At 64.9% G+C, this 57,671-nt stretch carries 51 protein-coding genes (2 of these 51 only partly in view); 6 read left to right on the top strand and 45 right to left on the bottom strand.

Annotated elements, in window-relative coordinates; all coding sequences use genetic code 11:
• The 44 genes from CAG33_RS20140 to CAG33_RS20355 form a co-directional block, all read right to left on the bottom strand.
• Window positions 1-54, bottom strand: the 5' end (the start) of a protein-coding gene (locus tag CAG33_RS20140; protein WP_085577808.1) for an STAS domain-containing protein. Its footprint begins 252 nt before the window's first position; 54 of the gene's 306 nt are visible here — the first part of the coding sequence; its start codon is at window positions 52-54; its stop codon lies off the left edge, out of view.
• A 101-nt stretch (window positions 55-155) separates the two neighbouring features.
• Window positions 156-605, bottom strand: coding sequence for a flagellar export protein FliJ (gene fliJ, locus CAG33_RS20145; RefSeq protein WP_085577809.1), 450 nt, complete (start codon window positions 603-605; stop codon window positions 156-158).
• Between the two features lie 6 nt (window positions 606-611).
• Window positions 612-1,970: a flagellar protein export ATPase FliI gene (gene fliI / locus CAG33_RS20150; RefSeq protein WP_085577810.1), complete on the bottom strand. Its 1,359-nt coding sequence runs from the start codon at window positions 1,968-1,970 to the stop codon at window positions 612-614.
• Entirely contained in the window at window positions 1,960-2,763 is an 804-nt protein-coding gene (gene fliH, locus CAG33_RS20155) for a flagellar assembly protein FliH (RefSeq protein ID WP_085577811.1), read from the bottom strand. Before fliH ends, fliI begins: the two co-directional genes overlap by 11 nt.
• Window positions 2,764-2,767: 4 nt before the next feature.
• Window positions 2,768-3,787, bottom strand: a complete 1,020-nt coding sequence (fliG, locus tag CAG33_RS20160) for a flagellar motor switch protein FliG (protein WP_085577812.1) — start codon at window positions 3,785-3,787, stop codon at window positions 2,768-2,770.
• Window positions 3,780-5,564: a flagellar basal-body MS-ring/collar protein FliF gene (fliF, locus tag CAG33_RS20165; RefSeq protein ID WP_085577813.1), complete on the bottom strand. Its 1,785-nt coding sequence runs from the start codon at window positions 5,562-5,564 to the stop codon at window positions 3,780-3,782. Before fliF ends, fliG begins: the two co-directional genes overlap by 8 nt.
• A gap of 15 nt (window positions 5,565-5,579) precedes the next feature.
• Window positions 5,580-5,909: a flagellar hook-basal body complex protein FliE gene (fliE, locus tag CAG33_RS20170; RefSeq protein WP_085577814.1), complete on the bottom strand. Its 330-nt coding sequence runs from the start codon at window positions 5,907-5,909 to the stop codon at window positions 5,580-5,582.
• A 128-nt stretch (window positions 5,910-6,037) separates the two neighbouring features.
• Window positions 6,038-7,429 carry a sigma-54 dependent transcriptional regulator gene (locus tag CAG33_RS20175; protein ID WP_085631314.1) on the bottom strand — a complete coding sequence of 464 codons (1,392 nt, stop codon included), beginning with the start codon at window positions 7,427-7,429 and terminating at the stop codon, window positions 6,038-6,040.
• A 5-nt stretch (window positions 7,430-7,434) separates the two neighbouring features.
• A complete protein-coding gene (locus CAG33_RS20180) occupies window positions 7,435-8,628 on the bottom strand; it encodes a PAS domain-containing sensor histidine kinase (protein ID WP_170930048.1) in 1,194 nt (397 codons plus the stop codon).
• A 128-nt stretch (window positions 8,629-8,756) separates the two neighbouring features.
• Complete coding sequence (locus CAG33_RS20185) at window positions 8,757-10,232, bottom strand: sigma-54 dependent transcriptional regulator (protein ID WP_085577816.1); 1,476 nt, start codon at window positions 10,230-10,232, stop codon at window positions 8,757-8,759.
• A gap of 172 nt (window positions 10,233-10,404) precedes the next feature.
• On the bottom strand, window positions 10,405-10,701 hold the full coding sequence (locus tag CAG33_RS20190; protein ID WP_085577889.1) for a flagellar protein FliT: 297 nt from the start codon (window positions 10,699-10,701) through the stop codon (window positions 10,405-10,407).
• A gap of 10 nt (window positions 10,702-10,711) precedes the next feature.
• The gene (fliS, locus tag CAG33_RS20195; RefSeq protein WP_085577817.1) at window positions 10,712-11,110 is read right to left on the bottom strand and encodes a flagellar export chaperone FliS; all 399 of its coding nucleotides are present in this window, start codon (window positions 11,108-11,110) and stop codon (window positions 10,712-10,714) included.
• Between the two features lie 129 nt (window positions 11,111-11,239).
• Window positions 11,240-12,682, bottom strand: coding sequence for a flagellar filament capping protein FliD (fliD, locus tag CAG33_RS20200; protein ID WP_085577890.1), 1,443 nt, complete (start codon window positions 12,680-12,682; stop codon window positions 11,240-11,242).
• Between the two features lie 81 nt (window positions 12,683-12,763).
• Entirely contained in the window at window positions 12,764-13,120 is a 357-nt protein-coding gene (locus CAG33_RS20205; RefSeq protein WP_085577891.1) for a flagellar protein FlaG, read from the bottom strand.
• Between the two features lie 73 nt (window positions 13,121-13,193).
• Window positions 13,194-14,045, bottom strand: coding sequence for a flagellin domain-containing protein (locus CAG33_RS20210; protein WP_085577818.1), 852 nt, complete (start codon window positions 14,043-14,045; stop codon window positions 13,194-13,196).
• A gap of 243 nt (window positions 14,046-14,288) precedes the next feature.
• Window positions 14,289-14,555 (bottom strand): hypothetical protein, encoded by a 267-nt coding sequence (locus CAG33_RS20215; RefSeq protein WP_085577819.1) that lies wholly within the window; start codon window positions 14,553-14,555, stop codon window positions 14,289-14,291.
• Entirely contained in the window at window positions 14,552-15,844 is a 1,293-nt protein-coding gene (locus CAG33_RS20220; RefSeq protein ID WP_085640289.1) for a motility associated factor glycosyltransferase family protein, read from the bottom strand. The genes CAG33_RS20215 and CAG33_RS20220 overlap by 4 nt, the downstream gene beginning before the upstream one ends.
• Before the next feature lie 88 nt (window positions 15,845-15,932).
• Window positions 15,933-16,859: a ketoacyl-ACP synthase III gene (locus CAG33_RS20225; RefSeq protein ID WP_085577821.1), complete on the bottom strand. Its 927-nt coding sequence runs from the start codon at window positions 16,857-16,859 to the stop codon at window positions 15,933-15,935.
• Between the two features lie 227 nt (window positions 16,860-17,086).
• The gene (gene pseI, locus CAG33_RS20230; protein ID WP_085577822.1) at window positions 17,087-18,139 is read right to left on the bottom strand and encodes a pseudaminic acid synthase; all 1,053 of its coding nucleotides are present in this window, start codon (window positions 18,137-18,139) and stop codon (window positions 17,087-17,089) included.
• Complete coding sequence (gene pseG / locus CAG33_RS20235) at window positions 18,136-19,638, bottom strand: UDP-2,4-diacetamido-2,4,6-trideoxy-beta-L-altropyranose hydrolase (RefSeq protein ID WP_085640292.1); 1,503 nt, start codon at window positions 19,636-19,638, stop codon at window positions 18,136-18,138. The genes pseI and pseG overlap by 4 nt, the downstream gene beginning before the upstream one ends.
• A complete protein-coding gene (gene pseF / locus CAG33_RS20240) occupies window positions 19,635-20,330 on the bottom strand; it encodes a pseudaminic acid cytidylyltransferase (RefSeq protein ID WP_085631131.1) in 696 nt (231 codons plus the stop codon). Before pseF ends, pseG begins: the two co-directional genes overlap by 4 nt.
• On the bottom strand, window positions 20,327-20,947 hold the full coding sequence (locus CAG33_RS20245; RefSeq protein WP_085577825.1) for a pseudaminic acid biosynthesis-associated methylase: 621 nt from the start codon (window positions 20,945-20,947) through the stop codon (window positions 20,327-20,329). Before CAG33_RS20245 ends, pseF begins: the two co-directional genes overlap by 4 nt.
• Window positions 20,948-20,975: 28 nt before the next feature.
• On the bottom strand, window positions 20,976-22,133 hold the full coding sequence (pseC, locus tag CAG33_RS20250) for a UDP-4-amino-4,6-dideoxy-N-acetyl-beta-L-altrosamine transaminase (protein WP_085640295.1): 1,158 nt from the start codon (window positions 22,131-22,133) through the stop codon (window positions 20,976-20,978).
• Window positions 22,130-23,131, bottom strand: a complete 1,002-nt coding sequence (gene pseB, locus CAG33_RS20255; protein ID WP_085577827.1) for a UDP-N-acetylglucosamine 4,6-dehydratase (inverting) — start codon at window positions 23,129-23,131, stop codon at window positions 22,130-22,132. Before pseB ends, pseC begins: the two co-directional genes overlap by 4 nt.
• Window positions 23,132-23,160: 29 nt before the next feature.
• Window positions 23,161-26,076 carry a TIGR00180 family glycosyltransferase gene (locus CAG33_RS20260; RefSeq protein WP_085577828.1) on the bottom strand — a complete coding sequence of 972 codons (2,916 nt, stop codon included), beginning with the start codon at window positions 26,074-26,076 and terminating at the stop codon, window positions 23,161-23,163.
• Between the two features lie 54 nt (window positions 26,077-26,130).
• Entirely contained in the window at window positions 26,131-26,868 is a 738-nt protein-coding gene (locus CAG33_RS20265) for a cephalosporin hydroxylase family protein (protein ID WP_085577829.1), read from the bottom strand.
• Between the two features lie 17 nt (window positions 26,869-26,885).
• The gene (locus CAG33_RS20270; protein ID WP_085640298.1) at window positions 26,886-27,956 is read right to left on the bottom strand and encodes a class I SAM-dependent methyltransferase; all 1,071 of its coding nucleotides are present in this window, start codon (window positions 27,954-27,956) and stop codon (window positions 26,886-26,888) included.
• A complete protein-coding gene (locus tag CAG33_RS20275; RefSeq protein ID WP_085640301.1) occupies window positions 27,946-28,803 on the bottom strand; it encodes an NAD(P)-dependent oxidoreductase in 858 nt (285 codons plus the stop codon). Before CAG33_RS20275 ends, CAG33_RS20270 begins: the two co-directional genes overlap by 11 nt.
• Entirely contained in the window at window positions 28,800-30,026 is a 1,227-nt protein-coding gene (locus CAG33_RS20280) for a class I SAM-dependent methyltransferase (protein WP_085577832.1), read from the bottom strand. Before CAG33_RS20280 ends, CAG33_RS20275 begins: the two co-directional genes overlap by 4 nt.
• The gene (locus CAG33_RS20285; RefSeq protein ID WP_085577833.1) at window positions 30,023-30,583 is read right to left on the bottom strand and encodes a dTDP-4-dehydrorhamnose 3,5-epimerase family protein; all 561 of its coding nucleotides are present in this window, start codon (window positions 30,581-30,583) and stop codon (window positions 30,023-30,025) included. Before CAG33_RS20285 ends, CAG33_RS20280 begins: the two co-directional genes overlap by 4 nt.
• Window positions 30,580-31,662 (bottom strand): CDP-glucose 4,6-dehydratase, encoded by a 1,083-nt coding sequence (rfbG, locus tag CAG33_RS20290; protein WP_085640304.1) that lies wholly within the window; start codon window positions 31,660-31,662, stop codon window positions 30,580-30,582. Before rfbG ends, CAG33_RS20285 begins: the two co-directional genes overlap by 4 nt.
• On the bottom strand, window positions 31,644-32,417 hold the full coding sequence (gene rfbF / locus CAG33_RS20295; RefSeq protein ID WP_085640307.1) for a glucose-1-phosphate cytidylyltransferase: 774 nt from the start codon (window positions 32,415-32,417) through the stop codon (window positions 31,644-31,646). Before rfbF ends, rfbG begins: the two co-directional genes overlap by 19 nt.
• Window positions 32,418-32,672: 255 nt before the next feature.
• The gene (locus CAG33_RS20300) at window positions 32,673-34,679 is read right to left on the bottom strand and encodes a calcium-binding protein (protein ID WP_085640310.1); all 2,007 of its coding nucleotides are present in this window, start codon (window positions 34,677-34,679) and stop codon (window positions 32,673-32,675) included.
• 72 nt (window positions 34,680-34,751) lie between these two features.
• Window positions 34,752-35,201 carry a hypothetical protein gene (locus CAG33_RS20305; protein ID WP_256576452.1) on the bottom strand — a complete coding sequence of 150 codons (450 nt, stop codon included), beginning with the start codon at window positions 35,199-35,201 and terminating at the stop codon, window positions 34,752-34,754.
• Window positions 35,202-35,298: 97 nt separating this feature from the next.
• Entirely contained in the window at window positions 35,299-38,361 is a 3,063-nt protein-coding gene (locus tag CAG33_RS20310; RefSeq protein WP_085640316.1) for a calcium-binding protein, read from the bottom strand.
• 215 nt (window positions 38,362-38,576) lie between these two features.
• Window positions 38,577-42,170: a glycosyltransferase gene (locus tag CAG33_RS20315; protein WP_085640319.1), complete on the bottom strand. Its 3,594-nt coding sequence runs from the start codon at window positions 42,168-42,170 to the stop codon at window positions 38,577-38,579.
• Window positions 42,171-42,281: 111 nt separating this feature from the next.
• Window positions 42,282-43,853: a flagellar hook-associated protein 3 gene (locus CAG33_RS20320; RefSeq protein WP_085640322.1), complete on the bottom strand. Its 1,572-nt coding sequence runs from the start codon at window positions 43,851-43,853 to the stop codon at window positions 42,282-42,284.
• 13 nt (window positions 43,854-43,866) lie between these two features.
• Window positions 43,867-45,912: a flagellar hook-associated protein FlgK gene (gene flgK / locus CAG33_RS20325; protein WP_085577841.1), complete on the bottom strand. Its 2,046-nt coding sequence runs from the start codon at window positions 45,910-45,912 to the stop codon at window positions 43,867-43,869.
• 24 nt (window positions 45,913-45,936) lie between these two features.
• A complete protein-coding gene (flgJ, locus tag CAG33_RS20330) occupies window positions 45,937-47,214 on the bottom strand; it encodes a flagellar assembly peptidoglycan hydrolase FlgJ (protein ID WP_085640325.1) in 1,278 nt (425 codons plus the stop codon).
• 11 nt (window positions 47,215-47,225) lie between these two features.
• Window positions 47,226-48,314 carry a flagellar basal body P-ring protein FlgI gene (locus CAG33_RS20335; protein WP_085577892.1) on the bottom strand — a complete coding sequence of 363 codons (1,089 nt, stop codon included), beginning with the start codon at window positions 48,312-48,314 and terminating at the stop codon, window positions 47,226-47,228.
• A 27-nt stretch (window positions 48,315-48,341) separates the two neighbouring features.
• A complete protein-coding gene (gene flgH, locus CAG33_RS20340) occupies window positions 48,342-49,037 on the bottom strand; it encodes a flagellar basal body L-ring protein FlgH (RefSeq protein ID WP_085577843.1) in 696 nt (231 codons plus the stop codon).
• A gap of 53 nt (window positions 49,038-49,090) precedes the next feature.
• Window positions 49,091-49,876 carry a flagellar basal-body rod protein FlgG gene (flgG, locus tag CAG33_RS20345; protein WP_085577844.1) on the bottom strand — a complete coding sequence of 262 codons (786 nt, stop codon included), beginning with the start codon at window positions 49,874-49,876 and terminating at the stop codon, window positions 49,091-49,093.
• A 45-nt stretch (window positions 49,877-49,921) separates the two neighbouring features.
• Window positions 49,922-50,662: a flagellar basal body rod protein FlgF gene (locus CAG33_RS20350; protein WP_085577845.1), complete on the bottom strand. Its 741-nt coding sequence runs from the start codon at window positions 50,660-50,662 to the stop codon at window positions 49,922-49,924.
• Window positions 50,663-50,966: 304 nt separating this feature from the next.
• Entirely contained in the window at window positions 50,967-52,529 is a 1,563-nt protein-coding gene (locus CAG33_RS20355; RefSeq protein ID WP_085577846.1) for a sigma-54-dependent transcriptional regulator, read from the bottom strand.
• A 288-nt stretch (window positions 52,530-52,817) separates the two neighbouring features.
• Between CAG33_RS20355 and phhA the strand changes: the two genes are divergently transcribed.
• From phhA to CAG33_RS20380, 6 genes are all read left to right on the top strand, one after another.
• Complete coding sequence (gene phhA / locus CAG33_RS20360) at window positions 52,818-53,654, top strand: phenylalanine 4-monooxygenase (RefSeq protein WP_256575465.1); 837 nt, start codon at window positions 52,818-52,820, stop codon at window positions 53,652-53,654.
• Between the two features lie 119 nt (window positions 53,655-53,773).
• Window positions 53,774-54,130 (top strand): 4a-hydroxytetrahydrobiopterin dehydratase, encoded by a 357-nt coding sequence (locus tag CAG33_RS20365; RefSeq protein ID WP_085577848.1) that lies wholly within the window; start codon window positions 53,774-53,776, stop codon window positions 54,128-54,130.
• Window positions 54,130-55,323 carry an amino acid aminotransferase gene (locus tag CAG33_RS20370; RefSeq protein WP_085577849.1) on the top strand — a complete coding sequence of 398 codons (1,194 nt, stop codon included), beginning with the start codon at window positions 54,130-54,132 and terminating at the stop codon, window positions 55,321-55,323. The genes CAG33_RS20365 and CAG33_RS20370 overlap by 1 nt, the downstream gene beginning before the upstream one ends.
• Window positions 55,324-55,633: 310 nt before the next feature.
• A complete protein-coding gene (locus CAG33_RS28815) occupies window positions 55,634-55,765 on the top strand; it encodes a hypothetical protein (protein ID WP_256575451.1) in 132 nt (43 codons plus the stop codon).
• Window positions 55,766-55,799: 34 nt separating this feature from the next.
• Entirely contained in the window at window positions 55,800-56,018 is a 219-nt protein-coding gene (locus CAG33_RS20375) for a hypothetical protein (RefSeq protein ID WP_085631102.1), read from the top strand.
• 83 nt (window positions 56,019-56,101) lie between these two features.
• Window positions 56,102-57,289 (top strand): MFS transporter, encoded by a 1,188-nt coding sequence (locus tag CAG33_RS20380; protein ID WP_085640328.1) that lies wholly within the window; start codon window positions 56,102-56,104, stop codon window positions 57,287-57,289.
• Here CAG33_RS20380 and arfB read toward each other — a convergent pair.
• Window positions 57,286-57,671, bottom strand: partial view of an alternative ribosome rescue aminoacyl-tRNA hydrolase ArfB gene (gene arfB / locus CAG33_RS20385; RefSeq protein ID WP_085577852.1) — the 3' portion only. 28 nt of this gene lie beyond the right edge of the window; the window shows 386 of its 414 coding nt (coding positions 29-414); its start codon lies off the right edge, out of view; it ends in the stop codon at window positions 57,286-57,288. The two genes, CAG33_RS20380 and arfB, sit on opposite strands and share 4 nt — an antisense overlap.

Below are 57,671 nucleotides of genomic sequence, written 5' to 3' on the forward strand. Positions count from 1 at the left end.
GATCGAGATCGTCAGCTTTTGCCCATCCGGAGAGAGATCTGTAACGACTGACATGCGCTGGCTTCCTTGTCATTGACGAACCTGTACAAGGTTTAGCACTTGCCGGGGGCGGCGGCAAGGCATGATGCCGCCGGCCGCTGTCAGCGATCGCCCCGTCAAAAGGCCTCGTGCCGCGGCAAACGCTGGGACAGTTCGTCCAGGAGCTTCTGCTCGCGCTTGTCTTCGGCCCGCTGCGCCTCGTCGCGGTAGCGCTGTACAAGCTTGCGCAGGCCTTCGACCCGCGCAAAGGCCTCTTGCCAGGTCTCGCGGGCCTTGTTCAGGTTGTTCTGATGCCAGTTCAAGCTCTGGCGCTGCTGGTCGACCGCGGTGTCGAGCTGGGCCAGGAAGCCCTGGAAGCCCAGCAGCCACTGCCCGGTCACGCCAGTGCTGCCCCGCACGATCCATTGCTCGGAATAGTCCAGGCGAAACGCCTGAAGGTCGGCAAGCTTGCTTTCGGCGACCTTGACCTGCCCCTGAAAGTAGCCCAGGCGCTGCACGGCGGTCTTCTCGGCCTTTTCGGCCATGTCCACCACCGGCGCCAGGCGCGCGGCTCGACTCAGGGCCATGACCGGTTACCCGCCGGCCGCCGGGGCGAACAGGGTTTCGAGGTAGGCTTCGCTTTCGCCCAGGCTGATGCTGTCGTTCAGGCCCTGACGCAAGTACCTGACCATTTGCGGCTGCAGCGAAATCGCAAGGTCGGTCTCGCGGTCGCCGCCGGCCACGTAGGCGCCGACGCTGATCAGGTCGCGGCTCTGCTGATAGCGCGACCACAGTTGCTTGAAGTACTGCGCACGGGTCATGTGCTCCGGCGACACCACCGCAGGCATCACCCGGCTGATCGAGGCTTCGATGTCGATGGCCGGGTAATGGCCTTCCTCGGCCAGGCGCCGGGACAGCACAATATGCCCGTCCAGCACGCCCCGCGCCGAGTCGGCGATCGGATCCTGCTGGTCGTCACCCTCGGACAGCACGGTGTAGAACGCCGTGATCGAACCGCCGCCCTTCTCCGCGTTGCCGGCGCGCTCCACCAGCTTCGGCAGCTTGGCGAACACCGACGGCGGATAGCCCTTGGTCGCCGGCGGCTCGCCGATGGCCAGGGCGATTTCCCGCTGGGCCTGGGCGAAACGGGTCAGCGAGTCCATCAGCAGCAGGACGTTCTTGCCCTTGTCGCGGAAATACTCGGCGATGCGCGTGCAATACATGGCGGCGCGCATGCGCATCAGCGGCGCATCGTCCGCCGGGGACGCCACCACCACCGAACGCTTGAGGCCTTCTTCGCCGAGGATGTGCTCGATGAATTCCTTCACCTCGCGGCCCCGCTCGCCGATCAGGCCGACGACGATGATGTCCGCTTCGGTGAAGCGGGTCATCATGCCCAGCAGCACCGACTTACCGACGCCGGTACCGGCGAACAGGCCCAGACGCTGGCCGCGGCCCACCGTCAGCATTCCGTTGATGCAACGGATGCCCACGTCCAGCGGCACGCTGATCGGGTCGCGGTTGAGCGGGTTGATCGTCGGGCCGTCCATCGGCACCCAGTCTTCGGCCTTCATGCCGCCCTTGCCGTCCAGCGCGCGGCCGGCGCCGTCCAGCACCCGGCCGAGCATGCTCATGCCCATCGGCAAGCGGCCGGCATCGGCCAGCGGCACCACCCGGGCGCCCGGCGCAATGCCGGCCACGCTGCCGACCGGCATCAGAAAGACCTTGTTGCCGGAAAAGCCCATGACTTCGGCTTCGACCTGGGACGGATGGTAGGTGTCGTCGTTGATCACCATGCAGCGGGTGCCCATGGCGGCCCGCAGCCCCTCGGCTTCGAGGGTGAGGCCGACCATGCGCAGCAGGCGCCCTTCGAGGATCGGCGCACCGGCAAGCTCGGTGGCCTCGGCGTAGGTGCTCAGGCGCTTGGCGAAACTGGTGCGTTCAAGGCGCATCGGGGGCGTCCGCGGACGGCTCGGCGGCGGGCGCCGGCTTGGCGTCTTCCGGCAGGTCCAGGCTCAAGTCCGGCGCGGCCGGATGCAGGGCCTGCTCGTGCAGTTGGTCGAACAGTTTGTCCATGACCTGGGCGATGCGGGTCTCGATGCTGGCGTCGATGCGACTGTGATCGGTCTCGACCCGGCAGCCGCCCGGCAGCAAGGTCTCGTCCTCGACGATGCGCCAGGTCTCTTCGTGGCGCTCGCGCAACGCTTTGACCTGGGCGAAATCTTGCGGATTGACGTACAGCCGCACATTGCCGACGCCCAGCGGCAGCAGCTTGAGGGCGTCGCGCATGACGCGCTCGATCTGCGTCGAGTCGATGGCCAGTTCGCGCTGGATCACCTGTTTGGCGATGTGCCGCACGAGGTCGACCAGCGACTTCTCGATCTGGGTGTCCTGCTCGGCGATCGGCTCGAACAGATGGCCCATCAGTTGCTCGAGGCTGGCGACTTTCGCCGCCAACGCCACCTCGGCCTCCTGACGCACCTTGAGGGTCGTGCTGTGGAAGCCTTCCTTCTCGCCGATGGCGAAGCCCTCGTTGTAGGCTTCCTGACGGATGCTTTCGAGCTCTTCCAGGGTCAGCGGCTGGACTTCCTCCAGCGGCACTTCCTCGATTTCCGGCGGTTCAGGCTCCGGCTCCGGCTCCGGTTCCGGCGGCGGCGGATCGAAGCTGGGCAGCGCCCAGGTATCGAAACCGCGGACATCCCGGGCGCGGATCAGATCCGTCACGTCGTCGTCATGCTTGTCCATGGGCTTAGATCATTTCCTCGCCGCCCTTGCCGCCGAGCACGATCTCTCCGGCTTCGGCCATACGGCGGGCGATGGTGAGGATTTCCTTCTGCGCGGTCTCCACGTCGCTGACGCGCACCGGGCCCTTGGCCTCGAGGTCGTCGCGCAGCAGTTCGGCGGCACGCTTGGACATGTTCTTGAAGATCTTTTCCTTGACGCTTTCGTCCGAACCCTTGAGGGCCAGCACCAGCACGTCGGAAGACACTTCGCGCAGCAGCGCCTGGATACCGCGGTCGTCGACGTCGGCCAGGTTGTTGAACACGAACATGAGGTCTTCGATCTGCGTGGACAGGTCTTCGTCGACCTCGCGGATCGAGTCCATGAGCTGGCCTTCGATCGAGCTGTCGAGGAAGTTCATGATGTCCGCCGCACGCTTGATACCGCCCAGGGTGGTGCGCGAAGCGTTGGAGTTGCCGGAGAACTGCTTCTCCAGGATCTGGTTCAGTTCCTTCAGCGCCGCCGGCTGCACGGTGTTCAGCGACGAGACGCGCAGGATGATGTCCAGGCGCACCTTATGGTCGAAGTTGCCCAGCACCTCGCCGGCCTGGTCCGGATCCAGGTACGCCACCACGATCGCCTGGATCTGCGGGTGTTCGTAACGGATCACGTCGGCGACGGCGCGCGGCTCCATCCACTTGAGGCTGTCCAGGCCGCTGGTGTTGCCGCCCAGCAGGATGCGGTCGATCAGGCCGTTGGCCTTGTCCTCGCCCAGGGCCTGGGTGAGCATCTTGCGCACGTAGTCGTCGGAGCCCACGCCCAGGCTGGTCTGGTCGCCGACGATGTCGACGAACTCGCTCATCACCTGCTCGACCTGCTCACGGTGGACGTTGCCCATCTGGGCCATGGCCACACCGACCCGCTGAACCTCTTTGGGGCCCATGTGGCGCAGCACTTGTGCAGCATCGGTGGAGCCCAGGGACAGCAGCAGGATCGCGGCTTTATCGACCCGGGACAGTTTGGCGACGGCGGCTCGGTTATCACTCATCTGCGTTAATCCACTCTTTCACGACCTGGGCCACACGGCCCGGGTCTTCTGCCACCAGACTCTTGATTGCGTTCAACTGGGCGTCATAGCCTTCGCTCGGGCTCGGCAGCAGAATGCTCTGCGGACCGCCGAGGCTCACGCGGTCGTTGGCCAGCTCGCCGTCCAGACCGCCCATGCCGCCCAGCTCCACGTCGCCCAGGGCCGCCAGTTCTTTGCTCTTGCCGCCGCCGGTGATGTTGTTGAGCACCGGACGCAGCACGCCGAACACCAGCACCAGGATGAACAGCACGCCCAGCACTTGCTTGACGATGTCCCAGAACCACGGTTGCGAGTAGAACGGAATATCGGCGACCACTTCACCGCGATCGGCGGAGAACGGCATGTTGATCACGCTGACGCTGTCGCCGCGGCTGGCGTCGAAGCCGACGGCGTCCTGCACCAGGCGGGTGAAGCGCGCCAATTCGTCGGCGCTCCACGGCGCACGGGTGGTTTCGCCGTTGGCCGGATTGACCTTGACCTGATCGTCCACCACCACCGACACCGACAGGCGGTTCAAGCGACCCTGCTGCTGCTTGGTGTGGCTGATGGAACGGTCGAGCTCGAAGTTCTTGGTGGATTGCTGACGCTTGTCCGCCGGGTACGGTGCGAGCATCGGCTGGCCGGTGGCCGGATCCATGATCTGCTGGCCGTTGGCGTCGACCAATGGCTGGCCCGGCTGCACCATGCCGGCGGCCGCTTGGGCGCCGCCGGTGGTCTGCGGCGCCGAGGCCGGCGACGGCGGCTGGTTGCTCAGGGCACCCGGCACGCCTTGCGGGCCGTTGCTGGCGGTGCGCTGTTCGTTGACCGACTGCTCGCTGCGCAACGCCGGCTGATCCGGGTTGAACTGTTCGGCGGTGGACTCGACGGCGCTGAAGTCGATGTCGGCCGACACTTCGGCCTTGTAGCGGTCGTTGCCCAGCACCGGCTGCAGGATGTTGTGCACGCGCTGGGTGAGCATGCTTTCCATGCGGCGGCTGTAGTCGAACTGCTTGCCGGCCATGGTCATTTCGGAGTTTTCCGCCTGGTCCGACAGCAGGTTGCCCTTCTGGTCGACGACGGTGATCTGCGACTTGCTCAGCTCAGGAACGGAGGTCGCCACCAGATTGACGATGGCCACCACCTGGCCCGGTTCCAGGGAGCGGCCGGAATACAGTTCGACCAGCACCGAGGCGCTCGGCTTGCGGTCGTCGCGCACGAACACGGAGCTTTTCGGGATCGCCAGGTGAACACGTGCGCCCTTGACGTTGTTCAGGCTGGAGATGGTGCGTGCCAGCTCGCCTTCCAGGCCGCGACGGTAGCGGGTCGCTTCCATGAACTGGCTGGTGCCCAGACCCTGTTCCTTGTCCAGGATCTCGAAACCGATGTTGCCGTCGCTGGGAGTGACACCAGCGGCCGCGAGCTTGAGCCGCGCACGGGACAGGTCATCGGCCTTGACCAGCAAGGCGCCGGAGTTCGGCTCGACGGTGTAGGGAATGTCGGCGGAGGCCAGGGTGTCCATGACCTGCTTGGCGTCCATGCCGGCGAGGCTGCCGTACAGCGGCCGGTAGTCCGGCTGCTGCGACCACAACACCACGGCGAAGCCGATCGCCACGCTCGCGGCCAGGCCGACCAACAGGCCCACCTGACGCAGCATGGTCATCTCGGAGAGGTTTTCCAGGAAGGACAGGCCGAACAGCGGCGGTTTGCCGTCTATCGGGGTGGCCTTGGCCGGAACGTTATCGGCGACTGCTTCTGCCATGACTCAATCTCGTCCTTAAACCGGCATCTGCATGATGTCTTGATAGGCCTGAACCAGCTTGTTGCGCACCTGGGTCAGAGCCTGGAACGACACGCTGGCCTTCTGCGAGGCAATCATCACGTCCGTCAGGTCGACGCCGCTCTTGCCGATCTCGAACGCATTGGCCAACTGGGTCGAGGCCTGCTGGGTGTCGCTCACTTTATTGATGGCCTGACCGAGCATGTCGGAAAAGCTGCTGCCCGCCATTTCAGGGACGGCGGCAGTCGATTTCGGCGCAGACATGGCGTCCATTTGCATGGCGCGCATATCCAGCATCAACCGATTAAATTCAATACCTTGGCTCATGGTCTACTCTCTTGGGCGGCCCGCAATTTTTTGACGCTCACTCGGCGGGTACACAGGTATTAGCAACAAGGGTGCCAGCTCACGGGCACCCTCTTCAGAAACCTTGCTTCAGACAAACGCAGCGCCGCTCACGTGGCGAACAGATACCCTTCGACATCCATGCCCGCGTCACGCATCTGCGCCAGTTTGTAGCGCAGGGTGCGGGGGCTGATGCCGAGCTTTTCCGCCGCCTCCTTGCGCCGGCCGCGCTCGGCCCGCAGGGTGTCGATGATCATCTGGAATTCGTGGCGGCGCAGGTCGTCGCCCAGGGCGCCGGCCGAATCCGCCTCGATCTCGACGTCGCGCACCACAGGAGTCGCCACGGCAGCCGCCGGCGACGGGGCGAACGTCACGGGACCGGCCAGGCAGAAATCCTGCGGCTGGATCAGGCCGCCCTGCTGCAGGATCAACGCACGCTGGATCGCGTTGTCCAGTTCCCGCACATTGCCCGGCCACGGATAGGCGACCAGGCACGCCCGAGCCTCAGCCGAGAGCTTCGCCGTGGCGTGTTTCATTTTATTGACGTGCTTGGCCAGCAGACGCTCGGCCAGCGGCAGGATATCGGCGGTGCGCTCGCGCAGCGGACGCCAGGCCAGCGGAAAAACCGACAGGCGGTAATAGAGGTCTTCGCGGAAACGCCCGGCAGCCACCTCCCCCGCCAGGTCGCGGTTGGTGGTCGCCACCACCCGGATGTCGAGGCTGATCGGCTTGCGCGCCCCGACCCGCTCCACTTCCCGCTCCTGCAGGACCCGCAGCAGCTTGGCCTGCAAGCCCATGGGCATCTCGGAAATCTCATCCAGCAGAATGGTGCCACCGTCCGCCTGCTCGAACTTGCCGGCCTGGGCCGCGATGGCGCCGGTGAACGAGCCTTTCTCGTGGCCGAACAGCGTGGCCTCCAGCATGTTGTCGGGAATCGCCGCGCAGTTGATCGCAATGAACGGCTGGCTGGCGCGGTGCGACTGCTGGTGAATGTAACGCGCCAGCACTTCCTTGCCGGTGCCGGACTCGCCGGAGATCAACACCGTGGAATCGCTGCGCGCCACCCGCGCCGCCAGGTCGAGCAATTGCGCGCTGGCCGGCTCGACCGCCACCGGGCCTTCGTCGTCCGCAGCCTCCAGCGCACCCGACGCATGCCGCGCCACCAGCGCCAGCAAGGCACCGGGCTCGAACGGCTTGACCAGGTAGTCCGCCGCGCCTTGGCGCATGGCGTCCACGGCCCGCTCGACCGCGCCGTGCGCCGTCATCAGCAGCACCGGCAGTTGCGGCTGACGGACGCGCAACAGACTCAGCAACTGGTGGCCATCCATGCCCGGCATGTTGACGTCGCTGACCACCAGACTGAACGGCTCGCGCTCAACGGCTTTCAGCGCTTCTTCGGCCGAACCCACCGCATGATGGTCGTGACCGGCAAGCAGCAGCGTGTCGGCCAGCGCTTCGCGCAACGAGCGGTCATCCTCGACCAGCAAAACCTTGATGCCCATGTCCTTCACTCAGCTCCTTGTCCTGCGGAAAACAACGGCAGGATCACCTGCGCGCACGTGCCGCGCCCGATGCGCGAGCGCAGCCGCAATTCTCCCTGATGCGCCCGGGCGACCGCCTTGACCACCGTCAGCCCCAACCCCGTGCCGGTGACCTTGGTGGTGAAGAACGGCTCGCCCAAGCGCTCCAGCACCGCCGGCTCGATGCCGCTGCCGCTGTCGCTGACGCACAGGCGCAATGTGTTGTCGCGGGTGTAGCCATGCACTTTCAGGCGCACGTCGCCGCCGCTGGCCTGAACCGCGTTTTCGATCAGATTGAGGATGGCCCCGACCAAGGTGTCGCGGTTGCACAGCAATTCGCCGGCATGGCTGTCGCACTGCCAGCGGATCGGCAAGTCCTGCACATGGGTCAGCGCCGCCGCCTGCAACGACTGCATCAAGGCATGGGGCGTGACCCGGTCGGTCAGCGGCAGCTCGCCGCGGGCGAACACCAGCATGTCGCGCACCTGGTGCTCCAGCTCATGCAGGCGCTCCTTGAGGCGCCCGGCGAAGCGCTGCTGGGTGGCGACCGGCAGTTCCTGTTCGGTCAGATGACTGGCGTAAAGCAAGGCGGCGGACAGCGGCGTGCGGATCTGATGGGCCAGCGACGCCACCATGCGCCCCAGGGAGGACAAACGCTCGTGGCGCGCCAGCTGATCCTGCAGGTGACGGGTTTCAGTCAGGTCGTTGAGCAGCACCAACTGCCCCGGCTCGGCATCCAGCGAGCGGGTGGCGATCGACAGGCGCCGACCGTTCTTCAGGGAGATTTCGTGGCCGTCGTCTTCGCGCGGCGCAAAGCAACGGGCAATGACATGGCGCCACAGCTCGCCTTCCAGCGGCAGCCCCAGCAGCTCGGTGGCCGCCGGGTTGGCTTCGCAGACAATGCCGTGGCCGTCGATGACGATCACGCCGCCGGGCAACAGGTCGAGGAGGTTCTGCAGACGGTTGGCCAGACGCTCCTTCTCCGCCAGCTCCTGCATGCGCTGGGCGCTGACCACCGCCAGCTCGCCCTTGAGCTCGGTGACCCGGGCTTCGAGCATGCTGTAGGAATCGGTCAGCTGGCTCGACATCTGATTGAACAGCGCAAACGCCTGCTCAAGCCCCTGCCGGCTCGCCTGCTCTACGGACGACGGTTGCCCCGAAGCGTTGGGGGCAGAAGACATCTGGGCGGCTTGGGGCATTGTGCTCTCTCGCATGGCTGACCGTCAGTGAAACGGAACGTTGCGAGGGCTGTAGCAATACCCGTGCCTAAAAAAAACCGCCTATAAATGAAGCACTTGAAAAACAGGCGTCAATCATCCGCCTGTTCGTCTCCGTCACGCCGGCTCATGCCGTACTTGCGCATCTTCTCCACCAGGGTGGTGCGACGGATGCGCAGACGCTCGGCGGCACGGGCGACGATGCCGTTGGCGTCATCCAGCGCCTGCTGGATCAGGCCCTGCTCCAGGCCACCGAGGTAGTCCTTCAGGTCCAGGCCTTCCGGCGGCAGCATGGCGTTGGCGGTGAAGTCCGGCGTGTGGCCGTTGATCGCGACGCGCTCTTCCAGGTCGCTGCGCAGGCTGTCGACCATCTGCTCGTCTTCGTCGTCGACGTAGCGGAATTTCTTCGGCAGCTCGGCCACGCCGATCACCCCGTACGGGTGCATGATCGCCATGCGCTCGACCAGGTTGGCCAGTTCGCGGACGTTGCCCGGCCAGCCGTGACGGCACAGCGACATGATCGCCGCCGAGTTGAAGCGGATCGAACCGCGCTTCTCGTGCTCCATGCGCGAGATCAGCTCGTTCATCAGCAGCGGGATGTCCTCGACGCGCTCGCGCAGCGGCGCCATCTCGATCGGGAACACGTTCAGGCGATAGTAGAGGTCTTCGCGGAAGGTGCCGATCTCGATCATGCTTTCGAGGTTCTTGTGGGTCGCGGCGATGATGCGCACGTCGATGCTTTGGGTCTTGTTGCTGCCCACGCGCTCGAAGGTGCGCTCCTGCAGCACGCGCAGCAGCTTGACCTGCATCGGCAGCGGCATGTCGCCGATCTCGTCGAGGAACAGCGTACCGCCGTTGGCCAGCTCGAAGCGGCCGGCACGGCTGGTGATCGCGCCGGTGAAGGCGCCCTTCTCGTGGCCGAACAGTTCGCTTTCCAGCAGCTCGGCCGGAATCGCGCCGCAGTTGACCGGCACGAACGGCGCGTCGCGGCGCTTGGAATGGTAATGCAGGTTGCGCGCGACCACTTCCTTGCCGGTGCCGGACTCGCCGAGGATCAGCACGCTGGCGTCGGTGTCGGCCACCTGCTGCATCATCTGGCGCACATGCTGGATCGCCCGGCTGGTGCCGACGAGGCTGCGGAACAGGTTGGGTTCGCGGTGACGGCCGCGCTCGCGGGCCTGGTCGTACATCTCGCGGTAGACCTGGGCACGGTGCAGGGAGTCGAGCAGCTTGCTGTAGCTGGGCGGCATTTCAAGGGTGGACAGCACGCGGCGGCGCTGGTCTTCCGGAAGGTCCACGGAAGAATTTTCGCCCATCAGCAAAACCGGAAGGAACTCATCCCAGGTTGAGAGTGTCTTTAACAAGCCCATCAGCGCACCCGGAGCATTGACCGTCCCGATCAGCACGCAAATGACCTCACGGCTCGACGACAAAGAGCCGACAGCCTGCTGCCAGTCATGGCTGCCGCAGGGCAAATTTTCTTCGCCGAGAAAATTCAAGATCACCGCCAAATCGCGGCGGCGGACGCTATCGTCATCGATCAGCAGAATTTTGGTTTCACGCCACATGCAATAGCAACTTCCCTAGTCAACTCAATGCCCGAAACGAGGGGCAAGCGAGACGCTTGCAGGACACCTTGTGCCCGTAGACGTCCGAAATCTGAAAACAGCCACTAGTTAAGTCAAAAAACCGTGCACAGTCAAATTTATGGCGCACACATCTGGATTAACTGAGGGTTAATTAACCAAACAGATGGTAAACCTTTGCCGCGTTCTTGGCTTGGTTGATCTGCGTCATCTCGTCGACTATAGCCTGACGCTCCCCCATCGCCACTTCCAGCAGATCCTTGTACACGTGCAGCAGTTGCTCAAGGTTGCTGCGCAACTCTTCCTCGTCCAGCGACGCTTCGCTCAAGACATCTTCCATGCAGGATCGGCAATCGAGGTCCAATTGCCCGATGGCCTCCCAGTTGCGCTCGGCCAGCGCGCTGACGAGCGCCATGCGGGTATCTTCGATTCGCTGCAACACAGGGCTCATGATGGCCTCCTCAGGGCTGCGCACCGGGCGCAGGCGCAATGGCGTCCCAGCCTTCCTTGACGGTGGTCAGCAGGCCTGCCACTTCGTCCAGGATGCGCGGATCGCTGCTGATGTTCGCCTCGGCCAGACGCTTCATCATGTAGATGTAAAGACCGTCCAGGTCGGCCAGCGCCTCGGCGCTGTTCTCAAGGTCCAGGCCTTCGCGCAGGCCGCTGACGATGCCGATCGCCTTGCTGATCGCCGTGCACTTGGCCGGGATGTCCTTGCGCTCGATGGCGCCCTTGGCCTGGGCGATGCGCGACAGGCCGCCTTCCATCAGCATCTGCACCAGACGGTGCGGGCTGGCTTCGGACGTCTGGGCGTGGGAGCCGACCTTCTGGTACTGCCGAAGGGCTAACATCGGATTCATGTTCTACCTCATTTGCCACAATGACTCGTATGGCCAATATATCGCCAGCGAGCCGGGAAACTTTAGACCATAAGACAAAAACCCGGCGCACGCTCAAGTGCGTAGCCGGGTTTTTGTCATTCTTGCGCGTTACTTCGCAGATTGCTGAGCGGTCAGCGACGTGAAGAACGACGTGATGTTGCTCGCCGTGGCTTTCATTTGCCCTACGAGCAAGTCCATGGCGTTGTATTTTGCGGTCAGCGTCTTGGTCAGGGCGGCCACCCGGATATCCAACGCTTTCTGCTGGTCGGAGATGTCCCGGGTATTGTTGTTCAGGATCGCGAGCCGCTGATCCAGCAAGCCCTTGGTCTTACCGTCGGCCGAAGCCTTGAGGTACGGATCCACGGACTTGCTCACCCGCGCCAGCAGACCGTTGGTGTCGTCGGTGCCGGTGAACAATAGCTGCACCTGGCCGGACGCCCCCGGAACCGCCATCGCCTTGTTGAAGGCGGTGGTGTCGAGCTTCAGGTTACCGGTGAGGGGATCGGTATTCACGCCGATTTCCGACAGGAACGAAATCTTGCCGTTGGTCTTCGTGTTGGTGAACTCGGCACGGATGCCGGCGATCAGCGAGCGCGGCAAGGAGTCGCCCGTGAAGGCGGCCTGCACGGTCAGTTTGCCGTCTTCGTCCGGCGTCGCCTTGGACAGGCTGTCGACAGTGCTCTTGAGCGTGTTGTAGGCGTCGATGAAGGTCTGGAGCGACGTCTGCAGGCCCTTGGTGTTGTTGTCGACGGTGATCGTGGTCGGCGTCGCGTTGGCGGCCACCAGGTTCAGGGTCATGCCGCTGATCGCACCGGAAACCGTGTTGCTCTTGCTGGTCACCGGCAGACCGTCGATGGTCAGCGACGCATCCTTGGCGAGACCGCCGACAGAGCCCGAGTCACCGGCCGCCGGAGTGGCCGACATGACCTTGGTGCCGTCGATTTCCAGGCCGGCGATGCCGCTGACACTCAGGTCGGAGCCCGCACCGGTCTTGTTCGAGCTGATCACCAGGCGCGAGGCGCCGCTGGCGTCGGTCACGATGTTGGCGGAAATGCCATTGCTGCCCTGGGCCGTGTTGATGGCGTCGCGGGTGCTCTGCAAGGTGGCGTTGGCCGGAATGGTGACATTGTAATCAGTGCCATTCTGACTGATTTTCAGGGTACCACTCGGAATGGCACTGGACGCACCGCCGGCGAAGGCCGCGCTGGCGACTTTCGAACCTGTGGCCAGATTGTTCACGACGACGCTGTAGGAGCCGGACACCGCGGTGTTGTCGGAGGTGACGGTCAGCGTTTCAGGCTTGCTCGACGTGGCCGTGTAACCGGCGAACGCAGGATTGGTCTTGCTGCCCAGGGTGGCCAGCGTCGACTGGAATGTGGTCAGCGCGCTCTTGAGCGTGCCCACACCCGAAATCTTCAGGGTGTTGTTTTTTGTCTGGGTATCGAGCTGCGTCTGCTTCGCTGCCTTGTCGGCATTGACCAGCGCGGTGACGATCGCACCGATGTCCAGGCCGGAACCCAGGCCGGTACCCGGTAGAATTGGACTTGCCATGTGCATCTCCCTTCAGTTTGCTGCCGGTCTTTTGACCTTTGCCAGCGCCTAAGACACTTCAAACACTATTCATGCCAGTTGTCAGACTTTGGCGTCGAACAACACGTGGCTCGCGTTGGCTAGGCTGTCTGCCAGCTTGAGCGCCTCCGCGGAGGGGATCTGTCGAACGACCTCGCCCGTCTCGCTCGCGATCACCTTGACGATGACCTTCCCGGAGTTCTCGTCGATCGAAAACTCGAGGTTGCGCTTGATCGACTGCACGAACTTCTCGATCTCCTGCACGGCCAGCTTCAACTTGGTCTCCTCGGTTTCACGGGTCTTCTTGTCCGCGACGGGGGTGACTTCAGCCGCCTTGGCAGGCTCGGACGATTTTTCAGCAACGGTATTCGCTGGCTTGGGAGCCGGATAAGACACGTTAAGCTTGACGCTCATGTCCATGTCCATCACCTCCTAACGTGAAAAAGCGAGAGAGCACGACCAGCGCACTCCCCCGCCTAAACTCATTCCGAAATTACTGAAGCAGCTTCAGTACGGCGGAAGGCAGTTGGTTGGCTTGAGCCAGAACGGAGGTCGAAGCCTGCTGCAGAGTCTGCTGCTTGGTCAGGTTAGCAGTTTCCGCGGCGAAGTCGGTGTCTTGTACGCGACCTTGTGCAGCGGTGGTGTTTTCGTTGATGTTCTGCAGGTTCTGGATGGTGCTGGTCAGACGGTTCTGCGAAGCACCCAGGTTTGCACGGGTTGCACCGATGGTGGCGATAGCGGCGTCGATAGCGGTGATCGCGTTGTCGATGTTCTGTGCAGCGCCAGTTACGGTAGCACCGGTCAGAACCACAGTACCGCTGCCTACGGACAGGCTGGCGGCGTCGAACTTGGCGCTCAGCACCAGGTCGATGTGGTTGGCGGAGCCAGTGTTCGCGCCCACTTGCAGGGTCACAGTACCAGCCGAACCGTCCAGCAGGAACTTGCCGTTCAGGTTGGTGGACTGAGCGATACGGGTCAGTTCGTCAGACATCTGAGCGAATTCGGCGTTGGTCGCGGTCTGGTCAGCGGTGCCGTTGGTTCCGTTACGGGCTTTAACAGCCAGTTCACGCATACGCTGCAGGATGTCGGTCGAAGCTTGCAGAGCGCCTTCAGCGGTCTGGGCAACGGAGATACCGTCGTTGGCGTTCTGGATGGCCTGGGTGTTACCGCGGATCTGCGAAGACATGCGGTTGGAGATTTGCAGGCCAGCGGCGTCGTCTTTGGCGCTGTTGATTTTCAGGCCGGAAGACAGGCGCTGCATCGAAGTCGACAGAGCGTCGGAAGCGCGGTTCAGGTTTTTCTGAACGTTCAGCGACGTGGTGTTGGTGTTTACAGTTAAAGCCATGACGAATTCCTCGTTGGTTGGGTACTGCGGCTTCCGGCCCTGGCAACCGCCGGGTATGGCCTAGAGAACCTTCGTAATAGTTATCGTCGGGATCGCAGGTTGCTTGAGGGCTTTTTTCAAAAAATTTGCCATCAACCTGCCACCCCTCAGAAAACAAGGACTTAGCCGTCCTTTACCCACGAAAAAATGACGTCATAAAACCGTCCGCGGCGCAAACCTGCGGGCTAGCGCCTCCGCTGCCGTTCAGCCCGGCAGGTTTTGCAGAAGGTCGACCAGTTCACATTCCATGTAATCGGCCAGCCCCAGCCAATCCTGGCGCTCCTGGCACGCCAGGATGCGCGTCAGCACCTGCATCCACCCCTGCTGGTTTTCTGCCGTTGCGCCGACCATCAACCGCTGCGCTTTCTCGAACACATCGACCATCTCCAGTGCCGCTTCGACATCCCGGCCCAACCGGAACAGCCCGGCACATTGTCGACACTCGTCGACGCACTGCTGCAACGCACTCATTGCACGAACTCCTGGTTGAACCCCGTTCCGGCGATCCTCGCCCCTGCCCGGCTGCTGTTGAGGAATGTCACCTGCGGGTGTCGGGCGATGTAGCGCTCCAGCACACAGAGGTAGCCGCGGAAGTTGAGCTGGGTCTTGACCCGCTCGCCGTTGCCGTCATGCACCCAGTGCCGCGCCTGGTTGACCGACGGCCCCAGGTCGCCGTCGTCCCAACCGGCGTGGGTCTTGTTCATCGGAAAGGCGAAGTCGGCGCCGAACAGCGTGATGCTCGCCGCGCCCATCTTCACCGCCAGGTCCACGGCGGGATGGATCACGCTGCCACCCACATGCAGCAAGGCCCGCGGGTGCCGCTCGCGCAGCTCGGCATAGACCGGGCTGAGCGAGTAGCCGCCGTAGCGCTTGCCCTTCCACGCCTTCAACACCTGCGGATCGCTCATCGGCAGGTACACCAGCGCAATACCGTCGGAGCCTTCGAACGGCAAATGCCGGAAGCTGATGCGCTGATCGATGCTCACCACGAGATCCGGCACGATCCCGTGCTCGCGCAGCGGCCGGTAAGCGGTGTCGACGCAAATGAACAGCGGGCGCTCGGCCTGAGCGCGAATCTGCGCCAACTGCTCAAGGTGTCCCTCCAGGGTCGGCCCGGTGGCGATCACATAGACCTCACGGCCGGCGCAGGTGCCGAACAGTTGCGCCACATCGTCGTCCGCCAGCAGCACCGGCAGACAATCCTGCAAGCGCTGGACAATGAACGGCGACTGCGGGTCGAACTCGCGGTTGTTGAAGCTCAGGTGCACCTCGCTGACCAGCCGATCGCGGATCTTCGCGTTGAAGTCGTCGGCCAGCAGCATCTCCGCCGGCAGGGCAAAGAACGGCGTGCAGATGTCGGAGAGATCCCCGGCGTACAACAGTTCCACCCGGACATCGTCCAGCCAGTGGCGCTGATCGAGCAGTTGCAGCACCAGCGAGAACAGCGCGCCGTTGAGGATGTGCACGTACAGCCGCTCAAGCCCCGGGCGCTCCAGCAATACCGCCGGCAAGTCCCCCAGGCCCGTGCCGTAGACATGCAGTTGCGCCTTGTCGGCCGGCAGGCTCGCCGCCTGGATCCGGGCCTCGTGCACGCGGTCGTGGCGGCTGGTGAGCTGGATGCCGGCCACGCTCAGTGTCGACCCCAGCCCCTGCGTCAACTCTGCCTGGATCGCTGAGCTGTCCTCGGCCATCAACCGCGCGGACAGCGCCGGCCAACGGCGTTCGATGACCTCGGCGTTATCCCGGAAAAACTCGCTCACTGGCACCTCGCATTTCGTTCAGGCAAAAAAATGGCGTTCAAGGTTAACCCTTGAACGCCATTTTTGTATCCGTTGTTTCCGGCCGGGCTCAGGGACGGTAGATGATCGCCGAACCCCACGACAGCCCGACGCCGAAACCGCTGAGCGCCACACGCTGCCACGACGAGTCCAGCGCATGCTTCTCCAGCAGCAGCGGAATGCTCGACGACACGGTGTTGCCGGTCTCGACCATGTCCTTGACGAACTTCTCCGGGTCGCCCTCGAAGCGCCGCGCCACGGCATCGACGATGGCCGCGCTGCCCTGGTGGATGCAGAACGCGTCGATGTCGTCGGCCTTGAGGCCCGAATCGTCGAGCAGCTCATGCAGGTGCGCCGGCACCTTGAGCAGCGCGAAGTTGAACACCTGGCGACCGTTCATGAAGAACACGCCGTCGGTGACCTTCAGGTGCGGCGCGCCGGAACCGTCGGTGCCGAACTTGGCCTTGCCCAACGCCCAGGTCGGGTCTTCGCCCATCCAGGTGGCGGTGGCGGCGTCGCCGAACAGCATGGTGGTGTTTCGGTCTTCCGGGTCGACGATCTTGGAGTACGGGTCGGCGGTGATCAGCAGGCCGTTCTTCAGGCCGGCGGCTTCCATGAAGCCCTTGATCGCATAGATGCCGTAGACGTAGCCCGAGCAGCCCAGGGAAATGTCGAACGCCGCGACGTGGGTCGGCAGGCCCAGTTTGTCCTGGACGATGGCCGCGGTGTGCGGCAGGCCTTCTTCGTCGCCGTTCTGGGTGACGACGATCAGGGCGTCGATGGATTCGCGTTTCAGGTCAGGGTTGCCGGCAAACAGCGCATTGGCCGCTTCGACGCACAGGTCGGAGGTTTCCTGTTCTGCGTCCTTGCGCGGCAGGAAGGCCGAACCGATCTTGCCGAGGATGAACTCTTCATCCTTCTCGAATTTTGCACCTTGTGCGTAATTGTCCACGCCGGCTACAGGAACGTAGCTCGCAATGCTTTTTATGCCAATCATTACGGCTTCCCAATAATAAACAGCCCAATACCACCGCTCGCAAGGATTTCGAGGGGCGCCGACAAACAAAAAACGGCCGCCGCAAAGGGCAGCCACGGGGAGCGCAAAGGGCTATCACTGGAACCGAATCACGGGCCAGGCGCCATCTCCCCGGTCAATACAATACAGTGAAGATGCGCGTTATGACTCGCAGGTCACGCTATTTTGCCGAATCGGTGCGGATCAGGTCATTCGACCAAGGACCAGTCCAGCGGCGTGCCGCGTTTGATCGGCTGGCGCGCACGGCGCCCGAGGACGTTTTCGGCGTGCTTGGGCGCCAGGCCCAGGCCGGGACGGATGGCGCGCAGGTTGGCCGCCGTGAAGGGTTCGCCGGCCGCCATGTCGGCGGTGACGTACAGCGAGCGGCGATAGACCAGCGACTTGCGCTCGGCCTCGGTGACGCCGTAATGCACCTGGCCCAGGGCCTGCCAGGCGCGCTCGGTCTCCACCACCAGGCTGGCCAGTTCGGCCGGCTCCAGCGAGAAGCTGGCGTCCACCCCGCCGGCCGAGCGGTCGAGGGTGAAATGCTTCTCCACCACCGTCGCCCCCAGCGCCACAGCGGCGACGGACACGCCGACGCCCATGGAATGGTCGGACAGCCCCACCTCGCAGCCGAACAGTTCGCGCAGATGGGGAATGGTGCGCACGTTGCTGTTGAGCGGCGTCGCCGGGTACGTGCTGGTGCACTTGAGCAGCACCAGATCCTTGCAGCCGGCCTCGCGGGCGGCGCGCACGGTCTCGTCCAGCTCGGCGAGGCTGGCCATGCCGGTGGAGATGATCAGCGGCTTGCCGGTGGCCGCCACCCGACGAATCAGCGGCAGGTCGGTGTTCTCGAAACTGGCGATCTTGTAGGCCGGCACATCTAGGCTTTCCAGGAAGTCCACCGCCGTGTCGTCGAACGGTGTCGAGAACGCGAGCATGCCCAGCTCCTTGGCCCGGGCGAAGATCGGCGCATGCCATTCCCACGGGGTGTGGGCCTTTTCGTACAGGTCGTACAGCGAGGTGCCGGCCCACAGGCTGCCGGGATCCTTGATGAAGAACTCGCCTTCGGCCAGGTCCAGCGTCATGGTCTGGGCGGTGTAGGTCTGCAGCTTCAAGGCGTGGGCGCCGGCCTTGGCCGCCGCTTCGACGATCTGCAAGGCCACGTCCAGCGACTGGTTATGGTTGCCGCTCATCTCGGCAATGATGAACGGCGGCGCGTCGGCACCGATCAGGCGGTCACCGATCTTGAAACGGCTCATGGGCGGGATTCCTTCAGGACACGGGTGAACGCACAGGCACTCTGGGTGAACCCGGCGTCGCGAAACACATTCAATGAGGCCTGGTTGGCGGGCAGCACCTGGGCGGTGACGGCGGTCAGCTGCGGCCAGTGCGCGGTGACGAACGCTTCGCCCCGCTCCAGCAGCGCCCGCCCCCAGCCGAGGCCGAAACGCCCCTCCAGCAGGTAGATCGACACTTCGGCCTCGAAACCGCGCAAATCATAGCGCAGCACGCCGACCGGCCCGTCGTCGGCCTCGGCGATCAGCAACAGACGCCGGGGATTGCTCAAGCTTGCCGTCAGCCAGTTCAGGTGCTGCGGCCATTCGATCACGCCGGACTCCAGTGACCAGCGCCGCACCGGCTCGGCATTGCGTCCGTCGAACAGCAAGTGCGCATCGTCCGTCGTCGCCGGCCGCACCTTGAGCACCGCGCCGGCCAGCGCGGCCGCGACCCGCAGGGCACCGCGCCCGTCCACCAGTGTGCGCGAACGCTCGGCCAGGCTCTGGCGCAGGTAAGGGTTGTTCACCACAAAGCCGACCGCCTGGCGCAGCTGCTCGACGCTGACTTGCTCGCGGGCGCCCATGAACACATGCGCGCCCGCCGCCGCCATCACTTCGCCGTTGGCCTGCTGGTTGTTCGACACCGCGATGCAGATCGTCGGCAGGCCCAGGGCCGCCCGCTCCCAGCTGGTGCCGCCGCCGGCGCCGATGAACAGGTCGGCCTCGGTCATGCGTCGGTGGAAGTCACTGACGAAACTGTGCAGGCGCCAGTTCGGCCGCATCTCGGCCAATGCCTGCATCTGCGCCCAGGCCGGGTTGTCGGCGCCGGCGACGAAGTCCACCTCCAGCTCGGGAAAGTCCGCCAGCGCCAGCATCGCGTGGTGGGTCTGCCGGGCCGCATCGAAGCCGCCGAAGTTCACCAGCACACGCTTGGCCACAGGCTTGATGGCGATGGGCGGGCAACTGAATTCCCCGCGCAGCATGGCGTAGCGTGGGCCGAGCAGCGTGCGGCAGTGCGCGGGCAGCAGCGGCCGGTAGTCTTCGTGCAGGCCGGAGAGGTTCTGGTTGAGCAGCAGGTCGACGCTGTAGCGGCGGGTCGCCAGGTCGTCCACCGCCGCGATCCGGTGCGCCCAGCGGCGGGCGGCGGTCTGCCAATGGTGGTCGAGGCCGTAATGGTCGGCGATGATCCAGTCGAACCCGGCCTGGCCTTCCAGCTGCGCGGCCAGCGCGTCGATGTCCGCCTGCCACGGCAGCATCGATTCGATGGCCTGGTGCGGGTCTTCGTCAGGGTAGCGCTCCGGCAGCTCGAAGGTTTCGAAACCCTCGGCCTGCAGAGCCTCCAGCCGATGGCCCGGCAACCGGCGGCAGGCGAACGCCACATGGCTGCCCTGAGCGCGCAGCACCCGGGCCAGCGGCAGGCAGCGGGCGATGTGGCCACTGCCGATGGTCGGCGAGGCGTCGGCGCGGATCAGGACTCTCATGTCAGTTCTCCGCCGGCCTTGAGCGCGGCGTAGAGGTACTCGGCCCGCATCCAGTCTTCCGGGGTGTCGATGTCCTGCACCAGGTGCCGGGGCAGGATCACCGGCAGGCTGGCCGGCGAATACAGCACCTCGCCACGCAGCCAGGCCTCACGGCGGCCCCAATAGAACTGGCCGGCATCCTGAAACGCCTCGGGCAGATCCTGCGAACGGGTGTTGCGAAACTCAGGGTACAACGCCGTCAGGGCGCCCTGCCCGTCGAGGGTCAGCGCGCGCTGCACCGGAAAGCCGAAACCGCACACGGAAAAAGCAAACGACTTGTCCGGATGACGCTCCAGCGCCTCGAACCCTTCGCGCAGATAGCGCGCCTGCAACAGCGGTGCGGTGGCGTACACGCAGCAGGCGTAATCGAACGCCGGCAGTTGCCGCAACGCGTGCTCGATCACCGCAGCGGTGCCGGTGAAGTCATCGGCCAGGCTCGCCGGGCGCAAGAACGGCACCTGCGCGCCATGGGCTTGTACGACGTCGGCGATCTCTTGATCGTCGGTGCTGACGACGACTTGGTCGAACAGCCCCGATTCGAGCGCCGTGCGGATCGAACGGACGATCATCGGCACGCCGTCGAACGGCTTGAGGTTCTTGCGCGGGATGCGCTTGCTGCCGCCCCGGGCCGGGATGATCGCCACGTTGCTCAAGGGCGTTTTTCCAGCAGGAACCAGGTGATGTCATCCACCGGGAACTGCGGGTCGCGGTGGTAGGCGAAGCCGTAGTCCAGCAGGTGCAGGTCGGCGTAGCGGTCGAGCATTTCGCCGGCGAAGTCACGCTTGAACAGCTTGCCGCTGTTGCCGCGGTAGGGCACCTCCACCGGCGCCGGGTTGTAGTACTCGGCGATCAGGATGTAGCGACGGCTCAGCCGATACAGCTGTTCGTAGGCATTCGCCAGCAATTCGGGCGCCAGATGGATCAGCACGCCCTTGCTCAGGGTCAGGTCGTAGCTGCGCTCGCAGGGGAAGTCGAACAGCGAGCCGTGCCAGATCTGCGCGATGTCCAGCGCCCTCGCCTGCTCGCAGGCGCTGGCGTTGATCTCGACGCCGAACAGCTCGCACCCCGGCAGCAACTGGCGCAATGCCTGCAGGTTGTTGCCGGCGTTGGTGCCCAGCTCCACCAGGCTGTCGATGCGCCCGGCGCGGGCCAGCGCCTTGGCGAACAGCGCCAGGTTGGCCGCCACCAGCGGCTGGCCGACGTTGCGGCCGACATACTGGTTGCCGAACTCGCCCTGCCAGAACTTTTCCTGTTCGCTCAAATCACGCATTTCAGATACCCGTCCGCCGCAGCGGCATTCATTCGGTCAGGCGGCGCAACTGCTCGACCACATGATCCTGCTGCGCTTCGGTCAGCAACGGGAACATCGGCAGGCTGATGGCCTCGGTGTAATAGCGCTCGGCCTCGGGGAAATCCCCTTCGGCGAATCCGAGCTCACGGTAATACGGCTGCAGGTGCACCGGAATGTAGTGCAGGTTCGCGCCGATCCCGGCCGCCCGCAAGCCTTCGAACACTTCTCGGTGGCTGCGGCCGATGCGCTCGGTCTGCAGGCGCACCACGTACAGGTGCCAGGCGGATTCAGCTTCGGCCTGGGCACTGGGCAACGTCAGCGGCAGGTACGCCAGCAGACGGTCGTAGCGCGCCGCCAGCTCGCGGCGGCGGGCGACGAAGGCGTCCAGCTTGCCCAGTTGCGAGAGCCCCAGGGCGGCCTGCAGATCGGTGATGCGGTAGTTGAAGCCCAGCTCCACCTGCTGGTAGTACCAGGGGCCGTGGCTGGGTTCGGTCATCTGCTGCGGGTCGCGGGTCATGCCGTGGCTGCGCAGGCGTTGCAGGCGCTCGGCCAGTTCCCGACGGTTGGTCAGCACCATGCCGCCCTCGGCGCTGGTGATGATCTTCACCGGGTGGAAGCTGAACACGGTCATGGCGGCGAACTCGCCGCAGCCGACCGGCCGCCCGGCGTAGCTCGCCCCCACCGCGTGGGAGGCGTCTTCGATCACGGTGAAGCCGTAGCGCTCGGCCAGCCCGGCGATGCGCCGCATGTCGCAGCTCTGCCCGGAGAACGCCACCGCCACCAGCACCTTGGGCAGCGTGCCGTTGCCTTCGGCCTCATCCAGCTTGGCGGCCAGCACCTCGGCGTCGAGGTTCCAGGTCAGCGGGTCGATGTCGACGAAATCGACCTCGGCGCCGCAGTAGCGCCCGCAGTTGGCCGACGCCAGAAAGGTGTTCGGCGTCGTCCACAGGCGGTCGCCCGGCCCCAGCCCCGCCGCCACGCAGGCGATGTGCAGCGCCGCCGTGGCGTTGCTCACCGCCACGGCGAAATCGGCCTGGCAACGCTCGGCCACGGCCTGCTCGAAGCGCTCAATGGTCGGCCCTTGGGTCAGCCAGTCCGAACGCAGCACCTCCACCACCGCATCGATGTCCGCCTGATCGAGGCTCTGCCGACCGTACGGGATCATGCCGAGAGCTTCGCGTGAAGGTCGGCGATCTGGCCCACCGACAGGAAGTGCGGGTTGGTGTCGGAGCGGTACTCGAAGTCCTCGCCCACCGGCCGGCCGCGCTCGCCGAGCTTGTCCACGGAGAAGTCCACGTCGACGCTGGTGAAGCGGATCGACGGCTGGATCGTGTAGTGGTCATCGAACTCCAGGGTCATCCGCGCATCGTCCAGCGGCACCATCAGCTCATGCAGCTTTTCCCCCGGACGGATGCCGACATGCTTGTGCGGCAGGTGCTCGGCCATGCCCAGGGCCAGGTCGACGATGCGGATCGACGGGATCTTCGGCACGAACACTTCGCCGCCGTGCATCCGCGCAAAGCTGTCGAGGACGAACTGCACGCCGTGGTCGAGGGTGATCCAGAAGCGGGTCATACGCTCGTCGGTGATCGGCAGCTCCCGGGCGCCCTCGGCGATCAGTTTGCTGAAGAACGGCACCACCGAGCCCCGCGAGCCGGCCACGTTGCCGTAGCGCACCACGGCGAAACGGGTCTGCTGCTCGCCGGCGATGTTGTTGGCGGCGACGAACAGCTTGTCCGACAGCAGCTTGGTCGCGCCGTACAGGTTGATCGGGCTGGCGGCCTTGTCGGTGGACAGCGCCACGACTTTCTTCACACCGTTGTCGATGGCCGCGGCGATGATGTTCTCCGCGCCGTTGACGTTGGTGCGGATGCATTCGGTGGGGTTGTACTCCGCCGCCGGCACCTGCTTGAGCGCCGCGGCGTGCACCACGTAGTCGATGCCGCGCATGGCCTGGCGCAGGCGGTCGGCGTCGCGCACGTCGCCCAGGAAGTAGCGCATGCACGGCGCGTTGAACGTCTGCTGCATTTCGTATTGCTTGAGCTCATCCCGGGAGAACACCACCACCCGCTTGGGCTGGTACTGCTCCAGCAGGCGGCGGATGAACTGGCGGCCGAACGAGCCGGTGCCGCCGGAGATGAAGATCGATTTACCGTTGAACATGTCTTGAGTCCCGTCCCCTGCGCGAAGGCTTAGGCAAGCAGTTGCGCCCAGTCCAGCGAAGCGCTTTCGTTGAGGGTGTAGCCTTTGCCGGTCAGGCTCAGGTTCGCGTTGTAGGCCTGATCCCCGGCGAAGGCCGCGGCCCATTTTTCCCGCAGCGCCTCAAGCGCTTGCGGCGCCTGCGGCAGTTGGCCCGGATGCAGCACCTGCACCGACGGCGTCCACACGGTGAGGTAGCCGGCCTGCCCGGCTTTCAGGCACAGGTCGACGTCGCTGAAACCGTCGGCGAAGGTGCTGTCGTCCAGACCGTCCAGGCCATCGAACAGCGCCTTGCGCACCATCAGGCAGACGCCCGACACCGCCGAATAGCCGTGCTCCACCGAGAGGCGGTACAGGTAACCGTCAGCGTCGTGCTTCTCGCCGATGAAGGCCGAACCGACCCCGCCGTTCAGGCCCAGGATCAGGCCGGCCTGGCTGACCTTGCCGTCGCGGTCGACCAGTTTCGGGCCGACCACGCCGACTTCCGGACGCAGCGCGTGGTTGAGCAGCGAGTCGAGCCAGTTCGGGTTGACCACCTCCGCGTCGGCGGCGAGCAGCACCAGGTACTCACCCTGGGCCTGCCGGCTGGCGGCATTGATCAGCGCCGGTTCGCTCAACGGCTGCTCGGCGCGCAGCACCTGAACCTTCGGATGCTGATAGGCGCCCAGCCAGTCGTTGACCTCGGCCGACTGCTGCGGCGTCGCGGCCACCAGGATCTCGTAATGGTGATAGCGGGTGCGCAGCAGCACGCCTTCCAGGCAGCGCTGCAGGGCGGGCAGGTCGTTGCCGGCCGGCACGATCACCGACACCAGAGGACGCTCGCTGTGGTGGTAGTCGATCTGGTAGATCCCCGGCGTCGAGGACGTGACCTTGGCCTTGTAGCCGCGGGTGCCCAGGTGACGCAGCAGGGCCAGGCGCTCGTGAGGGTTCTCCTCAAGCTTCGGCGCGCGGGCGATCAGCAGCGGCTCGTCGAGGTGGGCCAGGCTGTTGAGGCCGTCCTGTTCGAGGATGCGCAGCAGCAAGTCGAACTCCAACGCCTTGCTGAAGTCCGCCCGATAGCCGCCGACCGCGACCAGCGCCTCGCGGCGGATCAGCCAGTGGCGCGCCATCATGCCCGGCAGGCTCAGCAGCAAGTCCAGGTTGAAGCCCGGACGGAACACATCCGCCAGTGCGCCGCTGTCCTGACGCTGAATCTCGTCGGTGGACACCGCGCTGCAGCCGTCAGCGGCCATCAGTTCCAGGCTGGCGCGCAGCAGGCCGCCGGCGGTGAACTCGTCGCCCGCTTCGGCCAGCAGCACCCAGTCGCACGGCGACTGGCGGGCGCTCTGGTTGAGCTTCTCGACCAGGTTGCCCGGCGTGACGCGGACAAAGTGCAGGGTGTTCTGCGCCGTGGTGGCGGCCGGCGGCTCACCGGTGGTGAACACGACGATCCGGAACGCCTTGCACTGGCCTTCGAGCAGGCTGTCGAGGGTGACTTGCACCTTGTCGATGTCGTTGTCCAGGTCCAGCAGGAACACGCCGAACTGCGGGCCGCCGCCGTTGACCGCCAGGTGCCCGGCAATCGCTTCGCGTTGCTGCGCATCCGGCTGACGCGCGGCCAGCCACTTGAGCAGCTTGCCGGACTGCATCTTCCCGAACGTCTGACGGTGATCCTCCAGGGTCACAGCCTCCAGGCGCGCGAGCCAGTCGCGGGTCTTCTGCGCCTCTTCGTCTTCGCCCGCCTGCTCCAGCTGCGCCAGCAGGCGCTTGAGCACTTCACGGTTGAAGGCGTTGAGGTCGTGGGCCTGCCACAGACGGTCCAGCACGCTCTCGGCGGTGTCGTTGTTGCGCGCCTGCAGCAGGTGCGCCTGACGGGTCCACACGCCCTCCAGCCCGTTCAGCTGAACGCGGCCGGCCGGCATGGTGTGGAGCATGAATTCGATCTGCTCCAGGCGATCGAAGAAGGCCTGGTTGTAGAACGGCATTTCCACATACTGCAACGGTCCGAACCGACGATCCGGACGCTTGAGCGCCTGGTGCCAGGTGGATTGGAAAATCAGCTCGGCGGTCAGTGCGCGCCCCGATTGCAGGCTGTCGACCATCGCCTCGAAACTCTCCAGGGCGAAGGCCTTGCCCTGCTCGGCGTCCAGTCCCTGGATGCCGGTGGGCAACGATGCCAGGAACTCGGCGAACGCCTCGCGCTCGGCCACCGACTTGGCGTCCATGTACGTCAGCGAGTGGTACACCTCGGTGCTGTGCTCGGAGTTGCCGTAGTTGATTTCGCGCACCACGTAAGGGATCGGCAGGATCCGCGCCTTGGCGCAGGCCAGCATGTAGTACACATGGCCGATCTCCTGCCACTGGAAGCTGGTGCCGGCCGGCATCGCCGCGTGCCAGGACTTCATCAGGTCGGTGCGGGTCACCGCGTAGAACGGCGGGATGTACTGGCTCATGTAATCGATGACGCGGTCCTGGGCCCGCTCGGAGCCGTAGTCCTCGCAGACCTTCTTGTCGCGGCGGTAGTAGCTCACGTCGCCGGCCAGGGTCAGGTACATCAGGCAGTAGCCGTGGCACATGCCGTAGTCGGGATGGTCTTGCAGGAAGCCCACGGACTCGGCCAGCGAATCGTGCAGGATGAAGTCGTCGTCCGCCGCCAGCACGGTGTACGGCGTGGTCACGCGCTCCACGCCATAGGCCAGCTTGGCCTGCATGCCCCAGTAGGCGAACTGCGGCACGTGGTGATAGTCGACGGCGGAAAAGTCGCCTTCGGGCAGTTCCGGACTCGAGTCCAGCACCATGATCCTGCAAGGCAAGGCGCTGTAATACTTCACCGCCCGGCGCAGGAACGCCGGACGATTATGGGTAAACAGCACCACGGTCAACAGCTCATTGAGCACCGGCGCCTGTTCCGAACCGTACTTGCCTTGCATAACCTCTCCCCACTACCGGCGAATCGCCAAATCTACGCTTTGATGATGTTTCGATTAACGCACGCGACGCAGGTAGCCGTCCGGCGCCACGGTGATCAGCAGCTTGTTCTGCAGCTGAACGTCGATCTCGAAATCCTTGTTCTCTTCCAGGTACTTCCACACGGCGGTCTTCGGGTTGTCGCCCGGGCCCCACGGACGGTCCGGGAAGAAATCGGCCGGCATGTCTTCGACCACGGTGTCCATCACCACGCAGTAGCTGTCCACCGACACCAGCGGCGCGTACAGGCGCAGCTCTTCGAGCACGTGGTCGTGGGTGTGGTTGGAGTCCAGCACCAGGATGACCTTCTTGCCTTCGGCGGCGGCGCGCACCTTGGCGGCGATCTCAGGGTCGATGCTCGAACCTTCGATCATGGAGATGCGCTTGCTCATCGGGTGGCTCTCGATGGCTTCGCGGTTGTGCGGGCGGATGTCCAGGTCGATGCCCAGCACTTCGCCGTGGCCTTGCAGCTCCAGCAGCGAGGCGTAGTAGATGATCGAACCGCCGTGGGCGATGCCGCACTCGATGACCAGGTCCGGCTTGACCTGCCAGATGATCTCCTGCATCGCCATCATGTCTTGCGGCAGCTGGATGATCGGACGGCCCATCCACGAGAAGTGGTAGCTGTACTTGTGCTTGGCCGATTCGTTGAAGAAGTCCCGGGCCAGGCCAGTGAGCTTCTGGTCGTCGCCCTGCTGGGCGATCTGCTCGCGGCATTCGGCTTCGAAGGCTTTGTTGATGCTGTTGTCGGTCATGTTCACGATCTCGGTAGTCACTGGAACGAAGCGCTGTCAACGGCGTGATAGACGTAGCGTCCATCGGTCATCCGCTTGATCTCTTCGAGGTAATTGGAATTCATCACAAACAGGTTGGCGCCTTCGGGCAAGGCGTCCATGGCCTCCTGCGGCGAGGACACCCGCGCGCCGCTCAGGGGCAGGAAGCGCCCCTGCTTGGCCGGGTTGATGTCCACCACGCGGTCCACCGCCACGCCCGCCCGTTGCAGGAACAGCGAATAGATCACGCCCTTGGAGGACGCGCCCCAGATCGCCGAACCCTGGCCGGGCGCGGCCTGGATGATCTGCACCGCCCGTTCGAGGCTGGCGGTGAAGCCGTCCGGCAGGGCCAGGCGCGGCACCGGTTGCTCCGGGGCCAGGCGCAGCGTGGCCAGGTCGGCGACGATGTACAGGTATTGGCCGCCGAACAGGTGGCCGGCCTCGTGCACGGTGCCGAACATCCGGCGCAGGTCGTCGAGGCGGAAATAGTTGACGTGCTCGTAGAACAGGTCGAACCAGGCGCGGTGTTCGAGGATCCAGTCGAAGCACGGCACTTCGATGTAGATCTGCCCGCCCTGGTTGGCTTCGGCGATCACCGCCAGAAAGCTCACCGGATCCTGGATGTGCTCCAGCACGTGGCGCAGCACGACGGCGTCCGCCGCCAGGCCCAGGCCACGGGTGAACGGGGCCTTGATCACGTCGGCGTTGTCGCCTTCGTAGGCCGGGTCGATGCCGGTGATGCGGTAGCCCAGGCCCTTGAGCAGCTCAAGGAAGTAGCCCTTGCCGCAGCCGACCTCGATCAGTTCCCGGCCCTTGAAGTGCTTGGCGATGATGCCTTCGACGTCGTGCAGGTGCTTCTGGAACTGGCCGGAGTGGGCCTGCTCGTTCTGGTAGTCGGCGTCGTAGCTGAGCTTGTCGGCGTCGAACGCCGCGTTGAAGATCAGGCCGCTGCGCTCGTCCTGGACCAGCAGCATGTCGGCGCGGGCCGACGCCTTCGCCGACTCGGGATCGGCGAAGGTGCGGTTCTGCAGCACCGGCAGGTCGGTGGCGCGGTACAACTCATGCTTCATGGCGGTCTCCCAGTAACTGTTGCAGACGCTCGGTCACCGCCCAGAACGCCATCGGCTCGTGGGTCGGGTACGGGTAGTGGCCCAGCTTCAGGTCCAGACGGGCGCCGCGCTCGCGCAGGCGTTGCTCGACCAGCGAACGCACCGACACCGGCCGGCCGCTGGCGCAGTTGACCGCGCCGTCGAAACCGCGCCGCTGGAGGATCGCGGCGAGGTGCCCGGCGGCCGTCTCGATCGCCAGGAAATCCCGCAGTTGCTCACCCGCCGACATGTCGAACGACGGCGCCCCGGCCTCGATGGCCCGATCCAGCGCCGCCAGCAGGCTGTTGGGGTTCTGCCCTTCGCCGTGCAGGTAGAACAGCCGCGCCCATTGCAGGGTGAACGGCAGCTCTTGCTGCAGGTTGCGCAGGAACAGGTGCAGCGTGTGCTTGGCCAGGCCGTACGGGTTGGCCGGCTGCGGCGCGGTCGCTTCGCTGAGGGGCCCGCTCTGCATGCCGTACTCGAAGCAGGTGCCGGTCACCAGCACTTGCTTCACGCCCGCCTCCACCACGCTTTTGACGAAGCGGTAGTCGGCCATCAGGTTGTGTTCGAAATGGAACAGCGCGCGGTAGTTCGGCAACCCCGGCCAGGCCAGGTGCGCGAGGGCGTCGACGCCGTCGGTCAAGGCCACGGCATCCAGGTCCGGCGCGTGAATATCCGCCGCCACGAACTCGACGTCCTTGATCCACGGCATGCCTTGCGCAGTCTGCGCATTGCGCGCCACCGCCCGCACCGTGCAACCGCGGGCAAGCAGCGCCGCGACCAGGTGGCGACCGACGAAGCCGGTGGCTCCGGTGACCAGGACCTTCACAGGACTTTCATCTCCGGCACGGCGATCACGAAGCGCCCGTCCCACTGACGCACGTGCGCCAGCTGCTGGCTGACTTCGTGCAGCAGGTTCCACGGCAGCACCAGCACGTAGTCCGGTTTCTCGAGGTCGATGCGCTCAGGCGCCACGATCGGAATGCGGCTGCCCGGCAACAGCTTGCCCTGCTTGTGCGGGTTAGCGTCGGCCACCCAGGCCAGCAGGTCCGGCTTGACCCCGGCGTAGTTGAGCAGCGTGTTGCCCTTGGCGGCGGCGCCGTAGCCGACCACGCGCTTGCCGTCGGCCTTGGCCTTGAGCAGAAAGCGCAGCAGGTCGTGCTTGATGCGTTCGGCGGCGGGCGCCAGCGTCGCGTAGTAGCCGGCGGTCTTCACCCCGGCGTCGAGCTCGGCCTGCAACTGCTGCTGCACGGCCGGCTGCACGGCGCGGCGCTCGCCGTCCCGGCGCTGCACGAACACCCGCAGCGAACCGCCATGGGTGCTCAACTGGCTGACGTCGAAGACTTCCAGGCCGTTGCGCTCGCACAGGGTCTGCACGGCGGTCAGGGACAGGTAGGAATAGTGCTCGTGGTACAGCGTGTCGAACTGCGCGCCGGCCATCAGCGTCAGCAGTTGCGGGAATTCGAACGTGGCCACGCCGGTGGGCTTGAGCAACGCGGCGAAACCGCCGAGGAAATCGTTGATGTCCGGCACGTGGGCCAGCACGTTGTTGGCGGCCATCAGGTCGGCGGCCCAGCCGTCGGCCTTCAGTTGCGCGGCGGTGTCGCGGCCGAAGAACAGCTCGCGGATCTCCAGGCCCTTTTCCCGTGCCGCCTGGGCGGTGCTGCGGGTCGGCTCGACGCCCAGGCACGGGATGCCGCGACCGGCCACGTACTGCAGCAGGTAGCCGTCGTTGGCGGCCACCTCCACCACACGGCTGTCGGCGTTCAGGCCGAAGCGTTCGGCCATCTCGGCCACATAGCGCTCGGCATGGGCCAGCCAGGTGCTGGAGAACGAGCTGAAATAGGCGTACTCGGCGTCGAACAGGCTGTCGGCGCGGGTGTAGTCCTCGGTCTGCACCAGCCAGCATTGCTGGCACACGGCGACCTTCAGCGGCACCCATTGCTCGGCCTGCTCCAGGCGGTCGGCATGCACGTAGGCGTTGGACGGCGGCGAGGTGCCGAGGTCGATCAGCGGCAGGCTCAGCGGTGCGGCGCACCCACGGCAATTCATAGACGCACTCCAGCGAAGTGTTGATCGAGCGCGGGATGGCTGGAGTCCCGCGCCGACAAATTATTGACAGGCAGCGGCCAGGCGATGGCCAGCCGCGGATCGTTCACCGACAGCCCGCCCTCGTGCTCCGGCGCGTAGTCGGCGCTGTGCAGGTAAAGCAGTTCGGCGTCGTCGGTCAGGGTCTGGAAACCGTGGGCGAAGCCGGCCGGGATCAGCAGGCTGCGGCCGTCGCCGGCCTTCAGGTGTTCGGCGTGCCAATGCAGGAAGGTCTCGGAGTCCGGGCGCAGGTCCACCGCCACGTCCCACACCTCACCGCGCAGGCAGGTGATCAGCTTGGCTTCCGGCGCATTGGCGTTCTGGTAATGCAGGCCGCGCACGCTGCCCTTTTCGCGGGTGCAGGAATGGTTGATCTGACGGATGTGGAACTCGCGGCCGAACGCACTCAGGCTGCCCTCGCAGAACAGCCGGGCGAAGTGCCCGCGCTGGTCTTCGAAGCGCTTGTGGCTGACGTTGAACAGCCCGGCCAGCGGCAGGGCCTGCAAGGAGAATTCACTCACAGCGCGCCCCGGTACAGGTTCAGTTGGCCGAGGGAGACCCGGCGCATGTCATCGCCGTTCTGCCAGGCCAGGTGCCAGTCGAGGGTCTGGGTCAGGCATTGCTGCAAGGTCCAGCGCGGCTGCCAGCCCAGCACCTGACGGGCGCGGCTGCTGTCCAGCCGCAACAGGCCGGCCTCGTGCAGCTCGCTCGGCTCGATGCGCAGGCCACGGGCCTGGGGCCAACGGTTGGCGAGCAGTTCGACCACTTCGCCGACGCTGCACATGTCCGCCTCGCCCGGGCCGAAGTTCCACGCACCGGCGTACTCCGGGCCCTCTTCGTAGAGGCCGGCCGCCAGTTGCAGGTAGCCGGCCAACGGCTCCAGCGCGTGCTGCCACGGACGCACGGCCTGCGGGTAGCGCAGGGTCACCGGCTCGTCCGCCGTCCAGGCCTTGAGCACATCGGGAATCAGGCGCTCCGGGGCAAAGTCGCCGCCGCCCAGCACGTTGCCGGCGCGGGCGGTGGCCAACGCCAGGCCGTGTTCGGCGTACTTGTCCGCCGGAAAGAACGACGCCGCGTAAGACTGCGCCAACAGTTCGCAGCAGGCCTTGCTGCTGCTGTAAGGGTCATGGCCGCCGAGGGCTTCGTCCTCGCGGTACGGCCACAGCCATTCCTTATTGGCGTAGACCTTGTCGGTGGTCACCAGCACGCAGGCCCGCACGCAGCCGACCTGACGGATCGCTTCGAGCAGATTGAGGGTGCCCATGACGTTGCTGGAGTAGGTGCCCAGCGGATCGCGGTAGCCTTCGCGCACCAACGGTTGGGCCGCCAGGTGCAGGACGATCTCAGGCTCGGTGTCGGCGATGATCTCCAGCAAGGCGCCCAGGTCGCGCAGGTCGCCGCGCTGATCGTTGATGCCTTCGTGCACCCGCGCCAGTCCGAACAGGTTCGGTTCGGTCGCCGGGTCGAGGGCGAAGCCGCTGACCTGCGCGCCCAGGCTTTGCAGCCACAGGGTCAGCCAACTGCCCTTGAAACCGGTGTGACCGGTGACCAGGACCCGCTTGCCGCGCCAGAACTCCGGACTCAGGCCCATTGCTTCCATGGGGCCTCCCCGCTGTGCCACAGCGCTTCGAGGTGGTTCTTGTCGCGCAGGGTGTCCATCGGGTGCCAGAAGCCTTCGTGCTGGAACGCCTGCAACTGCTCTTCGGCGGCGAGGTCGGCCAGCGGCTCGGCCTCCCAGGACGTCTGATCGTCAGCGATGTAAGGCAGCACCTTGGGCGACAGCACGAAGAAGCCGCCGTTGATCCAGCCACCGTCGCCCCTGGGCTTTTCGGTGAAGCCCAGCACGCGGTCGCCGTCGCGCTCCAGCGCGCCGTAGCGGCCCGGCGGCTGCACCGCGGTGACGGTGGCCAGCTTGCCGTGGCTCAGGTGGAAGTCCACCAGCTCGCCGATGTTGAGGTCGGACACGCCGTCGCCGTAGGTGAAGCAGAACGCCTCTTCGCCTTCCAGGTAGCGTGCGGCACGGCGCAGGCGGCCGCCGGTCATGGTGTCTTCGCCGGTGTCCACCAGCGTCACGCGCCATGGCTCGCTGTAGTTCTGGTGCACGTCCATGCGGTTGTTGCGCATGTCGAAGGTGACGTCGGAGGTGTGCAGGAAGTAGTTGGCGAAGAAGTCCTTGATCGCGTAGCCCTTGTAGCCGAGGCAGATCACGAAGTCGTGGATCCCGTGGGCGGAATACTGCTTCATGATGTGCCAGAGAATTGGCTTGCCGCCGATCTCGATCATCGGCTTGGGCTTGAGGTGCGACTCCTCGCTGATGCGCGTACCGAGCCCACCCGCCAAAATAACTGCCTTCATCGTCTCCCCTCTCGTTCGTCACAGGGCTGCGCGCGGCGTTCTTGAGCCTGGCGGGCCTTCTGGCTAAACCTTTTTGCCGGTGCGGGCGCCGGGGCAATGGCCGCGAGCGCTCGTTTTATGGCGATTTGAGGGGGACTTGCAGGAAACGCGCCAGCTCTGCGGGCGTTGCGTCGGCGGGGACGGCGGGCATGAAAAAGGGATGGATCCGTCGCCGGGGCCATCCCTTTCGTGTGGCTGCATCAATGCATCGGTGGATCAGCCGAAAAGCGCGAACCCGTCGACAGTGGCACGCAGGTCGTAAGACTGGCCGTCGGCGGTCTGCAGGATCTCGATGTTGTCATTCCCGGCATACCAACCCTGCAGCTTGACGCCGCTGTCCGGAACACCGGCGCTGCCATCATTGACGCTGTGCAGGTACGCGTCGTCGCCGACACGGGTGACGTTCAACTGGCTGATGTTGGCAATGGTATTGAGGATCAGGGTGTCGTTGATCTCCCAGCCGGGCTGGTCCTGAATCGTCACCAGACCGGTCGTGTTGACGATGTAGGTATCATCCCCGCTGCCGCCCATCGCGACGCCGCCGCTGTTCGACTGCCCGGCAAGGTTGAGCACCAGCACGTCGTTGCCGCCGCCACCGGACAACAGGTAATGGCTGCCGGTACCGGTGAGCAGGTCAAAGCCCTCCTCACCAAAGGCACTGCCACTGCCGACCGTGATGGTGTCATTGCCATCGCCACCGTAGGCGAGGGTGCCCAAGTCATTTTTGGCGCCGACGATCACGTCGTCGCCGGCACCGCCATTGAGGATGTCAGCCTGCGCGACATCGCTGTCGAGCCCCGACTTCAGACCGCCATAGAGGTAGTCGTTGCCGTAGTCGCCGTTCAGCGTGTCGTTGCCGTCGCTGCCTTCGAAGATATCGTCGCCCATGCTGCCCGTCATGACGTCGTCGAAGTGACTGCCACGCAGCGCCTCGATGTTCAGATACATGTCGCCCTGGGCCGTGCCGTTCTGGCCCAGTTGCCACATCCCGACCGCCACACCGACATCGCTGTCCTCATAGCTGACGGTATCCATCCCCTCGCCGCCGTCGAAGACATCCTGACCGAGACCACCGTAGAACACGTCATTACCGACGCCGCCGACGATGATGTTGGCACCGTCATTGCCATAACCTGTGAAATCGGCAGTGCCGGTGTAGGTCATTTTTTCGATGAACGGATCCATCTTCATCAGCGACAGGTTGGTGTACAGCTCGTCAAAGCCATCAGTCTCGCCCTCGATGATGCTCACGCCAATGCTGTTGACCGTGTAGATGTCACCGCCTCGGCCACCTTCGAAGGTGATGCCCGCCGAATTGGCAGTGAAGTGGTCGGCCAGATCCGAACCGACGATTTTTTCCACGTTGACCAGCGTGTCGCCTTCGGCGTAGCCACCCGTTCCAAAGGCCTTGCCATCGTGAAATTCGAAGGTGACCGCATCGTTCGAACGGCTGTAGTCGGCAGCGTCGAAACCATCGGCGCCGTCCATGACCATGGCGCTCTCGCCGGCAAAGATCACATCGTTGAAATTCGAACCCTGCACGCCCTCGATACTCGAGTAGGTATCGCCGAAAGCGAAACCGGTGGCGCCCCAGATGCTGGACAACTCAATACTGAGCCCTTCAGGGCTGTCGGTGTAGCTGACAGTATCGAAGCCTTCACCGCCCACGAACTGATCGCCGCCATCGCCGCCCCACAGCACGTCATTGCCGGCACCGCCAACAATCACGTTCATCTGGGCATTGCCGTAACCCTTGAAGTCGCCCGTGCCGGTGAAAGTGAGTTTCTCCAGGAACGGATCAAGCTTCATGGTGTTGACGCTGGTGCGCAGCTCGTCATAGCCGCCCCGTTCCTCTTCAATGATCGTCACGCCTTCGCTGTCGATAATGTAGATATCGTCACCGCCAGCACCCTCCAGCGTCACCCCGGCAACCGAACTGGCCAGCGTGTCGTTGTTGGAGCTGCCGATGACTTTCTCGATATTGACCAGCGTATCGACGGATCCATCCGCCTTGGTGACCGTCGCCAGCGTTTCGCGCAGATCGACACTGACACCCGCCTGCATCAGCCCATAGTCCGCTGCATCGAACCCTTCCCCGCCATCCAGAAGATCCGAGCCGGCGCTGGCCCAAAGCCGATCGTCCGACTCCAGTCCGTAGAGTTCGTCATTGTCTTGAGTGCCGCCCATGAAATCCGCATCACTCGTTCCATTTATCACTGCCATGTGTTTCTTCCTTGCGTGGTTGTTGAATCCTGAACCGGTGGCGCAGACCTCTCTCCCAGGCCTGCCACCTGATCACCTAAACGGCGAATACGAAGCTATCGATTCGACAAAACCAAAGCTTGAGACCCACCGCGAAAAAGACCTTGCGGTGGCCGTCTGGATCTGTTCGATGGTGGCGGAGCCGGCGAACCAGTCCTTGAGCAGCACACCCTCCTGCGGCGTCTGCCCGGCCACGAACTTCGACTCGTGCAGATAGAGGTCGTCGCCGACGCGGTCAGCAAGCAAGTCCGTACTGCGGATGAACGACAGGACCACTGTGTCGCCACGGCTGGCGCCGTCATCCTGGATCGAGACCAACGCCCGGGTGTTGACGGTATAGGTGTCGTCACCTTCACCGCCGTTGGCCCAGCCGGTGCCCGTGCCGGTCAGCAGGTCATTGCCCTCGCCGCCGTCGGCCATGCCGTAGGTCACCGTGATGAGATCGTCTGAAGGGAGTGCCTCATGCACTTGGAGGAAAAGCATCCCCCTGAACCCCAAACAAAAACAGGCGACATAAAGTCGCCTGCCTCAAATGGCCGATGCCTTTCAAAAACGGCCTGAAAGGCATCGCACCCGGGTATCAGCCGAATACGCTGAACGCATCACCATTGATCGGCAGAACGTCGCCGTTGGCGGCCTTGAAGTGCTCGATGGTGTTGTGGCCGGCGAACCAGTCCTGAAGCTTCACGCCCCGATCGGCCCGGTCCCCGGTTTCATTGAGGAGCAGGTCATCGCCGATCCGCGTCAGTTGCAGCGATGCGGCCGAGTGGACGTTGTTCAGGATCAGCGTGTCGTTGGTGCTGCTTCCGTCATCCCGCAGGGTCACCAGTTTGCTGGTGTTGATGATGTAAGTGTCGTCACCCTCACCGCCGTTGGCGAAACTTCCGGACAGGAGCTGGCCCGAACTGCCGTTCTGCGACCCCAAGATCAACTTGTCGTTGCCCGCACCGCCCAGCAGCACGAAGTTGTCGCCGGTTCCGGTCAAGGTGTCGGCTCCGTCACCGCCGTCGGCGGTGCCGCTGACCACTGTGATGGTGTCATTGCCGGCCTCGCCGAAAGCCATGGTTCCGCGGTCGTCCGGAGCGCTGACGATGATGTCGTTCCCGTTGCCGCCGTACAGCATATCGGCTTGCGGCCCGCCGGCAGCGACATCAACGGCGAACGGCCCGAGCGGGCTGTACAGGCTGCCGTAGAGTGTGTCGTTGCCGTCGCCGCCATTAATCACATCATTGCCGAGGCCACCTTCAAAACCGTTGTCCCCTGCATTGCCGACCAGCGTGTCGTTGAAGCGGCTGCCGATGACACTCTCGATGTTGATCAGCACATCGCCCTCGGCATCCCCGCCCTGATTGACGCCGGTCAGCAGGTTGATGTTCACGGCCGTGGCGCTGTTGACGTACCAGGCCGAATCGTTCCCTTCCCGGCCGTCGATCACATCGGCACCCGCTCCGCCGATGAAGATGTCGTTGACGGTCGAACCCGAAAGCGTGTCGCCAAAGCGGCTGCCCTGGAACAGCTCGATCCCTGTGTAGGTATCGCCGGAGGCGTCGCCGGTGTTGTTGGCATAGTTTTTCAGATCGATGGATACGGCACTGTCAGATGACTCGTAACTGACCAGATCCATGCCGCCCATGCCGTCAAAGGCCATGGGCGCGCTCGCGCCTACGAAAATGTCACCGAAACCTGTGCCGCGCAGGCCCTCGATACCGATGTAGGTATCCCCGGCCGCGATGCCGGAATTGACGCCGGTCTTCAGATTGATGCTGACCCCTACCGGACTGTCGATGTAGCCGACGGTGTCTGTGCCTGCACCACCGATGAACTGGTCGGCACCCGCACCGCCATACAGGATGTCGTTGCCGACCCCGCCGGTGATGATGTTGTCGTCCGCATTCCCCCAACCGGTGAAAGACCCGGTGCCGGTATAGGTCAGACGTTCAACATTGGCGCTCAAGAATATCTGGCCGAAGTTGGAGCGCACCTCATCATTGCCTCCGCCAGCCTGCTCGATGACGGTGCCCCCGCTGCCGTTGAGAATGTAGACATCGTCACCAAGACCGCCCTCGAACGTCGCAGTGGCCGTATCGAGATTGAACGTGTCATTGAACGCCGTACCGATGACTTTCTCGATGTTGGCTAACGTATCGCCTTGAGCATCCCCTCCGATACCGGCCCGCCCCGGACCGGTGGCGCGGATATCGACGTTGATGGCCTCTGACGAGCCCGAGTAGTCCATCACGTCACCGGTTCCGCCACCGCCGTCGAAGGCAAATGCACGGCTGTCGGCGACGAAGATATCGTTGACGTTCGAACCGAGGATTCTTTCGATGCCGGTGTAGGTGTCCCCTGCCGCGATGCCGGAGTTGACGCCGGTCTTGAAGTTCAGCGTCACGCCGACGGCGCTGTCCGTGTAGCCGACGGTGTCCATGCCGGCTCCGCCGATGAACTGGTCGGCACCCGCGCCGCCAAACAGCATGTCGTTGCCGGCCCCGCCCGTGATGACGTTGTCGCTGGCGTTGCCGTAACCGGTGAACGCTCCGCTGCCGGTGTAGGTCAGGCGTTCGATGTTGTCCCGAAGCGACTGGATGTCGAAGCTCGTGCGCACCTCGTCGTTGCCGCCGCCGGCCAGCTCGATCACGTTGGTGAGGTTGCTCCCGTTGATGATGTACACGTCGTCGCCTGCGCCGCCCTCAAAGGTCGCGGTGCCCTTGTCGACGCTGAACGTGTCGTTGAACGCGGTGCCGATCACCTTTTCGATGTTGGTCAGCGTGTCGCCCTCGGCATCGCCTCCGATGCCGGCCCGCCCCGTTCCGCCGCCCTGGATCAGATCGACGTTGATGGCTTGCGACGAGCCCGAGTAGTCCACCACGTCACCGGTTCCGCCACCGCCGTCGAAGGCAAATGCACGGCTGTCGGCGACGAACGTATCGTTGACGTTAGATCCGAGGATTCTTTCGATGCCGGTGTAGGTGTCCCCCGCCGCGATGCCGGAGTTGACGCCGGTCTTGAAGTTCAGCGTCACGCCGACGGCGCTGTCCGTGTAACCGACGGTGTCCATGCCGGCCCCGCCGATGAACTGGTCGGCGCCCGCGCCGCCAAACAGGATGTCGTTGCCGGCCCCGCCCGTGATGACGTTGTCGCTGGCGTTGCCGTAACCGGTGAACGCTCCGCTGCCGGTGTAGGTCAGGCGTTCGATGTTGTCCCGAAGCGACTGGATGTCGAAGCTGGTGCGCACCTCGTCGTTGCCGCCGCCGGCCAACTCGATGACGTTGGTGAGGTTGCTCCCGTTGATGATGTACACGTCGTCGCCTGCGCCGCCCTCAAAGGTCGCGGTGCCCTTGTCGACGCTGAACGTGTCGTTGAACTCGGTGCCGATCACCTTTTCGATGTTGGTCAGCGTGTCGCCCTCGGCATCGCCCCCGATGCCGGCCCGCCCCGTTCCGCCGCCCTGGATCAGATCGACGTTGATGGCTTGCGACGAGCCCGAGTAGTCCACCACGTCACCGGTTCCATCACCGCCATTGATCTTGTCGGCGCCGGCGCTGCCCTTGATCATATCGTTGCCGCCCAGGGCATTGATTTCGTCGTCCCCGTCCGTACCTGTCAGCGTGTCCGCGCCGTTTGTTCCGTTGATGACTGCCATGTGTTTCTTCCTTGCCTTTTGATTGATCCGGTACTCGCCGGCGGGACGTTCCAGCCGTCCATTCCGAACGAACGATTGAGGTGTTATCGACAGGAAAATCCCAAACCTTGAACCGACGCCCCATCGATAACCCCGAAATAGAGAGGTTTGTCACAGCAAAAAAAAGGCGACCCCAAAAGGTCGCCTCTTTTTGACAGCATGCCGTCTCGAACCGGTCAGTCCGCCAGCCAGCCGTTCTCCCAGTAACGCAGGTTCTCGTCGCGCAGCACGTAGTCGCGCAGCACGACCTCGCGCAACTCGTCGCCCATGCGGTAGCTGGCGTCAGGGTCGGCCAGGTGCATGCGGATGGCTTGCAGCCATTCGTCGGTGGTGTTGGTCTTGACCCGGGTGCACGGCAGGTAACCGCGGTAGGCCTCGGTGTCGGTGCAGATCACCGGGTAACCGCAGGCGCCGTACTCCAGCAGACGCAGGTTGCTCTTGCAGTCGTTGAAGATGTGGAACTCCAGCGGCGCCAGGGCCAGGTCCAGGTTGAGGCTGGCCAGTTTCGCCGGGTACACGTCGAGCCCGATCACGCCGTGGAACTCGTGCATGTACGGCAGCAGGTCGTCCGGGCACATGCCGAAGAACACCCAGTCGACCTCGTTGGCCAGCTCGCGCACCACGTCGGCGATCACCGCCAGGTCGCCGTGGTGGCTGGTGCCGCCGCCCCAGCCGACCCGCGGCTTCTTCGAGGTGCGGCGCTGGCTGCGCAGGCCGGTCCACAGGTGCCGGGACAGCATGTTGGGCACGACGCGGATGTCGTGGTGCATGTCCGACAGGACGTTGGCCAAAGGCGCGGTGGACACGACCACGCGGTCGCAGTAGCCGATGGCACGGCGCACCAGTTGCTCCATTTCATCGCGCTTGGGCATGTTGCGGATGTGCGCATTGCGCTGAGGCACGTCGATGACGTTGTCGTCGAGCTCGAAGATCCTCCGCGCATTGGAGAATTGCTTCAGCGGCGGGATCTCATCGATGGCGTGTTTCGAGTAACGCCCTTGCAGCACGATCACGTCGGGGGATTGGCGTTCGATCTCAATGATCGACGGCAAGCCGTAGCAAATGCGCCCTTCGGCCCGGTTCGCCGCTTCCAGCTCGATCATCGGCTGGCTGATGCGGTAGTGGCCGATGGCGGACGCGTTGATCGGCACGGCCAGCACATTGGGCAGCAGTTTCCTGGAGAACGGCGTCCAGCCGGTGCGCAGGCCCGGCTCCAGGCTGAAACTGGTCGCCCCGACGCCCTGCAGCGCCAGGTTGACGTTGAAGGCCGGGTCGCGCGCGATGACCGGCAACCAGCGCTGGTAGAACGTTTCGTGCTCTTGCACGTGCAGTTGCTGCTCTTGCTCCGTCGCCTCCACGGTAGGACGCGCGCCCAACGCCAGTTTGGCGTAAGGGTTCCAGACCACCAGATAGCCGTCCTGACCGACCCGCAGGCACAGATCCACGACGTTGAGCGTCTGGGTCAGCTCCTGTTCGTCCAGCCCTCCCGCTGCCTGGAACAGCGCCTTGCGAATCATCAGGCAATCGCCGCCGACGGCACTCAAATCGTGGGCCGTCTGCAAGCGGTACATGTAGCCGTCCGCCTGCATCGGCTGACCGTAGAACGGCAGCCCGACGGCCCCTTGCATGCCCAGCACCAGGCCGGCGTGCAGCACGCAGCCGTCCGGGTTGTAGATCTTGGCGCCGACCACGCCGACCTCCGGGCGCTGGGCGTGATTGAGCAGTTCGTCCAGCCAGTCCGCCTGGGTGATCACCGCAAAGGAGTTGAGCATCAGCACGTATTCGCCGCGGGCCTGGCCCACCGCGAAGTTGTAGGTGGCAGCTGGGTTGCCCTGCTGCGGGTAACGCAACACGCGCAGCCGGTCGCTGCCCAACTGCGCCATGCCGTCCAGCCACGCCAACGCCTCGGCGCTTTCGCTGCCGTTGTCGACCAACAGCAGTTCGTACTCGCTGTAGGCGGTCTTTTCCAGCAGCGTCTCGACGCAGCGCTGCAAGGCCGCCGTCTGGTCCTTGGTGACGATGACCACCGACACCAATGGGCGGCGGGCATGGCGATAGTCGATGCGGTTGAGCAGGTCGATGCTGCCGCGGCGCAGCTCATGGGCAACGCCCAGGCGTTGCAGGTGCGCTTCGAGCACTCGCGGGCTCTGTTCGACGACGCCCGGTTCGGCCAGCCATTTGGCCAGGTCGAAGACCGATTCCAGCATCACTTCGGCAATGTGGCCGACCACGTGCGTGCCGCCGCTTTCGACCATGCGCCACAGCACATCGTGAGGCGCAAGCTCTGCGAACTCCGGCGCAAAGCCGCCCAGGTCCAGGAAGCGCTCGCGCTGGAACGCCAGCGCACGTCCGACGTAGGGGTAACTGCGCATGAGGTCGAGGTTGAAGTCCGGCTTGAACGCCGGCTCCGCCGACTCGCCGTTGCGCAGGCTACCTTCGTCGCCGTACAGGCAGGTCAGCGAAGGGTTGTGCACGATCCGCTCGGCCATGACCAACAGCGCCGGGGCCACCGGACGGTCACCCGCCTGCAGCAGGTAGAACCAGTCGGCCCCTTCCAGTTGCGGCAACAGCGCATTGACCTGCTCCAGGCCGTCGCCCTGCAACGGCATGCGGAAGACCTGGCCGTCCAGCGCCGGCTCGGAACAGTCGGCGGACAGCACCAGGATCAGTTCCGGCGGATAGTCTTGGGCGGCCAGCGCCTCCAGCGTGCGCTCGACGCCGTCGCGGCTGCCTTCTGCGTCGATGACCACCGGCACGATCCGCGGCTTGTGCGACCAACTGGCGAAGGTCTCCGGCAGGAGTCGGCGCTGGGCTTCGCTGAGCACGCGGCAGCCCAGCCATTGCGCGTAGAGCTCGGCAAAGCTCCAGCTGTCGATGCCGACGCACCACTCCTGACGGCTCTGCTTGGAGCCCAGGGTGCGGCTCAGGGGCAGCTCTTCCCAGGCGCGCGGCGACTCGTCGGCCTTGGCCAGCGGCACATAACGCACCCAACCCGGGGCCGGCGCCGATTCGCCGCTGCGGGCCTTGAGCATCTGCGTCATCCACTCGCGCTCGACCTCCACCGCATCCTTCATCGGCTGGCTGGCGCTCAGGCGCTCGGGGTACAGCCGCTCGGCGCTGAGCACGTTGTTGGAGATCGCCACGTTGCCGCGCCGCATCAGGCAGATGTACAGGGCGAAATCCAGAGACGCGGTGAAGCAGTGGCCTTCCTGGGTCAGCGCCGGCAACAGTTCCTCAAGATCGGTGCGCCGGAACAGGGCGTTGCTGAAGCCGCCCAGGACGTTCACCGGGAACTTCTCGAAGATCGCCAGCAGGTCGTCGCCCTTGAACAGGCCGCTGGCCGGTGACAGCGAGGTGTTTTCCAGGCGCGCCGGCAGGATGATGTCCTGCGCGTCCCAGAGCAGCCGCTGGGCCAGCACCAGGCTCACTTCGTCGCGCACCAGCTCGTGGGCCTGCTGCTCGATGCAGGAGGCGTAGAGGTGGTCGTCGTCGCACAGGAACTTGACGAACTCGCCCCGCGCCTCGGCCAGGCAGGCCTTGAGGTTGCCGATCATGCCCAGCGTGCGCGGGTTGCGCACGTAGCGCACCGCAACGCCGGACTGCTCGCTCACCGAAGCGACAATCTCCTGGATCTGGCTGCCGCGGCTGTCGTCGCAGACGATGATTTCAAGAGAACCGTAGGTCTGGCTCACGGCGCTGTTCAACGTCCGCTCGAAGAAGCGCGGGTTGAAGGCGGGGATGACGAGGCTGACAAGGGGGAGTGAATTCACGGCGGACTCGCAAGCGGCGGGAACCCGCCCGGTACAGCGAGCCCTTCGAAACCGCAAAAGAAGACAAAGAAAGAACGGTGGGGAAACGGGCGCTCGCGCGCCCGCTCATCCTCAGATCCTGTCGAACAGGCTCAACTGGGAAATCTTGCTGAACGCCAGCTGGGCGGCCTGCAGCATGGTCTGCTGCAGGGTCAGGCGGGTCATCACCTCGGCCGGATCCGAATCGCGGATCGAGCTCTGGGTGGTGGCGTTCGCCGCGGTCAGGCTGTCGTTGGTGGTGGTCTGTTCTTCCAGCGCCTGCCCGCGGGCACCGATCGAGGTGACCGCAGAGCCGATCTGGTTCACGGCGCTGTCGATGTTGCCCAGCGCCGACTCCATGGTGCCCTGGAACTTCTGCTTGGCCACCGGATCGCCGTCGATCGGCGCCTTCAGCGCGGTGATCATCTGGCCCAGGGTGTCGAGCACGTTCTGGGTCTGGTGGTTGTTCGACTGGATCGAGAACTGGTCGCCGTTGGCCGGTGTGCCGCCGATGGCGAAGGTCACGCCGGCGGCGACGGCGTTGCCGCCGACCATGGTGCCCGACGAGATCGGCTTGCTGTCGGCCGTGATCGGCGCGGCATACAGGTCGAAGGCGGTGGCGCTGGTGAACTTGAGCACCGTGCTGCCGTTCGCCGGGAAGGTGTTGGTGTAGTCCGACGGGTTGGTGATGGTGGAACCGGTGATCACCGCCGTCGACGGGTTGCCCGGGCTGCGCGCCGTGGTGAACGAGTCAGGGCTGGCCGACAGCTGGAAGCTGTGGCCGGCGATGACGGCGTCCGGGTTGGTGTCGCCGGGCTTGAGGTTGATGTTCAGCTTCATGTCCACGCCACGGAAGCTGACCGTCTGGTTGGCGCCGTTGCTGTTGCTGATCACGCCGTTCTGGCTGGCTTCGGCGGTCACGTCGTTGCCCAGGGCATCGGTGATCTTGATCTGGGTGCTGCTCAGGAAGCTGACGGTGTACGGCTGGCCGCCGCTGAACTTGGCGTTGTAGGTCGCGGCGGTGCCGACGGTGCCGTTGGACAGCACCACACGGCCGTCGTCCACGGCCGGGGCGGTCATGGCGGTCTGGGTGCGGCTGGTGTTGATGGTCTGCTGGAACGCGTCCCAGCCGGTGGTGTTGGTGCCCACCGTCAGGCCGTCGCCGATGCCCAGGTTGATCTGGGTCTGGTCGCCGTTATAGGTGAAGGTGCCGTCGGCGTTCTGCGAGTACGGCGCGGTGTCGGTCTTGGAGCCGGAGAACAGGTAGTTGCCGTTGGCGTCCTTGGAGTTCATCAGGCCCAGCACCTGTTGCTGGATCTGGCCCAGTTCTTCGGCGTAGGCGCTGCGGTCGGCGTCGGTCTTGAATCCGTTGTTGGCGGCCAGGCCCAGTTCCTTGGCGCGCGCCAACGCGGTGTTGATCGCGTCCAGGGTGGATTCCTGCAGGTTCAGCGCGCTCTTGGTGCTGCTGATGTTGCCCTTGTACTGCTCCAGGATCGCGCTCTGCTGACCCAGAGCCAGCAGGCGGCCGGCGCCGACCGGATCGTCGGCGGCGGTGTTGATTTTGGTCAGGTTGCTGGCTTCGTTGCTGGTCGCCACGGCGTTGCTGTAGTTGCGCTGGTAGTTCGCAGCTTGCGTCTCGTAATACTGGGCGGTGGAAATGCGCATGGATTACGACTCCTTAAAGGCTGTTGATCAGCGTGCTGAAAGTTTCCTGCGCAGCCTTGATGATCTGCGAAGACGCGGTGTAGTACTGCTGGTACTTGACCAGGTTGGCGGCCTCTTCGTCCAGGACGACGCCGGACAGCGAGTCGCGGGCGCCCTTGGCCTGGTTCAGGATCACCGTGGTGGCGGCGCTGTCGGACTTGCCCTGGGCCGCCTGGGTGCCGACGTTGGTCACCAGCTTGTTGTAGGCGTCGGTCAGGCTGATGCCCTTGCTCGCCGAACCGGTGTCCACGGTCTGCTTGGTCTGCAGGCCGACCAGCGCCTGGGCGTTGCGGTTGTCCGAAGACGCCGCGCCGGTCAGGTTCATCGTGAAGGTCTCGCCGGCCTTCGGCGTGGCGCCCACGGTGGTCTGCACGGTGAAGGTCTTCTGCACCGGCGGCACGACGCTGTTGTCCATCACCGGCGCGCCGGTGGCGTCGACCATGCCCACGTTCAGGTTCAGGGTGTTGGCCTGGCCCGGCACGATGGTGCCGGTGCCGATGCTGTTGCCCTTGGCGTCGACCATGCTGTAGGACTGGCTGCCGCCGCTCACCGCGCCGAACACCAGCTTGACCGGCGTCGAGTACTTGAGCGCGGTCTGCATTTCCGCCTGGGCGGCCGGGTTGTAGATGTCGATGGTGCTGGTCAGCGTCGGCTGGGTGTAGGTGCCCGAGTTGTTGGCGCTGGCCACGCCGGTCAGCGGGCCGGCTGCGGCGATTTTCTTCGGATCGGTCAGCACGGTCTGGATGCTGGCGGCCGCGTTGCGGGTCGGCGTCACCTTGAACGAGTCGCCGGCGCTCAGGGCACCGCCGTTGAGCGACAGGGTGAAGCCGTCGATCACCGGAGGCGGCGTGGTGGTGGTGCTGAACGTGCCCAGGTCAGTGCCGTCGGAGCGCTTGACGGTGTAGTCGGTGGCGCTGGTGAAGGTCACCTGGTAATCGCTGGTGGTCAGCTTGCCGGTGTCCTTGATGGTCACATCGAGGTTGCCGGAGCCGGCGCTGTTGCCGTCTTTGCCGATGCTGCGCTGGCTGATCAGCGCGGCGCTGTTGATGTTGTTGAAGATCGCCGCGCCGAAGTCACCGTTCTTGTCGATGCCCTGGGCCTGCTGGCGGTTCATCTGGTCGGCCACCACCAGTGCGACGCGGCCCAGCTCGTTGAGCGACGGGTCGAGCACTTCTTTGCGGTAGGTGAGCAGGCCGCCGATTTCGCCGCCGCTGACCACCGAGGTGATGTCGATGGTGCTCGAGCCGCGGTCCATCTGCAGCGCCATGCGCGACGGGTCGTCCTTGCTCGGCACGGTGCTCAGGGTATTGATGGTGTTGCCGACGACCAGCGGCTGGCCGCTGCCGACATAGACGTCGAGGCTGGTGCCGCGCTCGACGACCTGGGCGCCGACCAGCTCGGACAACTGGCGCACGGCCTCGTTGCGGCTGTCGAGCAGGTCGTTCGGCTGGCCGCCGCTGGTGGAGATCTCGCCGATCTTCTGGTTCAGCGTGGCGATCGAGGTCGCCAGCTTGTTCACCTGGGACGCCATGTCCGACAGGTTGCCGTTGATCGTGGTGTTCTGGTCGTTCAGTTGCTTGGCCAGCGCGTTGAAGCGGCTGGTCAGGGCCTGGGCGCCGGTCAGGACGGTCTGGCGGGACGTGTCGTCGGTGGGCGACGTCGCGACCGACTGCATCGACGAGAAGAACTTCTGCAGCACGCCCGTCAGGCCGGTGTTGGTTTCCGACAGCGAGGCATCCAGCGCGCTGGCCTGGACCTGGTAGGCGGCCGCTTCGCTGTTGAGCGAAGTGGCGGTGTGCAGCTGGGCCTCAAGGTAGGAGTTGTACACCCGGCGCACGTCGGCCAGGGTCGTGCCCGTGCCGATGAAGACGTTGCCGTACTGCTGCGAGGACTTGGTGCCCTGCACGGTTTGCTGGCGCGAATAACCGGCGGTGTCGACGTTGGCGATGTTATTGCCTGTCGTCGCCAGCGAGGCTTGGCTGGCGGACAGCCCCGACATCCCGATATTGAGCAAACTCATGATTTAAACCTTATTCCTTATGCCCTAGAGAGGCGTGGTGGAGGCACCCGCCGCAGCGTAGTTGGGGTAACTGCCCATCTGCCTGGCTATCTGCGAAATCTTGGTCGCGTAGTTCGGGTCGGTCGCGTAACCGGCCTTTTGCAACTCGCGTACAAACTGTTCTGGGTTATCGGCCGACTTCAGCACTTCTTGATAGCGATTGTTGCTCTGCAGCATCGTCACCAGATCGTGGAAGCTGTCCTTGTAGGAGGCGTAGGAACGGAACTCGGCCGTCTCCTTGACCATCTGGCCGTTGCGGAACTCGCTGGTGATCGCCCGGGCCGAATCGCCCTTCCAGTTGCCGCTGGCCTTGATGCCGAACAGGTTGTGGCTGCTGCTGCCGTCCTGGGCGCGCATGACCGACTTGCCCCAGCCGGTCTCCAGCGCGGCCTGGGCCACCAGGTAGCGCGGGTCGACGCCGATGCGCGCGGCGGCCTCTTTGGCCATCGGCAGCATGGTGTTGACGAATTCGTCGGCGTCGCTGAACGCGCGTTTCGCCGGCGCCAGCGGGATCTGCGCCATGGCGCGGCCGTAGATCTGCATCTGCCCGCCCGAAGCCTTGTCCGCCTCGGCCCGCGCCAGCCAGTCGCCGTTGTACAGCGGGCCTGCGCCGGTGTTGGCGGCCATGGCATTGGTGTTGGCGCCGACAGTGCTGCGCTGCGGCAACACGGTGTTCGTGGCCGCCGAGGCGGACGGCACCAGGCCGGCGAGCAAGCGGTCGGCCAGCTTCGGCGGCAGGGCCAGACGGCGCCGGTTGATCATTTCCATGTCGTTGCGGTGGGAAAGCTCGACGTTCGGCGCACGCAGCGAACGCGATGCCCACAGCGGACGCTCGCCGCTGACCCGCGACAGCGGGCCGGTGGCGGCGGTGCCGGCGGCGATCGGCGTTTCCACCGCGGCCGCCTTGGCCGCCGCCTCGCCCGGCGCCACCGGCTTGTTCTTGGTCATCTGCCGCATCAGCACGTCGGCCAGGCCGATGCCGCCGCCCTCGCGGGACAGCGACACCGCCAACTGCTGGTCGTACATTTCCTGGTACTGCTTGGCTTCCGCGGTGTTCATCGGGTTGTCCTTCCCGAGAGCCTCGGTGGCCGATCGCATCGACTTGAGCATTTCGCCCAGAAACAGCGATTCGAACTCCTGCGCCACCTTGCGCATGTTCGCGTCGCTGTTCTTGTCGCCGACCTTGAGCTGGTTCAGGCGATTGAGGTCCGAGTAGGCCCCCGAGTCGCTGCCGCTGACCAGACCGCTCTTGCGCATATCCATGGTCGCCGTCCTCAGATCACGATCAGATCGGCTTGCAGCGCGCCGGCCTGTTTCAATGCTTCAAGGATCGCCATCAGGTCGCCCGGCGCTGCGCCGACCTGGTTCACCGCACGCACGATCTCGTCGAGGGTGGTGCCCGGGCCGAACTTGAACATCGGCTTGGCTTCCTGCTCGGCGTTGACCCGCGAGCGCGGCACCACGGCGGTCTGGCCGTTGGACAGCGGGCCCGGCTGGCTGACGATCGGGTCTTCGGTGATGGTCACGGTCAGGCTGCCGTGGGTCACGGCGGCCGGTGCCACTTTCACGTTCTGGCCGATGACGATGGTGCCGGTGCGCGAGTTGATGATGACCTTCGCCACGGCCTGGCCCGGATCGATTTCCAGGTTCTCCAGGATCGACAGGTAGTCCACGCGCTGGCTCGGGTCCAGCGGCGCGGTGACGCGGATCGAGCCGCCGTCGATGGCCTGGGCCACGCCCGGGCCGAGCATGTCGTTGATCTTGTCGACGATGCGCTTGGCGGTGGTGAAGTCGGAACGGTTCAGGTTCAGGGTCAGGCTGTTGCCCTGGTTGAAACCGCTCGGCACCGCACGCTCCACCGAGGCGCCGCCGGGGATCCGGCCGGCCGACGGAACGTTGACGGTGATCTTGGAGCCGTCACGGCCCTCGGCGTCGAAGCCGCCGACCACCAGGTTGCCCTGGGCCACGGCATAGACGTTGCCGTCGATGCCCTTGAGCGGGGTCAGCAGCAGCGTGCCGCCGCGCAGGCTCTTGGAGTTGCCGATGGACGAGACGGTGATGTCGATCTGCTGACCCGGCTTGGCGAACGCCGGCAGGTCGGCGCTGACCGACACGGCCGCGACGTTCTTGAGCTGCACGTTGCCCGATCCCGGCGGCACCTTGATGCCGAACTGCGAGAGCATGTTGTTGAAGGTCTGCAGGGTGAACGGGGTCTGCGTGGTCTGGTCGCCGGTGCCGTTGAGGCCGACCACCAGGCCGTAGCCGATCAACTGGTTGGAACGCACGCCGGAGATGCTGGCGATGTCCTTCAGCCGTTCGGCGTGTGCGTTGAAGGCCGCCGACAACAACAGCGCGGCCATCATGAGGCGCTTGAAATTCAAAGTAGCCACCTAGAAAGGGAACAGCGGGCTGAGGAAGAAACGGTCGAACCAGCCTGGCTGGCTCGCATCGGCGAACGAACCGGTGCCCGAATAGGTGATGCGCGCATCGGCGACCCGGGTCGAGGACACGGTGTTGTCGGTGGAGATGTCATCGGCACGCACCAGGCCTGCGATCCGCACCAGCTCGTCGCCGGTGTTGAGGGTCATCCACTTCTCGCCGCGCACGGCGATGATGCCGTTGGGCAGCACGTCGGCCACGGTCACGGTGATCGAGCCGGTCAGGGTGTTGCCCTGGGCCGCCTTGCTGTCGCCCTTGGTCGCGCGGTCGCCGCTGTAGCCGACGTCCAGGCTCAAGTCATTGCCGCCCAACGGGTTGTTGGTGGTGCCGCTGCCGCCGAACAGCGAAGTCAGGCCGATGCCGGTCTTGCTGTTCTTGGCCACCTGGGAGTTGGCGTTCTTGCTGGCCTGGGTCTTCTCGTTCAGGGTGATGGTGATGATGTCACCGACCCGGAACGCCTTGCGGTCGCTGTACAGGTTCTGCTCGAAGCCGGCCTGATAGATCGAGCCGTTGTTGGCCGCCGACGGCAGCGGCGTGCGCGGCAGCACCGGGGCGTAATAAGGGTCATTGGGCTTGGGCGTCGGCGCGACGCAGCCCGCGAGCGAGACCGCCCCACTCAATGCCAGAACGGATACAAAGCGATTCATGACCCTTACCTCACGGTGTTGCCGGCGGCCTCATGGCCGCCGTTCGGACTTGATTACAGATTCTGCGTTACGAACGAGAGCATCTGGTCGGCGGTGGAGATCACCTTGGAGTTCATCTCGTACGCGCGCTGGGTGGTGATCATGTTGACCATCTCTTCCACGGTGCTGACGTTGGAGGTTTCCAGCATGTTCTGCTCGGTGGTGCCGAAGCCGTTCAGGCCCGGGGTGCCGACTTGCGGCGCGCCGGAGGCGGCGGTCTCCAGGAACAGGTTGCTGCCGATGGCCTGCAGGCCGGCCGGGTTGATGAAGTCGGCGGTCTGCAGGTTGCCGATCACTTGGGAGGCCGGGTTGCCGGCGACGGTGATCGACACGGTGCCGTCCTTGCCCACGGTGAAGGTCTTGGCGTTGTCCGGGATGACGATGGCCGGCTCCAGGGCGAAACCGTTGGCGTTGACGATCTGGCCGTTGGCGTCCAGGTGGAACGTACCGTCACGGGTGTAGGACGTGGTGCCGTCCGGCTGCAGGATCTGGAAGAAACCGCGGCCGTCGATGGCCATGTCCAGCGGCTGCTCGGTGGTCTGCAGGCTGCCGGCGGTGAAGTTCTTCTGGGTGCCGACGATGCGCACACCGGTGCCCACTTGCAGGCCCGACGGCAGTTCGCTGTCCTGGGTCGACTGGGCGCCTGGCTGACGCTTGATCTGGTACAGCAGGTCCTGGAACTCGGCGCGGTCGCGCTTGAAGCCCGTGGTCGACACGTTGGCCAAGTTGTTGGAAATGGTGGTCAGGTTGGTGTCCTGGGCGGACAGACCGGTTTTGGCAACCCATAGAGCCGGAAGCATTCGATTCTCCTCGTGCGCCTGTTTTACGGCGCGACGTTCTGATAATTAGCTGATCTGCAAGACCCGAGCCATGGCCTGGTCGTCGTCTTTGGCGGTGTTCATCATCTTGACGTGCAACTCGAACTGCTTGGCCAGGGCCAGCACCGAGGTCATCTCTTCGACGGCGTTGACGTTGCTCGACTCCAGGAACCCCGACACCAGTTTGACGTTGGCGTCGGCCGGCGCAGGCTGGCCGTCCTTGGTGTGGATCGAACCGTCCAGGCCCTTGGTGATGGTCTTGATGTCCGGGTTGACCAGCTTGATGCGGTCGACCTCGGCCATGACCCGCGGGCCCTCGCCCATCGCGCGGATGCTGATGGTGCCGTCTTCGCCGACTTCCACCTGCTGCTCCGGCGGCACGGCGATCGGTCCGCCGTTGCCCATGACCGGCATGCCGTTGCCGGCGCGCAGCACGCCCAGGGCGTCGATGTTCAGGCTGCCGGTGCGCACGTAGCTCTCGCCGCCGTTGGGGTTCTGCACGGCGATCCAGCCGTTGCCGCTCACGGCCACGTCCAGGTCGCGCCCGGTCTGCACCAGCGAGCCCGGGCTGAAATCCGTGGCAGGCCGTTCGCTCATGGCAAACGCACGCGCCGGAAAGCTGTCGCCGAACACCGGCATCGAACGCGCCTGCTCCAGGTCGCGCTGAAAGCCGTTGGTGGAGATGTTCGCCAGGTTGTTGGCATGGGCCTTCTGCGCCAGTGCGTTCTGGCTGGCGCCGGTCATTGCCACATAAAGGTACTTGTCCACGCTGATTCCTCTGCCTGCCGGACGTTTGCCGCCCACTGCTGTACTGCGAAGCCATAAGCAATTTGCAGACCAACTTTTTTCTGGCGGCCGACAGCCCGGTAAACAAAGGACTTGAGGGGTTAAGCGGGGAATCGCGGGAATGTATCGAAGACGAAAAACCGGCGCGCTCCTGCCGCTTGGCGGCAATGTGCGGCGAGATGACCTGTGGCGAGACTTGCTCCCGCCGGACTGCGCAGCGTCCCCCAAGGATGTGAGCGCTTTGCGCTCAAGCGGGAGCAGGCTCCCGCGCCACTCCGGGGCTCGCTCAGGCCTCGGGGTCTTTGCCCACCTCGTACACGCGCAGTTTATTGGCGATCGTGGTGTGCGAGACGCCCAGCCGCTTGCCCAGTTGCCGGCTGCTCGGGTGCTCGGCGTACAACCGCTCCAGCACCGCCTTCTCGAAGCGCCCGACGATTTCATCGAGGCCGCCCTCCAGCGAGAAATCGCCAAGCGGCTGACGCACGCCGTAATCCGGCAGGCGGATGTGCTCGGCCTTGACCGTCCCGCCGTCGCACAGGGAAACCGCCTGGAACAGCACGTTCTCCAGTTGCCGCACGTTGCCCGGCCAGTGGTAATGGCTGAGGCGATCCATCGCCGCCGGCGCAAGCTTGGGCAGCGGGCAGCCGATCTGCCGGCTGGCCTGGTCGAGGAAGTGCTCCACCAAGGGCGTCAGGCCGTCGAGGCATTCGCGCAGGGGCGGAATGTGCAGCGACAGCACGTTGAGGCGATGGTAGAGGTCCTGACGGAACTCGCCCCGGGCGCACAGCTCGGACAAGTCCACCTGGGTCGCACAGATCACCCGCACATCCAGGTACACCTCTTCGTCGCTGCCCACCCGACGGAAGCAGCCGTCCTGCAGAAAGCGCAGCAGCTTCACTTGCAGGCGCGGGCTCATCTCGCCCACGCCGTCGAGAAACAGCGTGCCGCCCGCCGTCAGCTCCAGCAGCCCGAGCTTGCCTTCGGCCCGCGCCCCCTCGAAGGCGCCAGGGCCGTAGCCGAACAGTTCGGTCTCGGCCATCGACTCCGGCAGGCCGGCGCAGTTGAGCGCCATCAGCGGCGACTGCCCGCGCGGACTGGCCAGGTGGCAGGCCCGCGCCAGCAATTCCTTGCCGGTGCCGGTCTCGCCTTCGATCAGCAGCGGCGCATCCAGCGGCGCCATGCGCCGGGCCTCGCGCACCACCGCCGCCATGACCTTGGAACTCTGGAAGATGCTGTCGAAACCACGCAGCTCCTGCTTGCGCACGTTATAGATGCGCTCGCCGACCCGGTCCGCGCGGTGCAGGGTCAGCACCGCCCCGGCCATGGCCTCGCTGTCGTCATGCTCCGATTGCAACGGCGCGATGTCGGCCAGAAAGATGTCGCCCTTGACCTTGACCCGCATGCCGTTGATCCGCGACTTGTTGGCGCGCACCAGCTCCGGCAGGTCGAAGTCCTCGGCGTAGCGCGACAGGGGAATCCCCGGCACCTCGTCCACCCGCACCCCGAGCAGTTGCGCCGCTGCGCGGTTGGCCGCGACGATCGAGCCGCCCATGTCGATCGACAGCACCGGGAACTCCAGGGCCCCGAGCAGCGCGTTGAGTTCCATGTGCCGGCGCTCGCTGGGCATCAGCCCGACCCGCTTGACCCCGAACACCCCGGCGATGGCCTCGAACTTGGGTCGCAGCGCCTGGAACTGGAGGTTGATCAGGTTCGGGCAATGCAGGTAGATCGCGTTGCCGTGCTCCCCGCCCACCTCGCCACGGGCGACGTTGATACCGTACTCCACCAGCAGGTTGAGAATGTCGCGCAGGATGCCGATGCGGTTCTGGCAGTGGACTTTGATACGCATAGGAAGCTCGGATAGCGGTGAATGGATGGAATGCCCGATGCAAAACCCTGTGGGAGCCAGCCTGCTGGCCCCTACAGAGGGCGGCACCGCCCTGGATTTCTGTCGGGAGGCGAAAACAGTCGTCAAGATTATGTGACACACGAGCGCGCTTTCAAACCCGAAAACCACCGCAAACGCGACTCGCCCCACAAAGCGTAACGAATAGTTTACGAATTATGGAGACCTTTCCTACGACAAACCCGTGCCGACCTGCTGCATTCCCGCCCCGCCTGCGCTAATTCTGAGTCCATCGCAGGACATAACAAGAACGAATTCCCCTCGCAGGAGAGCAGTATGAAGCACACGCAATACGTGGCCCGCGAGCCCGATGCGAACGGTTTTATCGACTACCCCGCCGAAGAGCATGCGGTGTGGAACACGCTGATCACCCGTCAGATGAAAGTGATCGAGGGCCGCGCGTGCCAGGAATACCTGGACGGCATCGAAAAGCTCGGCCTGCCCCACGACCGCATCCCGCAGCTGGGCGAAATCAACAAGGTGCTCGGCGAGACCACCGGTTGGCAGGTCGCCCGCGTGCCGGCGCTGATCCCGTTCCAGACCTTTTTCGAACTGCTGGCCAGCAAGCAATTTCCGGTGGCCACCTTCATCCGCACCCGTGAAGAGCTGGACTACCTGCAAGAGCCGGACATCTTCCACGAGATCTTCGGCCACTGCCCGCTGCTGACCAACCCGTGGTTCGCCGAATTCACCCACACCTACGGCAAGCTCGGCCTGCAGGCCACCAAGGAAGAGCGCGTGTACCTGGCGCGCCTGTACTGGATGACCATCGAGTTCGGCCTGCTGGACACCCCGCAAGGCAAGCGCATCTACGGCGGCGGTATCCTGTCCTCGCCGAAGGAAACTGTGTACAGCCTGTCGGGCGAGCCCGAGCACCAGGCCTTCGACCCGCTGGAAGCCATGCGCACCCCTTACCGCATCGACATCCTGCAGCCGCTGTACTTCGTCCTGCCGAACCTCAAGCGCCTGTTCGACCTGGCCCACGAAGACATCATGGCCATGGTCAAGCAAGGCATGGAGCTGGGCCTGCACGCACCGAAGTTTCCGCCCAAGCCCAAGGCCGCGTGACCCGCAGCTTTGACTTGCAAGTGAGTCTGTCCGTCGCCGCCGCTTTGGTTTAGCGTGGCGACACAGACGACCGATACGCCCCATAAAAAAAACACACACCCGATTTCAGGAAACATGCCATGTCCAGTTTGAACCAAGCCCATTGCGAAGCCTGCCGTGCCGATGCGCCACAAGTCAGCGACGAAGAGCTGCCGATCCTGATCAAGCAGATCCCTGACTGGAACATCGAAGTGCGCGACGGGATCATGCAGCTGGAAAAGGTCTACCTGTTCAAGAACTTCAAGCACGCGCTGGCCTTCACCAACGCCGTGGGCGACATCTCCGAGGCCGAAGGCCACCACCCTGGCCTGCTGACCGAATGGGGCAAGGTCACCGTGACCTGGTGGAGCCACTCGATCAAAGGCCTGCACCGCAACGACTTCATCATGGCCGCCCGCACCGACGACGTGGCCAAGACCGCAGAAGGACGCAAGTGATGCACTTCGACGCCATCGGCCGGGTGCCCGGCGACCCGATCCTCGGCCTGATGGAGGCCTACGCGCAGGATCCCAACCCGCGCAAGTTCGACCTCGGCGTGGGCGTCTACAAGGATGCCCAGGGCCTGACGCCGATCCCCGAAGCGGTGAAGATCGCCGAGGCGCGCCTGGTGGACAGCCAGACCACCAAGACCTACATCGGCGGCCACGGCAACCCGCTGTTCGGCAAGGTCATCAATGAACTGGTGCTGGGCGCAGACTCCGCCCTGATCGCCCAGCAGCGCGCCGGCGCCACCCAGACCCCGGGCGGCACCGGTGCCCTGCGCCTGGCCGCCGACTTCATCGCCCACTGCCTGCCGGGCCGTGGTGTGTGGCTGAGCGACCCGACCTGGCCGATCCACGAGACCATTTTCGCGGCGGCCGGCGTCAAGATCAGCCATTACCCTTACGTCGGCGCCGACAACCGCCTCGACGTGGACGCGATGATCGCCGCGCTCAACCAGGCGCCGAAGGGCGATGTGGTGCTGCTGCACGCCTGCTGCCACAACCCGACCGGCTTCGACCTGAGCCACGACGACTGGCACCGGGTGCTGGAGGTGGTGCGCAGCCGCGACCTGCTGCCGCTGATCGACTTCGCCTACCAAGGCTTCGGCGACGGCCTGGAGCAGGACGCCTGGTCGACCCGGCTGTTCGCCGCCGAACTGCCGGAGCTGCTGATCACCAGTTCCTGCTCGAAGAACTTCGGCCTGTACCGCGACCGCACCGGCGCGTTGATCGTCTGCGCGAAAACCGCCGACAAGCTGACCGACGTGCGCAGCCAACTGGCCCACATCGCCCGCAACCTGTGGTCGACGCCGCCGGACCATGGCGCGGCGGTGGTGGCGACCATCCTCGACGACCCGGAGCTCAAACGCCGCTGGGCCGACGAAGTGGAAGCCATGCGCCTGCGCATCGCCCAGCTGCGCAGCGGCCTGGTCGAGGCGCTGGAGCCCCATGGCCTGCGTGAGCGCTTCGCCCACATCGGCGTGCAGCGCGGGATGTTCTCCTACACCGGCCTGTCGCCGGAGCAAGTGAAGCAGCTGCGCGACCACCACAGCGTGTACATGGTCAGCTCGGGCCGGGCCAACGTGGCCGGCATCGACGCCACCCGCCTGGATCTGCTGGCCGAGGCCATCGCCAAGGTCTGCCGCTAAAACCCTTGCGGGGGCGGAAAAATCCGCCCCCGCAAGGGTTCGCAACCTCCCCTGTCGCTCACAAGCGTTGCATGCGCCACCAATACCTGTGGGAGCGGGCTTGCCCGCGATGACGTCAGCCCAGGCACCGCCGAACAGGATCCAGGCATCGGCTTCCACACTCCCGCCATTGACCTGTCTAGACAATCCCGCCCGTCGAAATAAACGGACATAAAAGCCTGATTGTCATTTTCAGTGCTGTATCCTTCCCAGGCTTTTTCAAAGCGCGGATCTACCAGATCTATCAACAGACTTAGCGAGGAGCGCAACCATGCACGAGATTCCGAATCTCCCCTTCCCAAGCCTGCACGTACCTGAGCAGACGACCACGCAACAGGCCGGCGCCCAACAGCCCGAGCCCAAAGAAGCCGCCGAAGGCCGCCCGGCCGACAGCGAAGAGTAAACCCCGCCGTACAGACCGTGTGGAAAGCGCTAACATGCGCTTTCCACACTGCCTGAAAGCCGACTCCGCCATGACCGACGAATCCTTCAACGAACAGCAGGCCGCCGTCCTGATCGACGCCACCGAGCGCATGATCGAGATCTGGAGCCGTCTGCCGCCGGAAAAACAGGCCGCCCTGCTCGCCCGCTTCGGCAGCGAAGAGAACGCCCTGGCCGCATTGGTCACCACGCAACTGGTCGCACCCGACAAATAGTTTTACTTTTGCACGCCCCTGCCCCATCCACGCCGGTATCATAAGCAGCCTATCTATCCTGCCTGTCCCGTGGATCGTTCCCCATGTCAGAAACCCGGCGCCCCTTGGCGGTCACGCTGCAAGTCGTCTCCATCGTCCTGTTCACCTTCATCGGCTACCTCAACATCGGCATTCCGCTCGCCGTGCTGCCCGGCTACGTCCACAGCGACCTGGGCTTCGGTGCGGTGATCGCGGGCCTGGTGATCAGCGTGCAATACCTGGCCACCCTGCTCAGCCGCCCCTATGCCGGCAAGATCATCGACAACAAGGGCAGCAAGCGTGCCGTAATGATCGGGCTGGCGGGCTGTGGCCTGAGCGGCGTGTTCATGCTGATTTCGGCGTGGACGCCCCATCTGCCGCTGCTCAGCCTGATCAGCCTGTTCATCGGCCGGCTGGTGCTGGGCAGCGCGGAAAGCCTGGTGGGCTCGGGCTCCATCGGCTGGGGAATAGGCCGGGTCGGCGCGGCGAACACCGCCAAGGTCATTTCCTGGAACGGCATCGCCAGCTACGGCGCCCTCGCGGTCGGCGCGCCGCTGGGGGTGTGGCTGGTCAGCCGCCTGGGCCTGTGGAGCATGGGCGTGAGCATCATCCTGCTGGCGGCGCTGGGGCTGCTGCTGGCCTGGCCGAAGACCGCCGCGCCTATCGTCGCCGGCGAACGCCTGCCGTTCATGCATGTGCTGGGGCGCGTCTTTCCCCACGGCTGCGGCCTGGCGCTGGGCTCGATCGGCTTCGGCACCATTGCCACCTTCATCACCCTGTACTACGCCACCCGCCAGTGGGACAACGCCGTGCTGTGCCTGAGCCTGTTCGGCGCCAGCTTCATCGGCGCGCGGCTGCTGTTCGGCAACCTGATCAACCGCCTCGGCGGCTTCCGGGTGGCGATCGCCTGCCTGTCGGTGGAAACCCTCGGCCTGTTGCTGCTGTGGCTGGCGCCGGACGCCCACTGGGCGTTGGCCGGGGCGGCGCTCAGCGGCTTCGGTTTCTCGCTGGTGTTCCCGGCGCTGGGCGTCGAGGCGGTGAACCTCGTACCGGCCTCCAGCCGCGGCGCGGCGGTGGGCGCCTACTCGCTGTTCATCGACCTGTCGCTGGGGATCACCGGGCCGCTGGCCGGGGCGATCGCGGCAGGGTTCGGCTTCGCTTCGATCTTTCTGTTCGCGGCGCTGGCGGCGCTGAGCGGCCTGACGCTGAGCGTCTACCTGTACCGGCACACGCGCAAATATCCGCAGGACTAGAAGTCCACCTTGCCCCGTCCGGCCTTGATGTTGCCGCGCTTGGCCTTGGACTCCAGCCGACGCTTCTTGGAACCCAGGGTCGGCTTGGTCGGACGGCGTTTCTTCTCGACCTTGACGGCGCCCTGGATCAGCTCGGCGAGGCGCTCCAGCGCATCGGCGCGGTTCTGCTCCTGGGTGCGGTACTGCTGGGCCTTGATGATCAGCACGCCGTCGGCGGTGATGCGACTGTCGCGCAGCGCCAGCAGGCGCTCCTTGTAGAACTCCGGCAACGACGACGCCGGGATGTCGAAGCGCAGGTGCACGGCGCTGGAGACCTTGTTGACGTTCTGCCCGCCGGCGCCCTGGGCGCGGATGTAGGTCAGCTCGATCTCGGCGTCGGGCA

The sequence above is a fragment of the Pseudomonas sp. B3(2017) genome (assembly GCF_002113595.1).
GTDB lineage: Bacteria > Pseudomonadota > Gammaproteobacteria > Pseudomonadales > Pseudomonadaceae > Aquipseudomonas > Aquipseudomonas ekonensis.

Excerpts from the sequence above, each read along its gene's own strand:
- fliJ (WP_085577809.1), bottom strand. The coding sequence starts at position 605 with ATGGCCCTGAGTCGAGCCGCGCGCCTGGCGCCGGTGGTGGACATGGCC.
- fliI (WP_085577810.1), bottom strand. The coding sequence starts at position 1,970 with ATGCGCCTTGAACGCACCAGTTTCGCCAAGCGCCTGAGCACCTACGCC.
- fliH (WP_085577811.1), bottom strand. The coding sequence starts at position 2,763 with ATGGACAAGCATGACGACGACGTGACGGATCTGATCCGCGCCCGGGAT.
- fliG (WP_085577812.1), bottom strand. The coding sequence starts at position 3,787 with ATGAGTGATAACCGAGCCGCCGTCGCCAAACTGTCCCGGGTCGATAAA.
- fliF (WP_085577813.1), bottom strand. The coding sequence starts at position 5,564 with ATGGCAGAAGCAGTCGCCGATAACGTTCCGGCCAAGGCCACCCCGATA.
- fliE (WP_085577814.1), bottom strand. The coding sequence starts at position 5,909 with ATGAGCCAAGGTATTGAATTTAATCGGTTGATGCTGGATATGCGCGCC.
- CAG33_RS20175 (WP_085631314.1), bottom strand. The coding sequence starts at position 7,429 with ATGGGCATCAAGGTTTTGCTGGTCGAGGATGACCGCTCGTTGCGCGAA.
- CAG33_RS20180 (WP_170930048.1), bottom strand. The coding sequence starts at position 8,628 with ATGTCTTCTGCCCCCAACGCTTCGGGGCAACCGTCGTCCGTAGAGCAG.
- CAG33_RS20185 (WP_085577816.1), bottom strand. The coding sequence starts at position 10,232 with ATGTGGCGTGAAACCAAAATTCTGCTGATCGATGACGATAGCGTCCGC.
- CAG33_RS20190 (WP_085577889.1), bottom strand. The coding sequence starts at position 10,701 with ATGAGCCCTGTGTTGCAGCGAATCGAAGATACCCGCATGGCGCTCGTC.
- fliS (WP_085577817.1), bottom strand. The coding sequence starts at position 11,110 with ATGAATCCGATGTTAGCCCTTCGGCAGTACCAGAAGGTCGGCTCCCAC.
- fliD (WP_085577890.1), bottom strand. The coding sequence starts at position 12,682 with ATGGCAAGTCCAATTCTACCGGGTACCGGCCTGGGTTCCGGCCTGGAC.
- CAG33_RS20205 (WP_085577891.1), bottom strand. The coding sequence starts at position 13,120 with ATGGACATGAGCGTCAAGCTTAACGTGTCTTATCCGGCTCCCAAGCCA.
- CAG33_RS20210 (WP_085577818.1), bottom strand. The coding sequence starts at position 14,045 with ATGGCTTTAACTGTAAACACCAACACCACGTCGCTGAACGTTCAGAAA.
- CAG33_RS20215 (WP_085577819.1), bottom strand. The coding sequence starts at position 14,555 with ATGAGTGCGTTGCAGCAGTGCGTCGACGAGTGTCGACAATGTGCCGGG.
- CAG33_RS20225 (WP_085577821.1), bottom strand. The coding sequence starts at position 16,859 with ATGATTGGCATAAAAAGCATTGCGAGCTACGTTCCTGTAGCCGGCGTG.
- pseI (WP_085577822.1), bottom strand. The coding sequence starts at position 18,139 with ATGAGCCGTTTCAAGATCGGTGACCGCCTGATCGGTGCCGACGCGCCG.
- pseG (WP_085640292.1), bottom strand. The coding sequence starts at position 19,638 with ATGAGAGTCCTGATCCGCGCCGACGCCTCGCCGACCATCGGCAGTGGC.
- CAG33_RS20245 (WP_085577825.1), bottom strand. The coding sequence starts at position 20,947 with ATGCGTGATTTGAGCGAACAGGAAAAGTTCTGGCAGGGCGAGTTCGGC.
- pseC (WP_085640295.1), bottom strand. The coding sequence starts at position 22,133 with ATGATCCCGTACGGTCGGCAGAGCCTCGATCAGGCGGACATCGATGCG.
- pseB (WP_085577827.1), bottom strand. The coding sequence starts at position 23,131 with ATGTTCAACGGTAAATCGATCTTCATCTCCGGCGGCACCGGCTCGTTC.
- CAG33_RS20260 (WP_085577828.1), bottom strand. The coding sequence starts at position 26,076 with ATGCAAGGCAAGTACGGTTCGGAACAGGCGCCGGTGCTCAATGAGCTG.
- CAG33_RS20265 (WP_085577829.1), bottom strand. The coding sequence starts at position 26,868 with ATGACCGACAACAGCATCAACAAAGCCTTCGAAGCCGAATGCCGCGAG.
- CAG33_RS20270 (WP_085640298.1), bottom strand. The coding sequence starts at position 27,956 with ATGAAGCATGAGTTGTACCGCGCCACCGACCTGCCGGTGCTGCAGAAC.
- CAG33_RS20280 (WP_085577832.1), bottom strand. The coding sequence starts at position 30,026 with ATGAATTGCCGTGGGTGCGCCGCACCGCTGAGCCTGCCGCTGATCGAC.
- rfbG (WP_085640304.1), bottom strand. The coding sequence starts at position 31,662 with ATGGAAGCAATGGGCCTGAGTCCGGAGTTCTGGCGCGGCAAGCGGGTC.
- rfbF (WP_085640307.1), bottom strand. The coding sequence starts at position 32,417 with ATGAAGGCAGTTATTTTGGCGGGTGGGCTCGGTACGCGCATCAGCGAG.
- CAG33_RS20300 (WP_085640310.1), bottom strand. The coding sequence starts at position 34,679 with ATGGCAGTGATAAATGGAACGAGTGATGCGGATTTCATGGGCGGCACT.
- CAG33_RS20305 (WP_256576452.1), bottom strand. The coding sequence starts at position 35,201 with ATGCTTTTCCTCCAAGTGCATGAGGCACTCCCTTCAGACGATCTCATC.
- CAG33_RS20310 (WP_085640316.1), bottom strand. The coding sequence starts at position 38,361 with ATGGCAGTCATCAACGGAACAAACGGCGCGGACACGCTGACAGGTACG.
- CAG33_RS20320 (WP_085640322.1), bottom strand. The coding sequence starts at position 43,853 with ATGCGCATTTCCACCGCCCAGTATTACGAGACGCAAGCTGCGAACTAC.
- flgK (WP_085577841.1), bottom strand. The coding sequence starts at position 45,912 with ATGAGTTTGCTCAATATCGGGATGTCGGGGCTGTCCGCCAGCCAAGCC.
- flgJ (WP_085640325.1), bottom strand. The coding sequence starts at position 47,214 with ATGGATATGCGCAAGAGCGGTCTGGTCAGCGGCAGCGACTCGGGGGCC.
- CAG33_RS20335 (WP_085577892.1), bottom strand. The coding sequence starts at position 48,314 with ATGATGGCCGCGCTGTTGTTGTCGGCGGCCTTCAACGCACACGCCGAA.
- flgH (WP_085577843.1), bottom strand. The coding sequence starts at position 49,037 with ATGAATCGCTTTGTATCCGTTCTGGCATTGAGTGGGGCGGTCTCGCTC.
- flgG (WP_085577844.1), bottom strand. The coding sequence starts at position 49,876 with ATGCTTCCGGCTCTATGGGTTGCCAAAACCGGTCTGTCCGCCCAGGAC.
- CAG33_RS20355 (WP_085577846.1), bottom strand. The coding sequence starts at position 52,529 with ATGCGTATCAAAGTCCACTGCCAGAACCGCATCGGCATCCTGCGCGAC.
- CAG33_RS20365 (WP_085577848.1), top strand. The coding sequence starts at position 53,774 with ATGTCCAGTTTGAACCAAGCCCATTGCGAAGCCTGCCGTGCCGATGCG.
- CAG33_RS20370 (WP_085577849.1), top strand. The coding sequence starts at position 54,130 with ATGCACTTCGACGCCATCGGCCGGGTGCCCGGCGACCCGATCCTCGGC.
- CAG33_RS28815 (WP_256575451.1), top strand. The coding sequence starts at position 55,634 with ATGCACGAGATTCCGAATCTCCCCTTCCCAAGCCTGCACGTACCTGAG.
- CAG33_RS20375 (WP_085631102.1), top strand. The coding sequence starts at position 55,800 with ATGCGCTTTCCACACTGCCTGAAAGCCGACTCCGCCATGACCGACGAA.
- CAG33_RS20380 (WP_085640328.1), top strand. The coding sequence starts at position 56,102 with ATGTCAGAAACCCGGCGCCCCTTGGCGGTCACGCTGCAAGTCGTCTCC.